Annotated in this window: 46 protein-coding genes and 1 pseudogene; 30 read left to right on the top strand and 17 right to left on the bottom strand. The window is 69.8% G+C overall.

Going from position 1 to position 42,731, the window contains the following annotated elements:
- Window positions 1-387, top strand: a pseudogene (locus tag AB0J09_RS10330) (RNA polymerase subunit sigma-24); the annotation flags it as partial.
- Window positions 388-624: 237 nt separating this feature from the next.
- Here AB0J09_RS10330 and AB0J09_RS10325 read toward each other — a convergent pair.
- Window positions 625-1,530: an NADP-dependent oxidoreductase gene (locus AB0J09_RS10325; RefSeq protein ID WP_360688253.1), complete on the bottom strand. Its 906-nt coding sequence runs from the start codon at window positions 1,528-1,530 to the stop codon at window positions 625-627.
- Window positions 1,531-1,878: 348 nt separating this feature from the next.
- Between AB0J09_RS10325 and AB0J09_RS10320 the strand changes: the two genes are divergently transcribed.
- Entirely contained in the window at window positions 1,879-3,180 is a 1,302-nt protein-coding gene (locus AB0J09_RS10320; protein ID WP_360688250.1) for a hypothetical protein, read from the top strand.
- Window positions 3,181-3,265: 85 nt separating this feature from the next.
- On the opposite strand, the gene AB0J09_RS10315 is transcribed toward AB0J09_RS10320, so the two are convergent.
- Window positions 3,266-3,733: a MarR family transcriptional regulator gene (locus tag AB0J09_RS10315; protein WP_360688247.1), complete on the bottom strand. Its 468-nt coding sequence runs from the start codon at window positions 3,731-3,733 to the stop codon at window positions 3,266-3,268.
- Between the two features lie 95 nt (window positions 3,734-3,828).
- Between AB0J09_RS10315 and AB0J09_RS10310 the strand changes: the two genes are divergently transcribed.
- The 3 genes from AB0J09_RS10310 (at window position 3,829) to AB0J09_RS10300 (ending at window position 6,008) form a co-directional block, all read left to right on the top strand.
- On the top strand, window positions 3,829-4,788 hold the full coding sequence (locus tag AB0J09_RS10310) for a zinc-binding alcohol dehydrogenase family protein (RefSeq protein WP_360688244.1): 960 nt from the start codon (window positions 3,829-3,831) through the stop codon (window positions 4,786-4,788).
- A 266-nt stretch (window positions 4,789-5,054) separates the two neighbouring features.
- A complete protein-coding gene (locus AB0J09_RS10305) occupies window positions 5,055-5,684 on the top strand; it encodes a TetR/AcrR family transcriptional regulator (protein WP_360688241.1) in 630 nt (209 codons plus the stop codon).
- 42 nt (window positions 5,685-5,726) lie between these two features.
- Window positions 5,727-6,008, top strand: coding sequence for a hypothetical protein (locus tag AB0J09_RS10300; protein ID WP_360688238.1), 282 nt, complete (start codon window positions 5,727-5,729; stop codon window positions 6,006-6,008).
- A gap of 16 nt (window positions 6,009-6,024) precedes the next feature.
- Here AB0J09_RS10300 and AB0J09_RS10295 read toward each other — a convergent pair whose 3' ends face one another.
- The 3 genes from AB0J09_RS10295 to AB0J09_RS10285 all read right to left on the bottom strand — a co-directional run bounded on the left by AB0J09_RS10295 (window position 6,025) and on the right by AB0J09_RS10285 (window position 8,510).
- Complete coding sequence (locus AB0J09_RS10295) at window positions 6,025-6,756, bottom strand: class I SAM-dependent methyltransferase (protein WP_360688235.1); 732 nt, start codon at window positions 6,754-6,756, stop codon at window positions 6,025-6,027.
- A gap of 81 nt (window positions 6,757-6,837) precedes the next feature.
- Window positions 6,838-7,911 carry a hypothetical protein gene (locus AB0J09_RS10290; protein WP_360688232.1) on the bottom strand — a complete coding sequence of 358 codons (1,074 nt, stop codon included), beginning with the start codon at window positions 7,909-7,911 and terminating at the stop codon, window positions 6,838-6,840.
- A gap of 5 nt (window positions 7,912-7,916) precedes the next feature.
- Entirely contained in the window at window positions 7,917-8,510 is a 594-nt protein-coding gene (locus AB0J09_RS10285) for a hypothetical protein (RefSeq protein ID WP_360688229.1), read from the bottom strand.
- A 460-nt stretch (window positions 8,511-8,970) separates the two neighbouring features.
- Here AB0J09_RS10285 and AB0J09_RS10280 point away from each other — a divergent pair, with 460 nt between their 5' ends.
- Window positions 8,971-9,423 carry a hypothetical protein gene (locus AB0J09_RS10280; RefSeq protein ID WP_360688226.1) on the top strand — a complete coding sequence of 151 codons (453 nt, stop codon included), beginning with the start codon at window positions 8,971-8,973 and terminating at the stop codon, window positions 9,421-9,423.
- A 383-nt stretch (window positions 9,424-9,806) separates the two neighbouring features.
- Window positions 9,807-10,799, top strand: coding sequence for a virginiamycin B lyase (locus tag AB0J09_RS10275; RefSeq protein ID WP_360688223.1), 993 nt, complete (start codon window positions 9,807-9,809; stop codon window positions 10,797-10,799).
- An 83-nt stretch (window positions 10,800-10,882) separates the two neighbouring features.
- Here AB0J09_RS10275 and AB0J09_RS10270 read toward each other — a convergent pair whose 3' ends face one another.
- The 4 genes from AB0J09_RS10270 to asnB all read right to left on the bottom strand — a co-directional run bounded on the left by AB0J09_RS10270 (window position 10,883) and on the right by asnB (window position 15,655).
- On the bottom strand, window positions 10,883-11,977 hold the full coding sequence (locus AB0J09_RS10270; protein WP_360688220.1) for a Gfo/Idh/MocA family oxidoreductase: 1,095 nt from the start codon (window positions 11,975-11,977) through the stop codon (window positions 10,883-10,885).
- The gene (locus AB0J09_RS10265) at window positions 11,962-12,666 is read right to left on the bottom strand and encodes a ThuA domain-containing protein (protein WP_360688217.1); all 705 of its coding nucleotides are present in this window, start codon (window positions 12,664-12,666) and stop codon (window positions 11,962-11,964) included. The genes AB0J09_RS10270 and AB0J09_RS10265 overlap by 16 nt, the downstream gene beginning before the upstream one ends.
- Before the next feature lie 98 nt (window positions 12,667-12,764).
- On the bottom strand, window positions 12,765-13,604 hold the full coding sequence (locus AB0J09_RS10260; RefSeq protein ID WP_360688214.1) for a glycerophosphodiester phosphodiesterase family protein: 840 nt from the start codon (window positions 13,602-13,604) through the stop codon (window positions 12,765-12,767).
- A 203-nt stretch (window positions 13,605-13,807) separates the two neighbouring features.
- The gene (gene asnB / locus AB0J09_RS10255; RefSeq protein WP_360688211.1) at window positions 13,808-15,655 is read right to left on the bottom strand and encodes an asparagine synthase (glutamine-hydrolyzing); all 1,848 of its coding nucleotides are present in this window, start codon (window positions 15,653-15,655) and stop codon (window positions 13,808-13,810) included.
- 218 nt (window positions 15,656-15,873) lie between these two features.
- On the opposite strand from asnB, the gene AB0J09_RS10250 reads away from it, so the two are divergent.
- Window positions 15,874-16,221, top strand: a complete 348-nt coding sequence (locus AB0J09_RS10250) for a luciferase family protein (protein ID WP_360688208.1) — start codon at window positions 15,874-15,876, stop codon at window positions 16,219-16,221.
- Window positions 16,222-16,235: 14 nt separating this feature from the next.
- On the opposite strand, the gene AB0J09_RS10245 is transcribed toward AB0J09_RS10250, so the two are convergent.
- A complete protein-coding gene (locus AB0J09_RS10245) occupies window positions 16,236-16,868 on the bottom strand; it encodes a nucleoside/nucleotide kinase family protein (protein WP_360688205.1) in 633 nt (210 codons plus the stop codon).
- A gap of 70 nt (window positions 16,869-16,938) precedes the next feature.
- Here AB0J09_RS10245 and AB0J09_RS10240 point away from each other — a divergent pair, with 70 nt between their 5' ends.
- Window positions 16,939-17,409: a PPOX class F420-dependent oxidoreductase gene (locus AB0J09_RS10240; protein ID WP_360688202.1), complete on the top strand. Its 471-nt coding sequence runs from the start codon at window positions 16,939-16,941 to the stop codon at window positions 17,407-17,409.
- A gap of 28 nt (window positions 17,410-17,437) precedes the next feature.
- Here AB0J09_RS10240 and AB0J09_RS10235 read toward each other — a convergent pair whose 3' ends face one another.
- Entirely contained in the window at window positions 17,438-18,034 is a 597-nt protein-coding gene (locus tag AB0J09_RS10235; protein WP_360688200.1) for a TetR/AcrR family transcriptional regulator, read from the bottom strand.
- Between the two features lie 320 nt (window positions 18,035-18,354).
- Here AB0J09_RS10235 and AB0J09_RS10230 point away from each other — a divergent pair, with 320 nt between their 5' ends.
- The 9 genes from AB0J09_RS10230 to hypF all read left to right on the top strand — a co-directional run bounded on the left by AB0J09_RS10230 (window position 18,355) and on the right by hypF (window position 28,999).
- Window positions 18,355-18,966: a VC0807 family protein gene (locus AB0J09_RS10230; protein ID WP_360688197.1), complete on the top strand. Its 612-nt coding sequence runs from the start codon at window positions 18,355-18,357 to the stop codon at window positions 18,964-18,966.
- Between the two features lie 117 nt (window positions 18,967-19,083).
- Window positions 19,084-19,758 carry a hypothetical protein gene (locus AB0J09_RS10225; protein ID WP_360688194.1) on the top strand — a complete coding sequence of 225 codons (675 nt, stop codon included), beginning with the start codon at window positions 19,084-19,086 and terminating at the stop codon, window positions 19,756-19,758.
- A 28-nt stretch (window positions 19,759-19,786) separates the two neighbouring features.
- On the top strand, window positions 19,787-24,100 hold the full coding sequence (locus AB0J09_RS10220; RefSeq protein ID WP_360688191.1) for an HAD-IC family P-type ATPase: 4,314 nt from the start codon (window positions 19,787-19,789) through the stop codon (window positions 24,098-24,100).
- A 100-nt stretch (window positions 24,101-24,200) separates the two neighbouring features.
- Window positions 24,201-24,326: a hypothetical protein gene (locus AB0J09_RS10215; RefSeq protein WP_360688188.1), complete on the top strand. Its 126-nt coding sequence runs from the start codon at window positions 24,201-24,203 to the stop codon at window positions 24,324-24,326.
- 98 nt (window positions 24,327-24,424) lie between these two features.
- On the top strand, window positions 24,425-24,640 hold the full coding sequence (locus AB0J09_RS10210; RefSeq protein ID WP_360688185.1) for a hypothetical protein: 216 nt from the start codon (window positions 24,425-24,427) through the stop codon (window positions 24,638-24,640).
- Between the two features lie 83 nt (window positions 24,641-24,723).
- Complete coding sequence (locus tag AB0J09_RS10205; RefSeq protein WP_360688182.1) at window positions 24,724-24,999, top strand: GlsB/YeaQ/YmgE family stress response membrane protein; 276 nt, start codon at window positions 24,724-24,726, stop codon at window positions 24,997-24,999.
- A 94-nt stretch (window positions 25,000-25,093) separates the two neighbouring features.
- The gene (locus AB0J09_RS10200) at window positions 25,094-25,771 is read left to right on the top strand and encodes an alpha/beta fold hydrolase (protein WP_360688179.1); all 678 of its coding nucleotides are present in this window, start codon (window positions 25,094-25,096) and stop codon (window positions 25,769-25,771) included.
- A 130-nt stretch (window positions 25,772-25,901) separates the two neighbouring features.
- On the top strand, window positions 25,902-26,627 hold the full coding sequence (locus AB0J09_RS10195) for a hypothetical protein (RefSeq protein ID WP_360688176.1): 726 nt from the start codon (window positions 25,902-25,904) through the stop codon (window positions 26,625-26,627).
- Between the two features lie 116 nt (window positions 26,628-26,743).
- Entirely contained in the window at window positions 26,744-28,999 is a 2,256-nt protein-coding gene (gene hypF / locus AB0J09_RS10190; RefSeq protein WP_360688173.1) for a carbamoyltransferase HypF, read from the top strand.
- Here the strand turns inward: hypF and AB0J09_RS10185 are convergent.
- The gene (locus AB0J09_RS10185) at window positions 28,975-29,490 is read right to left on the bottom strand and encodes a hypothetical protein (protein WP_360688170.1); all 516 of its coding nucleotides are present in this window, start codon (window positions 29,488-29,490) and stop codon (window positions 28,975-28,977) included. The two genes, hypF and AB0J09_RS10185, sit on opposite strands and share 25 nt — an antisense overlap.
- 108 nt (window positions 29,491-29,598) lie before the next feature.
- Between AB0J09_RS10185 and AB0J09_RS10180 the strand changes: the two genes are divergently transcribed.
- From AB0J09_RS10180 to hypE, 12 genes are all read left to right on the top strand, one after another.
- The gene (locus tag AB0J09_RS10180) at window positions 29,599-30,645 is read left to right on the top strand and encodes a hydrogenase expression protein HypE (RefSeq protein WP_360688167.1); all 1,047 of its coding nucleotides are present in this window, start codon (window positions 29,599-29,601) and stop codon (window positions 30,643-30,645) included.
- Window positions 30,646-30,661: 16 nt separating this feature from the next.
- Window positions 30,662-32,467: a nickel-dependent hydrogenase large subunit gene (locus AB0J09_RS10175; RefSeq protein WP_360688164.1), complete on the top strand. Its 1,806-nt coding sequence runs from the start codon at window positions 30,662-30,664 to the stop codon at window positions 32,465-32,467.
- 10 nt (window positions 32,468-32,477) lie between these two features.
- A complete protein-coding gene (locus AB0J09_RS10170) occupies window positions 32,478-32,915 on the top strand; it encodes a hypothetical protein (RefSeq protein WP_360688161.1) in 438 nt (145 codons plus the stop codon).
- Window positions 32,912-33,511: a DUF5947 family protein gene (locus AB0J09_RS10165; RefSeq protein ID WP_360688158.1), complete on the top strand. Its 600-nt coding sequence runs from the start codon at window positions 32,912-32,914 to the stop codon at window positions 33,509-33,511. Before AB0J09_RS10170 ends, AB0J09_RS10165 begins: the two co-directional genes overlap by 4 nt.
- Complete coding sequence (locus tag AB0J09_RS10160; protein ID WP_360688155.1) at window positions 33,508-33,726, top strand: hypothetical protein; 219 nt, start codon at window positions 33,508-33,510, stop codon at window positions 33,724-33,726. Before AB0J09_RS10165 ends, AB0J09_RS10160 begins: the two co-directional genes overlap by 4 nt.
- A gap of 11 nt (window positions 33,727-33,737) precedes the next feature.
- A complete protein-coding gene (locus AB0J09_RS10155) occupies window positions 33,738-34,376 on the top strand; it encodes a DUF6084 family protein (protein ID WP_360688152.1) in 639 nt (212 codons plus the stop codon).
- 6 nt (window positions 34,377-34,382) lie between these two features.
- Window positions 34,383-35,258 (top strand): hypothetical protein, encoded by an 876-nt coding sequence (locus tag AB0J09_RS10150; RefSeq protein ID WP_360688149.1) that lies wholly within the window; start codon window positions 34,383-34,385, stop codon window positions 35,256-35,258.
- Window positions 35,255-36,052: a hydrogenase maturation protease gene (locus AB0J09_RS10145; RefSeq protein ID WP_360688146.1), complete on the top strand. Its 798-nt coding sequence runs from the start codon at window positions 35,255-35,257 to the stop codon at window positions 36,050-36,052. Before AB0J09_RS10150 ends, AB0J09_RS10145 begins: the two co-directional genes overlap by 4 nt.
- Before the next feature lie 125 nt (window positions 36,053-36,177).
- Entirely contained in the window at window positions 36,178-36,543 is a 366-nt protein-coding gene (locus tag AB0J09_RS10140; protein WP_360688143.1) for a hydrogenase maturation nickel metallochaperone HypA, read from the top strand.
- On the top strand, window positions 36,521-36,793 hold the full coding sequence (locus AB0J09_RS10135) for a HypC/HybG/HupF family hydrogenase formation chaperone (RefSeq protein ID WP_360688140.1): 273 nt from the start codon (window positions 36,521-36,523) through the stop codon (window positions 36,791-36,793). Before AB0J09_RS10140 ends, AB0J09_RS10135 begins: the two co-directional genes overlap by 23 nt.
- Window positions 36,794-36,814: 21 nt before the next feature.
- Complete coding sequence (gene hypD / locus AB0J09_RS10130; RefSeq protein WP_360688137.1) at window positions 36,815-37,969, top strand: hydrogenase formation protein HypD; 1,155 nt, start codon at window positions 36,815-36,817, stop codon at window positions 37,967-37,969.
- Entirely contained in the window at window positions 37,966-39,039 is a 1,074-nt protein-coding gene (gene hypE, locus AB0J09_RS10125) for a hydrogenase expression/formation protein HypE (RefSeq protein WP_360688134.1), read from the top strand. Before hypD ends, hypE begins: the two co-directional genes overlap by 4 nt.
- A gap of 26 nt (window positions 39,040-39,065) precedes the next feature.
- Here the strand turns inward: hypE and AB0J09_RS10120 are convergent, their stop codons facing one another.
- From AB0J09_RS10120 to AB0J09_RS10100, 5 genes are all read right to left on the bottom strand, one after another.
- Window positions 39,066-39,665, bottom strand: coding sequence for an SIS domain-containing protein (locus tag AB0J09_RS10120; protein WP_360688131.1), 600 nt, complete (start codon window positions 39,663-39,665; stop codon window positions 39,066-39,068).
- The gene (locus tag AB0J09_RS10115; protein ID WP_360688128.1) at window positions 39,662-39,874 is read right to left on the bottom strand and encodes a HypC/HybG/HupF family hydrogenase formation chaperone; all 213 of its coding nucleotides are present in this window, start codon (window positions 39,872-39,874) and stop codon (window positions 39,662-39,664) included. The genes AB0J09_RS10120 and AB0J09_RS10115 overlap by 4 nt, the downstream gene beginning before the upstream one ends.
- Window positions 39,871-40,356, bottom strand: coding sequence for a phosphoheptose isomerase (locus AB0J09_RS10110; protein ID WP_360688125.1), 486 nt, complete (start codon window positions 40,354-40,356; stop codon window positions 39,871-39,873). The genes AB0J09_RS10115 and AB0J09_RS10110 overlap by 4 nt, the downstream gene beginning before the upstream one ends.
- A 251-nt stretch (window positions 40,357-40,607) precedes the next feature.
- Complete coding sequence (locus tag AB0J09_RS10105) at window positions 40,608-40,970, bottom strand: YciI family protein (RefSeq protein ID WP_360688122.1); 363 nt, start codon at window positions 40,968-40,970, stop codon at window positions 40,608-40,610.
- A gap of 149 nt (window positions 40,971-41,119) precedes the next feature.
- Window positions 41,120-42,731 (bottom strand): LuxR C-terminal-related transcriptional regulator (locus AB0J09_RS10100; RefSeq protein ID WP_360688119.1); only part of this gene is annotated, 1,612 nt, incomplete at its 5' end.

Genomic DNA, 42,731 nt, shown 5'->3' with positions numbered 1-42,731 from the left:
GCTCCCGCGACTCCGGCAGCCCAGCGCGCCGGCATCGTCAAGGACTTCAAGCAGGCATGGGAGGCCAAGGACATCGACGCCCTCATCGGCCTCCTCGACCCTGACGCCACGATGATCGCCGACGGCGGCGGCCTGGTCAGCGCCGTGCTCCGCCCGATCGAAGGCAGCGAGCAGGTCGCCCGCTACATGGTCGATATCGCCGGCAGGGTACCCGGCCTGATGATCCTGGAGCGTACGGTCAACGGTCAGCCCGGGCTGGTGGCTCAGCGAGACGGCGTCACCGTGACGGTGGCGGCGTTCGACGTTGCAGGCGACCGGATCATGCAAATCTGGGCGGTACGCAATCCCGAGAAGCTCCGGCCGTGGACGGTGGGGCCACAGCACTAGATGGCTGCTTCCAAGGGTTCAGTGGTCGTAGGCGGTCAAGGCATCTTGGCGAAGTAGACAAGCAAAGAAACGGCCCCGTGATCACAGGAGTGATCACGGGGGTTGTCATGTGAAAAGAACACTCAGGCGTGGGCCTGTGGGCCGGCGTCTGCGCCACGCGCTGCTTGAGACTGGTCCGACTCCCACCGGTGCTGCTGCGCGCGGACGTGCCAGGCTTCGGTTCCTGACCGGCCGCTTTCAGAGAATGAGGGCGATCTTTCCTGACAACTGGCCCCGGAGAAAGTGCTCGTGCGCTTCTTGCACGTCTTGCAGGCTGTATTCGGAGTCAACTCGTACCTTGACCTGGCCCTCATCTACAATCTTGGCCAGTTCGGCGAGTCCTGCGCCGTCCTCGCGCACCTGGTTGACCGTGGTGCGGACCGCTCGGTGGGACAGATCCGGCACGGGTCCGGCTTGGGTGGCGATGGAGGCGTAGCGGCCTTCATCGGCCACGGCTTCGGTGACAAAGGCGCCGAAGGTGTCGAAGACGGCGTCATAGGCGGCTACGGGGAGCGTGGCGCGCTCCGTTGTGGCCCATTCGGCCCCCAACTCCTTGGCCACCTCGACCTGGGCTGGTCTGGAAACCAGCGCGTGTACCCGGGCGCCGCGCGCTCGGGCCAGTTGTACGGCCAGGCTTCCTACCGCGCCGACCGCACCTGCCACCAGAAGGCGTTCTCCTGCGCGGATGTCCAGCCAGTCCAGCGTCTGCAAGGCGGTGAGCCCAGGCAACGGCAGTGTCGCCGCCTCCACCAGGCTGATCCTCGAGGGGGCGGCGGCAAGCGAGCCGACCGGTATGGCTACGAGATCGGCCCAGGTTCCTCGTCCGGTTCCAAGCTGGTGAGACATCCCGAAGACCCGTTCACCCACGGGCAGTCCACTGGTCGGGCTGTCGACGACGATGCCCGCCAGTTCCCAGCCCAAGGTCATCGGCAGCCGTGGGGTGCCCTCTCCGATGGCCCCTTGACGGGTCTTGTCATCAACGGGATTGATGGCGGAGGCAACAACGCGTACCAGCACCTCGCCCTCCAACGGGCGAGGTGCTGGCGCCTCAGCAATGGTTAGGACGTCAGGGTCGCCAAAGCGGTCGATCCGCACAGTGCGCATGCTCAACTCCCTTAGAGTTCGATCGGCATCCAACAATAGGGGAGACTGCCGTCCGCGTGGTGCTCGACGCGATGAGCAGGCTTCCCGTCCTATGCCATCGTTCGCCGGACGCGTGCCGGTCCAGGAACGCGTGACGTCCCAGCGCCGGTCAGCGGGCGTCCGGAACGGGATGTGAGTTGGAGCAGCCGGCAAAGAGGAGTAACGCGGATCTTGCCGCGTCCACCATCTTGTTATAGATCTCACAACGAGGGGTCGGCTGCCAGGCGTCCACACTGACCACACCACATGGAGCACCTGAAGATGTGCATCACCTCTGGAAGCGGCAGGACAGCAATCTCGTTATCCCCCGTGGCCAAGCATGGGATGGCGACCGCTCTGACCTGGTTCGTACGGGTGGCAGCAGCGTTGACCCTGGCCGCACCCGCGGTATCGCCCGCCAGCGCAGCAGCAGCCCTGGCGACTGATGCGGCGCCGCTCCAGCCGCTGAGTCTGGCCGGCCTCGATCTGCGCGCCGGGTCCGATCCCTACACTGTGCCGCTCTCAGCGGAGTACGAGCAGGTGGGCATCGGCGGGGCGCTCAGCGGAAGCGACCGTACCGCGTTACCGGGCAGCGAAGATGCCGGCTGCGCCGCTCGGGCGGCATATCTGCCGCTCGTGCCGGTCCGCACCTGGTTCTGCTGGAACGCCGCCGCCCAGGGCGACAAGAACGATCTCCCGCACTCTCCCTGGGTACCGCAGGGGCTGGCCACCTCTGGCGAGGCGCAGCTCGACGGCACCCCGATCGGCAGTGAGCACCGGGCGCTCATCGCCAGCTGGGCCTGGCTGAACTCGCCCGACCCGAACGCACCCGACTACCGCACCAACTCCGTGATCTTGTCGGTCGTCGACCTCGACGAGCGCCGCTACCGCAACGTCCTGCCGGTGTGGGTGGACGGGCAAGGCAAGCTGAGGCGCATCTACGGACACGGCGGCGGCCTCGCGTGGTACGGCCCCTATCTCTTCATGACCTCCAGCTCCAACTGGAACGGCTACTCAGGCCCCGACTCCACCCAGCACACCATCCGGGTGTTCGACACCCGCAAGATCTACCGCAAGAGAGACGGAAGCGGCGGTGACTACCGTTACGTCATTCCGGAGGTACGGCACTACATCACGCCCATCCTCCTGGACTACGTCTCCTTGGACCGCAACAGCTCCGGCGGCGCCAGCTTGATCACGGGCGCCTACAAGCGCTCCAGCGGCACCTCCGCCTCCCTGGCCGGCACCAAACTGGTCCGCTACCGTTTCCAGCCACCCCCCGACGGCGACTACCGGCTCTTCGCCTCCCCCGTGCAGGCCTGGGTGTCCACCGTTCCGGCCAACCCGGCCAATGCCATCAGCGACGTGCAGGGCGTGCAAGCCAACGGCGACCGCCTCTACCTCAACATGTCGGCCGGCTCCCACCCCGGACCCAACCCCAGCAGACGCTTCGCCACCGTGAACGTCAGCGGTGCCACCTCGACCTGGACGATCAGCGCCCACACGAGCTGGGCCTACCGGCCGGAGGACCTGTCGTTCTGGTACGCGACCGGCGAGCTGTGGGGACTCACCGAAGGCGAGGAGGAACGGGTCGTCTTCTCGGTCGGAATCGCGGACACCGATCCCATGTGAACATCCCGCCCAGGCAGCCGATGACCAGCAGGATCCATGCCCCCGACCACACGGAGCCGCTCGCGGGCAACGTGGCCGAGCGGGGTCAGGTGGCGGGCTGGGTCTCGCGCTGTGGAGTCTGCTGGACCAAGATGGCGGTCGCGCGCTCCAGCAAGTCGCAGAAGGCGGCATGTTCGTCGGGTGTGAAAGCGTCGGTGAGCGCGCGTTCCAGCACGATCACCTCCTGGTAGGCGCGATCCAGCAGTTGCCTGCCCTGCTCGGTAGGCGTGACGATCATGACCTTGGCGTGCACCGGTGACGGCTCGCGGACGATGAGGTCCTTGTTCTGCAGACTGGTGAGGACGGTGGCCATGGTCTGCTGGGTGACGCCGCAGGCACGGGCGAGCTGGGCGCCGGACATCCCGCCCTCACGCGAGAGTGTCAGCAGCACCGTGTACTGCGTCATGGTGAGCCCATAACCGCGCAGCACCGCCTCATGGTGGCCCATCAGCGCCTGCTCGGTGCGCCTGATGCGGGTGCACAGGTACTCCTCGACCGGGATCTCGGTCATCATCCCACCACTTTCACAGGCTGCTGGGTTGACTCAGCTTCCTGATACTCACTACGGTTCCGAAGTATCAGGTTACTGATTCAGCTCAGGAGGCTGCAATGAAGGCTGTCGTGCTCGACACCGACGACCGGCTCCATCTCACCGACCTCGACGAGCCCACCCCTGGCCCCGGCCAGGTGGCCATCGCCGTCGCCTACGCCGGGATCCAGTACGGCGACGTACTGGTCCGCAACGGCCACTTCGACCTCCCGCGGCCGTTCGTCCCCGGGTTTGAGGCCGCCGGGCGCATCATCGCGGTCGGCGACGGCGTCGACCAGGCCCGCATCGGCGAACAGGTCACCGCGCTGACCAGTGCCGGCGCCTACGCCGAAGTGGTCCTCGCCTCCGCGGAGCTGGCCTTCGAGGCAACAGGCATCGACCCGCGGATCGCCGCGGGCTTCGGCTGGGCCACCCCCACCGCGTACGACCTGATCAACACCGTCGCTCGCGTGCAGCCCGGCGAGCACGTGCTGATCCACGCCGCGGCAGGCGGCGTCGGCACCCTGGCCGCGCAGTTCGCCAGAGCCGCCGGAGCGGGCGCCGTCGTCGGCGTAGCGGGCGACACCGACCGGGCCGGCTACGCCGCCCGGTTCGGCTTCGATCAGGTGCTGGTGCGCGAGGAATTCCCCGATGCTCTGGGCGGCAGGCAGTTCGACGCGATTCTCGATCCCATCGGCGGGCCCACTCGCCACGCCAATCTGGAACGCCTCGCTCCCCACGGCCGGTTGGCCGTCTACGGCAACATCGCCACCTTCGAGCCCGTCCAGGTCTCCGCCAACGACCTCCTCATGCAAGGGAAGTCCCTGCTGACGTACAACAGCAACCTGCTCAGCCAGACCCACCCCGGCCGCCTCGCCGACAGCGCACGCCGGGCACTGCGGCTCGTCGCCGACGGCCGGATACACATCGACATCACCGCCGAATACGAACCAGCCGACCTCGACACCGCCATCCAGCGGCTCGCCAACGGCGCGACCCGCGGCAGGAGCATCCTTCGCGTGGCCCCTGTCGCTGGGTGAGGCGCTGGTGGCGACGTCTCTCTCAAGCCATGCCGTCAGGCCGCCGTCGCTCTGACCGGTGACCCAACGAGCGCCACCGGAGGCCAGGAAGGCGACGACATCGGCGATGTCCTCGGGTTCGCCGAGCCCCCAGAGGGGTCTGATCGATGGCGTCCGCCAGCCCGCACCGGTGCTGCGCAACATCAAGGGAGCCGTCGGCGCTCATGACTTTACAGCTGTTGCGCTACGATCGTAGCGCAACGTTCGTTCCCAATACAATGGCGGACATGGACACGACCACCCCGACCCCAGGTGGCGCCCGCAGCCGCAACCGGCGGGGACAGGGCGAACGGCTACGCGAGGACATCATCGCCGCCGCCCTCCGCCTGCTCGACGAACTGGCCGACGACCAAGCACTGTCACTGCGCGCCGTAGCACGCGAGATCGGCATCGCCGCGACATCCGTCTACATCCACTTCGCCGACCGGGACGCCCTGGTCTTCGCGGCCATGGAACGCTGCAACAGCGACCTCATCAACGCCATCGACCAAGCCGAAGCCGCATCCGACGACCCCGTGGCCAAACTGCGCGCCCGGGTGCTCCTGCAGGGCCAGTGGGCCTACCAGCACGCGGGGCTGTACAAGGTCCTCCACGAAAGCACCCTCAACCAGCGGATGCCGATGCCGTTCAAGACTGTGCTCGGCGAACGCACCACGGCGGCCATCCAACGCTGCATGGACGCCGGGCTCGCCCCCACCGGCGACGACTCCGCCACGGTCGCACTTGACCTGAGGGCGGCCGTCCACGGCGCCGTCTCCATGCGCCTCAACCAGCCGGACCACCGGCTGCCGCCACTGGAAGAGCAGGTCGACCGCTTCCTCACCAAGCTCGTCGGCGTCACACCGGCCTCCCGATAGCGCCAGTCCGGCTGCGGCGAGCCGGACATTACAGTGATCATCATGAGAGGATCAACGGCTCTGGCGGCGCCCGCGCTGACCGCCGCCTGCTCAGCGCAGGCCGACGACCACGTGCTGCGCGACCCGTCGAAGTGGCCGCTCGCAGGGTTGTCCGGGGCCACGGCGACCAAGGAGAAGCTGCCCGAGGACGCCGAACGGGCGCTGGCGCGGCTCAGGGAGGGTGATGTCGACGGGATCAGCCAGGCGGGCCAGCATGACAACGGTGTTCTGGCCGGACACTTCGACGGCGGTGTCACCCCTGCCGCTCATGGTTGGATCGAGTGAGCGGCCGCCTGCTCGGCTAGACGCGCCGCGCGATCGTGACGATCGAGCGGCTGGCATCGGAGACAGGCTCGTGGTGCCAGTCACCGTACTGCGCCTCGATCTCGAAGCCCGCCTCGCCGAGGAACGCCCCGAGCTTCGGCACATCCAGGAATCGCAGACTCGCACGATCGACGCGCAGGACGGTGCCGTCGTGGCCGCTGGTCGTCTCGGTGAACGTCACCACGTCGGCGACCACCGCCTCGACGTGGTGCGACACGCGAAGCCTGCGGCCGTTTCCGTCCACAACCTCGGTGGCGTTCGACGGGTTCCACTCTTCCCACGCGCGCGCCTGGGGGTTGCGCGTTTCAAAAACGAATCGCTCGCCGTCGCGTAGCGCCCTGCGGATCGCGGTCAGCGACTTGGACAGCTCTTCATCGCCGATGAAGCACTGGAACGCGTTGCTGGCCATGATTGCCAGGTCGAACTCGCGATCCCAGGTCATGTCCGCCGCGACACCGGCAACCCACTCGATGTCACTGCGCCGCCGGGCCCGATCGAGCGCCGCCAGGTCCGGGTCGAGCCCGGCGAGCCGCCCGCGGTGACCGAGTTCGCGCGCTTGGTGCAGCATGCTTCCGGTGCCGCACCCGACGTCCAGAACGGCCTCCGCAGCCATCACGAGCTCGTCGTAGAACGCGTCGCTGGGACAGCGGATGGGATCCCACGGGTTGAGCAGGTCATACAGGGCCGCGGCGTCGGCATCGGTGAACATCCCCGCAGTATCACGACACCGTCAGCGGCTGCCAACCGAATATCCGAGTCGCAGGGTGCAGGGGGCCCGGCGCGCCTGGTGTCAGCCGGTGGAGCCCGTCGATTCTTCGTTGGCGGGGCCCGAGGCGAACGCCCGCGCGCGGAAACGGCGGAAGCGGAGGAGAAGGATCACCGAAGCGGCGATCAGGATGACGAGAGCGGCGAGCGCGAGGGCCAGGGTCCAAGGGGAGTCCACCGAAGCGGCCAGGCCCCATGTTCCGGGCTTCGCGGGAAAGGTGAGCGTTCCGGTCAGCGTGTGACTGACCCGGCCGCTGTTGAGGGTGAGATGGAACGTCCACGGCCCGTCGGGGAGCTCCTTGCCGAGCTGCGCGGTGACGTTCCCGCGCTCACCAGGCGCCAGGGTCGTACCTCGGTCGATCAGGTAGGGCCCGGCGCTCAGGGAGCTCGGGCCGTCTGTCAGCGTCAGCTGTCCGTTGAGGTCGACGGCGCGCTCGCCGGTGTTGGAGACCGCTGCCACGATCTTGGGGCGTCCGTCTTCCGCCCGCTGCGGGATTATCGTGCCGATCTGGAAGTCCGAGGGCGGCTCCCCGCCTGGGCCGACGTCGAGATAGGCGCGGACTCCTACGCGGTTGACGAGCGTGACGTTTCCGTGGATCCCGTCCGCCGGCTCCGAGGAGACCTGAGCCCAGATGACGGCGTAGCGCTCCCCCTTGCCGGCCCATTGAGGCACGGCGACGGTGGCCTTCACCCGCGCGCTGCCACGCGGCGGAAGATCCGCCGCCGAGCGGTCGAGTCTGATCCACGAAGTCAGCTCGTTGGAGCCGCGGTCCGGCGCGAAGGTGAAGCGGCCGCGGTTGATGGAGGCAGCGGCTGCGTACAGCTCCACGTGCTGCGGCTTGGCCGAGGTGCTGCGGACCTCCAGGCGCCGGGTGAAGGTGGTGCCCGGATTGACGTGGTCGACGATGAACACATGTGAGCGCGGATCGTCCACCCGATTGGCGGGGATCTCCAGCACCCTGATGCTGATCGCGCCTTCGTCAGTGGGACGCGTGCGTCCCCGCTCCGCGTCCGTGGCTGCTGGGGCGCCCATCATGGCGTGCAGCAGGAACGCCAGCAGCGCCGCGGAGGCGGGGCGGGGAAACGGTGATCGTGACATGTGGGCTAAACGACGGAGTGGTTCACCGTGCCCGTATAGGTGCCTGCTACCGCGGAAGTGGGGACGTGGACCACCAGGGTGGGATTCCAGGTGCAGGAATTGTCGCCGGAGCCGGACGTCTTGCTGAAGGCGGTGCGCGAGGTGTCCAGCGACTGGGCAGCAGCGGCATTGGCCTGGCCTGGGGCGAAGGCCGCGGCCGGGGCCCCGCTGGTGGCCGTCGCCGTGCCCGACCAGTAATCGACGTCGGCGTTGGGAATGGTCTCTGGGGCGGTGCCGGTGCCTGTGGTGAAGCCTCCCGTCGCGGCGATCACCGACGCGACCCAGGTGGCGGTAAGAGCCGCGCGCTGGTCGGTCACCGTGACCGAGCCGAGCTGCCCGCTGATCTGTCCACCGGGCGCGCTGTCGCCGATGTTCACGGCGGGAGTGGGACCCGGCACGGTTATGGACAGTCCGTCTTCCGCGGTCACGGTGAAGGTCACCGTGGTGGGACACGTGGTGCTCTGGGGGCAGGTGTCGGCCTGCAAGGGGGCGGTCACGCCCATGGCTGCTACCAGGCCGGCGGCGCCCGCCACAGAGATGCCCAGACGACGAATGAACACTACTGATCTCCTTCACCACTATCGCCCTGTGTCCGGGCTGCCTCAGTAATCACATTTTTCGCAACTGTCACAGGGCGAAACCGACCAAGGCGGCCTCTGGGCGATTCTTGGCGACCGCGTGGTGGCCGCCTGACGTCTTCAATCGCCCATCCCATTCCCCAGAACCCGCGACGAAGGGGACGAAAGCAATCGGCTCGGAATCGGCGCTCTTGCCGCGATCATTGCCCCATGCTTGCGGTACGCGTACGAGGTGGGGGACGTTCCGGGGCTGTTGTGATCTAGGCTGCCAGCGTTCGCGCACACCGCTGAAGGGCGACGCCAACCCCCGCGAGGAATCGGAATGAGGACGAGCCGTGCCGATGGCTCCGTAACACGAGTCTCCTGGTCGCTGCTCGCATCGGCCATACTGCTGGTGTCCCTTCACACGCCGGAAGCCGAGGCTTCCAGGACCGTGCGAACTGTGGTGCTCGTCCGGCATGCCAACACGCTGACCATCGCCGTGCCCAGCGGCTCGGTGAACCTCGGAAGTGCCCATCCAAACCGCACGATCAGTGCCTCCCTGGGCACGGTGACCGTGGTCGACAGCAGGAGCGGGATTCCCCCCTGGACGGCAACCGTCACGGCCACCAACTTCACCACCGGGAGTGGAGCGTCCACGTACACCATCACAAAAGGCCAAGCCGCGTACTGGTCCGGCCCGATCACCGCCCAGTCAGGCACCGGCACCCGTGTCCCCGGCGAGCCCACCGCGAACGACACAGTCTCGCTGGCCACGCAGCAGACCGCGTTCAGCGGGCGTAAAACCTCGGCGATCACCCAATCGACGAGCTGGGCGCCAACGGTCGTGATCACCGTCCCGGCCTCTGCCGTCGCGGGCACCTATACGGGCGTCATCAGTCACTCGGTCGCCTGAACAGCCACGGCACTCAGTACGGCGTCCGGCGAGGCCCGGGCGGCCCGCCGATGAGTTGACGTTTCCGTGATCTGCCACGAACACGGGCGGCACGAGGCGGGCGGTGACCGTGGGTGATATTGAGAGCGCCGGAGCGACTGAGGCCAGATCGGGCTTCAAGGCTCGCGCCGGCGCCACAGGGCTCGGCTGGTGGCGGCATGACAGCCGCGGGTCCGATGCGCCAAGCGGGTTCTGCGGCCTTTCGTTCTTCGTCTGGAAAGGATGTCATGCGTTCTCGACGTCTGAAATACCCACTCGTGGTAATGGCGATGGCACTGGCGGCAAGCACGCTCTCGACCGCGTCCGCTGACGCGAACTCCGGCTCGTCACCCCCACGTCCTTGGGTGAAGCTCTGTCTCAAGCTCAAACGGATGCCCGAGCACCGGCATATACGGTGCCACTTCCCGCCCCCGCCCCGGCGCGGCTCGGCCGCCAGGCTCGCGGCGCAGGCCCAGCGGGCGACGATCGACGAAATTTCGATTCCGACCAGCCCCGCCACTCCCGTCGGCATCACGAGCGGGCCGGACAACGCGCTGTGGTTCACCGAGAACACCGCCAACAAGATCGGACGCGTCACCACCGGGGGGCTGTTCACCGAATACTCCATCCCCACCAGCGATTCCCAGCCGGGTCACATCGCCGTCGGCTCGGACGACGCCCTGTGGTTCACCGAGGCGGTCGGCAACAAGATCGGGCGGATCACCACCAGCGGGACCATCACCGAATACAGCCTGCCGACCAGCGACGCCTACCCCTGGGGTATCACCAGCGGGCCGGACGACGCCCTGTGGTTCGTGGAGCAGCTCGGCAACAAGATCGGCCGGATCACCACCAGCGGGACCATCACCGAATACAGCCTGCCGACCAGCGACGCCTACCCGATGCGCATCACCACGGGACCGGACGACAACCTGTGGTTCACGGAGTCGCTGGCGGGCAACATCGGACAGATCACCACTGGCGGAACGATCACTGAGTTCAGCATCCCGTCCTCCGGCGCCATCCCCGTCGGGATCACCGCGGGTCCGGACGACAACCTGTGGTACACCGACGCCAACGCGAAGGTGAGTTCCGTCAGCACGTCAGGTGACTTCACCGAGTACGACCTGGAGGACGTCAACAGCTTCCCGTGGGGCATCACCACCGGTCCCGACGGCAACCTGTGGTTCGCCGAGCAGATCGCCGACAAGGTCGGCAGCATCACCACGTCCGGGACGATCAGTGAGTACTCACTGCCCACCGGTTTCTCGGGAGCGTTCGACATCACGGAAGGATCCGACGACAATCTCTGGCTCACCGAGGACTACGTCGACCAGATAGCGGTCATCACTCCTTGAGTGAACCGGTCGGCGGCCGCCTCCCGGAACACGGAAGCGCGCCGCCGACTGGTCCAGAACTTCGGGTTCGGCCTGCTGTGGTGTTATGCGCCTTCGCTGGGAAGCAGCGCCACGGAACGGGGTCGTGAGCAGGTGCTCGTGATGGTCACCGCCGCCCCCGAGTGCGCCGAGGCCAGCAGCGACTCCATGACGTCGAGCACGTGGAAGGCCAGCGACCCGCCCGCACGGGGCTCCTCGCCCGCCGGGGTCGAGGCGAAGTCCGCCAGGCCCACGCCGCGCCCGGCCCCGGCGTAGCCGGCCGCCTCGGGAAGGGCTCGCCAGCCCTCCTCACCCACCCCCGATACGAGGACGGACCCGTCGAAGCGGTTGGGATCGGGTACGACGAGCGAACCCTTCTCCCCGTGCACTTCGATGTTGGGCGCCTTGGTCGCCGCCCCGTCGAAGCTCATCACCAGCGTGGTCAGCGCTCCCGAGGCGTGTACGAGCACTCCAGTGACGTGCGTGTCGACGGTGACCGGGATCTCCTCACCCCGGCGGGGGCCCGAGCCGATCGTGCGCTTGGCGCGCGTGCGACTGGCGGCGCCGATGACCGTCGTCACCGGCCCAAGCAGGGTCACCAGGCTGGTGATGTAGTAGGGCCCCATGTCCAGGAGTGGGCCGCCGCCGGGGACGTAGTAGAAGTCGGGGTTGGGATGCCAGCGCTCATGGCCCGGCGTCATCATCGTCGCGGTCGCCGCGATCGGCCTGCCGATCAGCCCGTCGTCGATCGCCTTGCGCGCCGTCTGCGTGCCTGTGCCCAGCACCGTGTCGGGGGCGCACCCCACGCGCACCCCGGCGGCGTCGGCCGCCCGCAGCATCTGCCCGGCATCCGTCACGGTCGCGGCAAGGGGCTTCTCGCAATAGACGTCCTTGCCCGCCGCTATGGCCTGCAGCGCGATCTCAGCGTGCGCGGCCGGGACAGTCAGGTTGAGTACGACGTCCACGCGCGGATCCGCCAGCAACTCCGCCACGCTCACGACATCGACCCCCGCATAGGGCCGGACCGCCTCGCGCGCCCGATCGAGGTCCAGATCGGCGACGGCCACCAGCCGCAACTGCGGCAGCCGGTCGATGGTCTGGAAATACTGGGCCGAGATGGCGCCGCATCCGACGACGCCGACGTTCACCTGCTGGCCCACAACATTCCCCTCTCAATGATGGTGCGCACGCTGTCGTTCTCCAGGACGTCGAGGCTGTGCCCAGGCGTCGTGACGAAGATCCGTCCGCTCCCCCATTGCCGGGTCCAGATCGCCGGCGAGGTGACCTCCCGGTGCCAGGGGTCCCATGGGCGCACCTTCTGCGTCGTCGTCGCCAGCACGTCGATGTAGTCGTCGGTCAGGACCCAGTACTGCTCGGTGACGAGGTCGAAGTCCGCGATGCCCTCGGTGATGGGGTGAGTGGCCGCCTCGGGCAGCATGTTCACCCTGTACGGCACGAAGTTGTCAGCCTGCGAACCTTCGCGCTCGGCCGGGTCCTTGCCCGGGTGGCAGGCGAACTGCCCGCCGATGAGGTGCAGGTAGTCGGAGGAGTTGCGGTAGGAGTCGGCGATGCCGCCGTGCCAGCCCGCCATCCCCGTGCCCGCCCGGATCGCGGCCTCCAAACCGCGCAGCTCCGCCTGCTCGATCGTGCCCATCGTGTAGCACTGCACGATGAGATCGACGCCGGACATGAACTCCGGATCCGCGTACGGCGCCGGAGACTCCGCCCGATGCACCTCGAATCCGTGCTTCTCCAGGAAGGGGACGAAGAGGTCGGTGGCCTCGACCGGGGCGTGCCCTTCCCAGCCGCCTCTCACCACCAGGGCCCTTCGGCCGTGTTCGTCTGTCATGCGGTCGCCTATCGCTCGGGGGACAAACGACTCCAATCTTCGCATTTACGAACGAACTATCTGAAGGGGTGGGATGGTACTGACTGATTTTCGCCGACTCACCAGTACCGCTCGATGCTGTCGAGCTGGCCGGGCCGGTTGGTCATGATGCCGTCCACGCCGTACGAGACCAGGCGGCGCAGGACGCCAGGCCGGTCCGTCGGCCCGGTGTAGACCCGCATGCCCTTGGCATGGACCGCCCTGACGACTTCCGGTGTGATGCTGGAGCGCGGCAGGCTGAGCGCCTTGGCGAAGGTGCCCAGGTCGGAGAGCTTGTTCAGGTCCGGCTTGCCGAGCAGGTTGATGGGGACCTCGGGCATCATGCGGTGGAAGGACCGCATCGCGTTCCAGTCGAACGCCTGCACGACCAGCCCACGGCCGCTCCACAACGAACGGTTTCGTTTCAGCAGGTCGGCTACCCGCTGGTCGATGCCCGCGTCGCCCGGCGAGTGCTTGACATCCAGCAGCAGCCCGATGTTGTACCGGCCCATGGCCCGGAGCGCCTCTTCGAGAGTGGGCACCTTCTCGCCGCGGAACCGCGAGGAGAACCATGATCCGGCGTCCAGCCGCCGGATCTCCGCGAGCGTGAAGTCGGCGACCTTCCACGGGGACCGATCGGGAAAGAGCTGTTCGACGTTGGTGGTGCGGGACAGCGTCTGGTCGTGTATCAGGACGAGCTGCTGATCCTTGGTCTGCTGGATGTCGAACTCGCAGGCGTCGGCCCGCTGCATCCGTGCCAGAGCGCAGGCCGCGATGGTGTTCTCGGGCCCATATGCAGCGCCGCCTCGATGCGCGATGTTGTCGACCGACGGCGAGGCGTGGGCGGCCCCCGGCATGCAGGCCAGAGCGGCCACGGTGGCCAGGGCGGCAGTGACTGTGGCACCAAGCGGGCGATACATGCTTCCTCCTCGGGCTAGTAACCCGAACCCGACAAAGCCTCTCTTATGTCGAATGAGTGGAAAGTGCCCACTAGGTGCCAGCAGCGAGCGGTCCGCCCGGCGTGTCGCTCATATCGGGACGAACTCTTTGCCGGGTCGGAAGCACGGTTGGCGAGAGCGCGCCGCCGGCCAAGGATTCGTCGATCGCGATACGCGCCGCTCGATCAGAGGGCGAGCCGGACCTGGTACTCCTTGAGCCACGCGTCGATCTGCAGCATGCGCTCCAGCGCGGCGCGGTCGCCGATGCCGCTGGTTTCGCCCACCGGCCGGTCGATCATCGCGCGCGCTTTGTCCAGGTCGATCACCTGGGCGCAGGGCGGATCACCGCGCTCGATCAGCACGCGGGCCTCGTCGCGTAGAGCCTGATCGTAGGCCGGGTCCTGGGTGGCGGGGTACGGGCTCTTGACGCGCTTCAGTACCGAGTCGGGCAGCAGGTCCGCGGCGGCCGCGCGCAGCAGGCTCTTCTCGCGCCCGTCGAAGGTCTTCATCGCCCAGGGGACGTTGAAGACGTACTCCACCAGCCGGTGGTCGCAGAACGGGACGCGCACCTCCAGTCCGACGGCCATGCTCATCCGGTCCTTGCGGTCGAGCAGGATCTGCACGAACCGGGTGAGGTGCAGGTAGCTGACCTCCCGCATGCGCCGCTCGTGTCCCGTCTCACCGGGCAGCGCGGGCACCTCGGCGAGCGCCTGGCGGTAGCTCTCGTCCTGGTAGCCGGGGATGTCGAGGACGCGCTGCACGTCGTCCCTGAGCAGGAGCTCCGCCCCGGTATGGGGAGAAAGCCCGCCGATGAACCACGGGAAGGTGTCGGCCCCCACCGCCTCGGGGTCGTGGAACCACCGGTAGCCGCCGAAGACCTCGTCGGCCGACTCCCCGGACAGCGCCACTGTGGAGTGCCCCCGGATGGCCTTGAACAGCAGGTAGAGCGAGCTATCCATGTCGCCGATGCCGATCGGCAGGTCGCGGGCGCGCAGCACGGCCGCGCGCGCGACCGGGTTCATCAGTTCGGCCGAGTCGAGCACGATGTCGATGTGCTCGGCGCCGACGTGCTCGGCCACCTCGTGCACGTACGGCGTGTCGGGCGTCGAGCGGGTGAGATCGGGCTTGAAGTGCTCGGTGTAACCGGCGAAGTCCACGGAGAAGGAGCGGATGGCGCCCAGCCCCTGATCCCGCAGGCCCTTCGCGGCGATCGCGGTGATCGCGCTGGAGTCGAGGCCGCCGGACAGCAGCGCGCACAGCGGCACGTCGCTGATGAGCTGACGGGTGACGATGTCGTCCAGCAGGCCGCGTACCGTCTTGACTGTGAAGTCGACGTCGTCCGGGTGCTCTCGTGATTCCAACTGCCAGTAGCGGCGCTTGCTGATCCCCTCGCGCCCCACCTTGACGATCTGGCCCGGCCGCACCTCGTACATGCCCTTGAAGACCCCGTGCTCCGGCGTCTTGACGAACGACATCAGCTCACGCATCCCGTCCGCGTCGAGCACCCGCTGGGCGAGCGGGTTGGCGAGGATCGCCTTGGGCTCCGATCCGAACAGCACGCCGTGCCGCGTCGGGTAGTAGTACAGCGGTTTGATGCCCATGCGGTCGCGGACGAGGAGCAGCTCCTCGCGCGCGGCGTCCCATACCGCGAAGGCGTACATGCCGTTCAGGCGGCCGGCCAGCTCCTCGCCCCACTCGACGTAGGCGCGCAGGACCACCTCGGTGTCACTGCGGGTACGGAAGTCGTGTCCGCGAGCCGCCAGCTCCGCGCGCAGCTCGTGGTAGTTGTAGACCTCTCCGCTGTAGGTCAGCACAGCCGGCTCGCGCCCGGCGTCGTCGGTGACCATCGGCTGCCGACCGCCCGGCAGGTCGATGATGGCGAGCCTGCGGTGGCCGATGGCGGCGTGCGGCGCCAGCCAGAGCCCCTCGTCGTCGGGGCCACGGCAGGCCATCGTGTCCGTCATGGCCTGCGCGGTGTCCCTGGCGTCGCTCAGGTCCCGCTCGAAGTCCACCCATCCGCATATGCCGCACATGTCGCTTTCCCCCTGGTTTTCTCCGTAAGGCCCGTTAGCTGCCCGGGCCGGGCGGGATATCACGCGGACGAACACCCCTTGACCAGGAAGAACGACTGAACACCGCCCCCGGCGGGCCTGTACGCGGCGGGCCGGCGTGCGGCCAATCTTTTCCGGGTGGATAACAGTTGAAGAACGGACAATAGCGAGGGTGTGGCGGTGTGCAGCAGCATGGATACGTGGCAGTCATTTCCGCCAGGCGGAGATCGACCTTGCGCCGCGGGCCGTACCTGGCCCGAGCGGTGGCTCAGCTGTTGGCGTGGCCGGCACTGGAGGTGCACGACACCCGGCGCGGCGTGGCCTTCACGGTCCAGGGCACCGAGATCCTGCGCTTGACCGGCACGGACGAGGTGCGCCTGCGCCTGACGGCGCCCGCGATCGAACGACTGGAGCCCCAGCTGGGCGACTGCGATCAGGTCCAGCTGTGCGCCGACCACACATGGGTGGCCTTGCGGGTCGAAGCCGAGCCCGACCTCGACCTGCTCCTCGCCCTGACGAGCGTGGCGATCAAGGCGCACGCCGCCTGAGGGCGAACCCGGGTTCAGGAGAGCACGTCGGGGTGTACCAGCAGGTCGGCGCTCTCACGGGTCGCGCGGATGGCGACGGCGTTGGGCTCGTCGACCTCGGCGACCCAGCGGGCGGCCTGATCGGGGGACTTGCCGAACCGGATGTGCCGCTGGGTGAGGCGGTGCAGGCGTACGCGGTCGTCGACCTCGGCGTACCAGACCTCGGTCATGGCCGCCCGCACCTGCCGCCACGGGTCGGCGTCGGCCAGTAGGTAGTTGCCCTCGCTGACCACGACCCGCGCGGCCGGCGGCACCGGGATGGCGCCCGCGATCGGCTGCTCGATCTCGCGGTCGAACGACGGGGCGTAGACGACGGCCGAGGTCTCCGCGCGGATGCGGCGCAGCAGCGCCAGGTACCCGTGGGCGTCGAACGTGTCCATGGCGCCCTTGCGCCGCAGCCGGCCGAGGCGTTCGAGCTCGACGTCGGCCAGATGGAAGCCGTCCATCGGCACCCACACCGCCGGCAGCCCGGACGCCGTGAGGCGCTCGGCCAGCCAGCCGGCCAACGTCGACTTGCCCGCGCCCGGGCATCCCGCGATGCCCACCACGACCCGGTCACCGGCCGCGGCCAGCCCGTTGACACGCTGGAGGAGCTGCTCACCGTTCACGGCACGAAGGATAGAGGTCGATGAGGGATGAAAGGATCGGAGGACTGAGTACGACCGAAAGGCACATGAGATGGCTCCGAACGTCGCTACTGCCCGTCGCGTAGACCTGCCCGAACTACTCGATTTCCTCCGCCCCAGGCACCACGGCCTGCTGTCCACCAGCCGCAGGGGCGGGCGGCCGCAGCTCTCGCCCGTCACCTGCGGGGTCGACGAGGATGGCCGGATCGTGGTCTCCACCTACCCCGACCGTGCCAAGGCGCGCAACGCCCGCCGTGACGAGCGCGTGTCGATCTGCGTGGTGTCCGACGACTGGAACGGCCCGTACGTCCAGGTCGACGGCCACGCCGAGGTCCTCGACATGCCCGACGCCCTCGAAGGGCTCGTCGAGTACTACCGGTGCATCTCGGGCGAGCACCCTGACTGGGATGAATACCGCGCCGCCATGCGCCGCCAGGACAAGTCGCTGATCCGCATCCACATCGACGCCTGGGGTCCCATCGCGACCGGCGGCTTCCCCGCCCGCCTGGTCTCCGGACAGTAGATCAGTCCGTGCGGTCGTCGCGGCGACGTCAGCGGGGCCGCACCAGCGGCAGGAACACCTGATCCACCATCTCGATGAGCGCTTCGTCGGCTATCTCGCCGACGAAGCTCATCTGATACTCGTTACGCAGCAGCGCCACGGGCACGGTCGCGACGCGTGGCAGCAGTGACTCCGGCCTGGCCTCGCCGCGGGCCACGGCCCTGGCCAGGATGGTCATCATCGTGCCCGGCTCCTGGGCGAGCTCGTCGCGCAGCTGCTGCCTGAGCTCGGGCTGCTGGTGCAGCTCCGACATCACCCCGCGGAGGATCTCGCCGCCCACCGGCGAGCTCATCCTGGCGGCCGCCCCCCGCAGCAGCTCGAGCATGTCGGAGCGCAGGTGGCCGGTGTCGGGCGGAGTGGCGGGCTGGGCCACGAACTCGCGGTGGGCAGCCAGGGCGAGCGCGGCTCGGCTCGGCCAGCGCCGGTAGATCGCCGTCTTGTTGGTGCCCGCGCGCTGCGCGACACGATCCATGGTGAGCCGGGCGTAGCCACCCTCGGCCACCTCGTCGAGCGCCGCCCGCAGGATCGCCTGCTCCAGTTCGGCTCCCCGCCGTCGCGAACGCTTGTCCTGGATCTCGCTGACCACGCACGACCTCCCTACGGTCCGGACCGTCCCTTATTGCATCCTAGGCCCATCCCGAGTACGGTACGAGACGTCCCCTAATAAGGTACGCCAAGTCCGCAGGGAGTGATTTCATGGCCACACAGCTCGACGACATCCGCACGGGCCTCAACCGCGGCTTCACCTATGGCCTGTTCAGCGACCCCGACCCGTTCATGACCCACGCACGTGACCTGGACAGCCGTCGACGCCTTCGGCGCCCACATGCCATTCGAGATCGCCAACGGCGTCATCCACCTCCGCCTGTCGATCGACCCTGTCTTCGTCACACCCAAGGAGTCCTGATGAACCGGTCCGCTCTGATCAAGGGAGTTCTCGCCGACGTGGTGCTGCCCGTCGCCGTCTACTACGTCTGCCGGGCCGTCGGCCTGGACCAGATGCCCGCCCTCCTGCTGGGTGGGCTCGCCGCGCTGCTCCGTATCGCGATCGTGGCCGCCCGGTTGCGCCGCTTCGACGGCCTGGCCGCTCTCGTGGCGGCGGGCTTCGGCGTGGCGATCGTCCTGGCGGCGCTCACCGGCGACCCGCGCCTGGTCCTGGCCAAGGAGTCGATCGTCTCCGGGCTGCTCGGCCTGCTCCTGCTCGGCTCCTGCCTGGTGGGGCGCCCCCTCATGTACGCGCTGATGCGCCGGTTGAACGCGGAGGACCACGACAAGCTGGCCGAATGGGCCCGTCTCTGGCAGGCGCGGCCCGAGTTCAGGCGCGTCTTCACCACCATCACCCTGGTCTGGGGCGCCGGAGCGCTGGCAGAGGCGCTCGTCCGGCTGCCGCTGATCTACAGCATCCCGCTCGACGTCATGACCGGCGTGTCCACCGCCCTGCAACTGGGCACGATCGTCGTACTGATGGCCTGGACCCTCCTCTATCGCAAGCGGCGGGCGGAGAAGGCGGTCAGGTAGCTGTTACGTTGCACCAAATTTAGGTCGGCAAAAACCTTCAAATTCCTCCTGTCCAGAATAAAGGGCCTGGTGGTGGATAGGGAGACATACAGGTTTCCTCGTCCTGGAGGAGGGGTCATGGCTGATGCGCAGCGGCGCACCACTGCCACGTCCAACGGTAAGAAGCAGTTCACGCTGGACCTGCCGATGCTCAGCATTCAGGTTCGCCAGCCGGACGTCCGGCTGCCGCACATTGAGATGCCGCACATCGGGATGCCGCACATGCCGCACATGGAGATGCCGGGCCTCAGCAAGCAGGAGCTCGGCCACTATGTGGACGTCGCCCGGACGTTCCTCCCGTCGCGCGAGCGCATGGCCTACTACGGGGCGCTCGGCGCGCTCGCGGCTTTCGGCGTGCTCGAGTGGCCCGTGGCAGCCGCCATCGGCGCCGGAACGATCATCGCGCAGCGGCGGCAGGGGGCACCCGCGTTCGGCCGGCCACGCGCGACCGCCAGGGCAGCCAAGCCTTCGACGCCGAGCGGACGGGCCACGACCACTCGGCGCGAGACCACTGCGGCGGCCAAGCCCACAACCACCCGGCGCGAGACCACTGCAGCGGCCAAGCCCTCGACCACCACGGCAGCCAAGCCAACAACCACCCGGCGCGGGACAGCCACGACCACCGCCGGGGCCGGCGGGCGCAAGACCACCACGACCACCGCCGGGGCCGGCGGGCGCAAGGCCACCACCAGAAAGACCACCTCGACTTCCAGCTCAACCAGCAGGCGAAAGAGCACCTCACCGAGCAGGTGAAGCCGCGACGCCGTAGACGGGAGGCCACATGGCGTTGTTCGGCCTGCTCAGTGCTGACACGCTGCTCAATATGCTCCCCGAACCGATAAGGAGCATCCTCCCGCGCTCCCGCCGGGTACAGCCGTGCCCCGGCGGGGTTCGAATCGAGTTGCGGAACATCGGCGGGCCGCGGACCGAGCGGCCCGCCCGGGTATTGGAGGAGCGGCTACGTGCCCTCGGAGCCCCGCGCGCCGAGGTGAACGGGGCGCTCGGCTACGTGTTCGTGGCCTGCGACGCTGCGACGACCGACCTGGACAAGTACGTCGCCGTCGTAGATGAGCTCGACGAACCCGGTGAGAGCGAGGGCGAGGGGGGTGGTAGACCCACCCCTCCTCGTGCGCTGGACGGCGCGGAGCAGCAGGCCCGCGCCGCGGTGAGCCTCGGCCTGCACCTGGCCGGCACCGGGCTGGCCCTGGCCGGCCAGCTGGCTCGCGTCCCGAGGCTGTCCACAGCGGTCCCCAGCTTCCTCGCGCTGGCCGAGAACACCCCGCGGGTCCGCAGGGAGCTGGAGGAGCGGATCGGCAAGCCGGGCGCGGACGCGCTGATGACGATGACCAGGCTCGTCACGTACACGCTGGCCATGCGTCCCACGTCGCTGCTGATCGACTCCATCGCCGCGGCCGGCCGGTTCGCCGCCTCGCGTGCCGGGTCCCGGGCGTGGGAGCTGCGGGAGGAGGAGTTCGCCGCCGGGGCGGGGGCGTACCGTCACACCAGGATCGCCGTGGCCCCGCGCCCGGTCCCGCTGCCCCGCGGGCCGGTGGAGCGCTACGCCGACGCGGCCAGCGCGGCGGCACTGGCCGGGCACGGCATCACCACGGTGCTCAGCCGCGACCAGCAGCGTGGCCTGTCCGTGCTGATCGCCGGCATCCCCAAGGCCGCGACCATCGGCAGGGACGCCTTCACCAGCGCCGTCGTCCGCTGCCTCGCCGGGCGTGGCACGATCGTGCTCGACCGCGACGCCCTCTACCGCATGGACCGCATCGACGCCGTCGTACTCGACGCCGCCGTCCTCACCACGGGCGCGTGGACGATCGACGGCGTCGTGCCGCTCGCTCCCGACGTGGACCTGGAGGATCTGCACGCCCGGCTGTACACGCTCCTCGACCTCACCGACCCCTCGGCCCGGCGGGAGCGCGACGGGTGGAGCGCCGAGCCCCGCGCGGAGACGCCCGAAGAGGGAGTCCGGTCAGTCGAGGTGGCGCGGGAGGGGACCCCGATCGCCCTGGTCCGCCTGGCCCGCGAGCTGCATCCGCTCGCTGAGGCCCTGGTCGCGGCCCCTAAGGCGACGTGCGACGTGATCCTGGCCGGCGGGGACTCCGCCCTCGCCCGGCGGCTGGGCGTGGAGCGGGTCGTCGAGAGCGGGAACCGGCTGGTCTCGTCCATACGGGCGCTGCAGTCCGAGGGGCACGCCGTGGCCGTGGTGTCCCAGCGCGGCCGGCGCGGGTTGCGCCAGGCCGACCTGGGCATCGGCGTGCTCGACGGGGTGCGCAGGGTCCCGTGGGACGCCGACGTGATCGGCGCGCTCGAGGGCGCGTACCTGCTGCTCCAGTGCCTGCCGTCGGCCAGGAAGGCGAGTGTCCGGAGTGTGTGGGTGGCGGCGGCCGGCTCGATCGCCGGGGCGGGGCTGGCGTTCCTCGGCCCGGCCACGGCCGCGGTCGGACGCGCCAACCTGGCGCGTGACTGCACGTCGCTCGGCGCCCTCGTGGCCGGGGAGTGGGCGGGCCGTAGCGCCGGACGGGGTCCCGCGCCGGTCCGCGCCGACCACACGCCCTGGCACGCCATGGCGGCCCGCGACGTCCTGGCCCGGCTCCGTACCTCGCCAGAGGGGCTGACCGAGGCCGAGGCCGAGCATCGCAGGACGGCTCCGGCGGGTCCGGTGGTCACCGGTCCGCAGTCCCTGATCAGCGCGTCCGTGCACGAGCTGGCCAACCCGCTGACCCCGGTGCTGGCCGCCGGGGCGGGCGTGTCGGCGGCGGTCGGCTCGGTGCTCGACAGCGTGCTGATAAGCGGCGTGATGGGGGTGGACGCCCTGCTCGGCGGCGCCCAGCGGCGCAGCGCCGACCGGGCGCTGCACGACCTCACCGAGACCACCGCCGTCCGGGTACGCATACGCCGCCCCACCGGCGCCGTGGCGGCCTACGCCGATTCCCTGGTGCCCGGGGACGTGATCGAGCTGCGGGCCGGCGATGCCGTACCGGCTGACGGGAGGCTCATCCAGGCGCACGGACTCGAGATCGACGAGTCCCCCCTCACCGGGGAGTCCCAGCTCGTCACCAAGACAGACGCGCCGACCGCGGCGCCCGCCGTCGCGGACCGCATCTCGATGGTGTACGAGGGGACGACCGTCGCGGCGGGGCACGGTCTCGCCGTGGTGGTGGCCACGGGAGATGCGACCGAGGCGGGCAGAACCGCCAGGCTGTCCCAGGAACGGCCGCCACCGAGCGGGGTGGAGCTGCGCCTGCGCACGCTGAGCCGCCGGATACTCCCGGCCGCCCTCGGCTCCGGCCTGGTCCTGATGGTCGTCGAGCTGCTCCGCGGCTCGCCGCTGTCGCAGGCGGTCGGCCCCGCGGTGAGCATGATGGTCGCGGCGGTCCCGGAAGGGCTGCCTTTCATCGCCACCGTGGCCGAGCTCGCCTCCGCCAAGCGGCTGTCGGCCCACAACACGCTGGTACGCAACCCGTCCACGATCGAGGCGCTCGGCCGGGTGGACGTGCTCTGCTTCGACAAGACGGGCACCCTCACGGAGGGTCACATCAGCCTGCGCTGTGTGTCGAACGGGCGGGTCGACCAGGTGGTGGAGGAGGCCACGCCCGAACTGAGGGCCATCGTCGGCGCCGCGCTGCGCGCCGGGCCCAGGTTCGAGGGCGGGCGCGCCATCCCGCACCCGACGGACCGCGCGATCGTGGAGGGCGCGGGGAAGCTCGGCGTCACGCCGCGGTACGGGCTGCGCACGTGGCAGCGCGTGGACGAGCTGCCCTTCGAACCGGCCCGCGGCTACCACGCCGTGCTCGGCCGGTCCGAGTCGGGACAGCTGCTGAGCGTCAAGGGCGCTCCCGAGATCGTGCTCACCCGCTCCACGAGCATCGCGATCGACGGGGAGAAGGTCCCGCTGGACGATCAGATCAGACGGCAGCTGGAGCAGGAGGTGGACCGGCTCGCCCTGCGCGGCTACCGCGTGCTCGCCGTCGCCGAACGTCCCGCCTCCAGCCGCGCCGACCTCGACGAGTCCCGTATCGAGAGCCTGTGCTTCCTCGGGTTCATCGGCCTGGCCGATCCGGTGCGCCCGACGGCCAAGCGGAGCGTGGAGGGGCTCATCCGGGCCGGCGTACGCGTCGTCATGCTCACCGGCGACCACCCCAGCACGGCGGAGGCCATCGCCGCGGAGACCGGTGCGCTGAACGGCCTGCGCGTCATGACCGGCCCCGAGCTCGAGGTGCTCGATGACGACGCGCTGGCCGAGGCGCTGACGAAGGTGGCGGTGTTCGCCAGGGTCACGCCCGAGCACAAGGCGCGGATCGTCACCTGCCTGCGTAAGGCCGGCAGCGTCGTGGCCGTGACCGGCGACGGCGCCAACGACGTGCCCGCGATCCGGCTGGCCGACGTGGGCGTCGCCCTCGGCTCGCACGCCGCCCCCGCCACCAGGGCCGCCGCCGACATCGTGGTGGTCGACGACCGCATCGAGACGATCATCGACGCGATCGTCGAGGGCCGGGCCATGTGGGCCTCCGTCCGCGACGCGCTGGGCATCCTGCTCGGCGGCAACGTCGGAGAGATCGCCTTCACGCTGGGATCCAGCCTGCTCACCGGCCGGAGCGCGCTGAACGCCCGCCAGCTCCTGCTGGTCAACATGCTCACCGACATGTTGCCCGCCATGGCGGTGGCCGTCCGGCCGCCCAGCGCCGCCAGCCCCGAGAGGCTGCTCGCCGAGGGACCCGAGGCCTCGCTCGGCGCCGCCCTGACCCGGGACATCTACCTGCGCGCCATCACGACGGCCGTCGCGGCGGGCGCGGCGTGGCTGCTCGCGCGGATGACCGGCACCCGCGGGCGGGCTGACACAGTGGGGCTCATCGGCCTGGTGTCGGCCCAGCTGATGCAGACCCTGGCGCTGGGCGGGCGGGACCGTATAGTGGTGCTCGCCGCGGTGTCGTCCCTGGCCGCGCTGGGTGTGATCGTCTCGGTGCCCGGGCTCAGTCAGCTCTTCGGCTGCCGTCCGGTCGGGCCGATCGGCTGGGGCATCGGGCTGGGGTGCGCCGTGGTCGCGGCCGTGCTGGCGGCGATGATCGAACGGCCGGGTCCGGAGTAGTCATAGGTTGTTCACCGAATAGACACCTGAAGTGTGACCGTATATACACCTTCCTACCCAAATATGACGTTAAGTGTAGTTTCGTCAGTTAGGTAGAGAGTTGTCCGAGTTCCTGGCCTCCCTGCTTGCCAAGGCCGCCATGATGCTTCTTGAGGCGCTGATCACGCGCTTCATCCAGAGTCTTGCCGCGTCGATCATCCAGCCGGCGGGTCTCCGTCTCGCCTGAAGGCCCCGCCGCGGGACGCACGCTCGGCGGGCACCCGATGGGCGTGCGACCCACACCACCGCGACCACCGGGAGAACGTACTGTTCACCCGGGCCCGTGTGGTCTTCGCCACGGTGCACGTGGTCGGCAACGAGAACGACCTGGTGCCGTGGAGCCGGTTGCCCGGCGGCGACCGCCCGCAGGAGCGGCTGGCCGAGTTCGAGGCGCGCAAGGCCGCCTGGATCGACAACGCCTTCTCCGTCGCCCGCCGCACGCACGCGCCGGGCGTGCTGCTGATGATGCAGGCCGAGCCCACGGACACACCCGGGTCGTGATCGGGCCCTGACGCAGGAACCACCGCCGCGGCCGCGTTCGTTGTGCAGGACAGGCGGACCACCGAGTTTCCGGGGAGTTCAGCGTGGAGATCACTGGCATCATTTCCGGCCTCATCATCGGCATCGTGATCGGCGCCCTGGGACGGCTGGTCGTCCCAGGCCGCCAGCGCATTCCCATCTGGCTGACGATCGTGATCGGCGTGATCGCGGCGCTGGTCGGCACCGCGATCGCCGCCGCTCTCGGAGTCGCCGACACCCGCGGTGTCGACTGGATCGAGCTCGGCATCCAGATCGCCCTGGCCGCTCTGGGCGTGTCACTGTCGGTCGGCCTGTACGGCGGCAAGCGGCGGCGCGAGTAGCGGCAGCGTTCCGAACGGCCACGGTCACCTCCCCGTGGCCGTTCGCGGCTACTCGAACAGGTGCCGAGTCGCCTGCCGCTGCGAGACTGTGGACATGGACACAGTTGAGGTGAACGGTCTGCGGCTGGCCTTCAGCACATGGGGAGCGGCGTCGGCGCCGCCGGTGATCCTTCTGCACTCACTCGGTGAGAGCGGCTCCGCCTGGGACGTCGTGGCGCCCGTGCTGGCCGGGACGCATCGCGTCTACGCGGTGGACCTGCGCGGGCACGGGAGCAGCGACCGGGCCGGCGAGTACTCGTTCGAGCTGATGCGCGACGACGTGCGTGCCGCCCTGGACGCGCTGGAGCTGGCCAAGGTGACGTTGATCGGGCATTCGCTCGGAGCGGTCGTCTCCTGGCTCCTGGCGGGCGAAGATCCCGAGCGCGTGGACCGGCTCGTCCTGGAGGAGCCGCCGCCACCGGTGGCGGCGAACCCGCCACGAACGTTGCCGGACGACCCCGACCCCGACGCGCCCTTCGACTGGAACGCCGTCGCCGCCATCTACCGCCAGCGCAACGAACCCGATCCCACCTACTGGGACCTGCTCAAGCACATCACGGCCCCCACCTTGGTCATCGCCGGGGGCCAGCAGAGCCGGTTGCCGCAAGATGAGCTCGCTCGGATAGCGGAGCTCGTACCCGACGGGCATATGACGACGATTCCGGTCGGACATCACGTCCACAGGGACCGGCCGGAGGCGTTCATCGCCGCGGTGAGCGCCTTTCTCTCGTGAAACCGGCCGGCCAGCGCGCCATCTGGTCAGACAACGGACGAACGGGTGCAAAACTCACGAGATCATGGCATCCTCTCCCAGATGCGGCCGAACTGGCACGCGCATCCACAATCTGTAAGAGGAGTTTGACATGGACCGGAGAGGGTTTCTCGCGCTGACCGGCGCCACCGGGCTGGCCACCCTGGGAATCGCCGGCCCGGCGGAAGCCGCCGGCGGCCATTTCTTCAACCGCCGCATTCCGGACGAGGCACACAAGAAGATGGGCAAGCTGGCGGCCTCCGGCATCACCTCGTTCTCGTTCACGCCGTCCAACGGCTGGGTCATCGTGACGCAGAACGGCGGTTACTTCGCGCGCAACATCCCCGACGAGTGCTTCGCCAAGCTGAAGCAGATGATCGCGGACGGCAACAGGATCCACTGCGTCGCCTTCGCCCCTGGAGGCGGCTGGGTGATCACCGGCGACCGTACGCTGTTCGCCCGCAACATCCCTGAGGAGTGCTACCAGCGGATCCTCTCGTACTACAAGGCGGGCCAGCAGGTCGTGCACGTCGCCTTCCCTCCGGCGGGCGGCAATCGCTGGGTCGTGGTCGGTACGAAGGGCTTCTTCGCCCGCAACATCGACGAGGCGTGCTACCAGAAGATGCGCGAGATGTCGCGGGCCGGGCACCGCGTGACCCGGGTCGCCTTCCCCTACACCGGCGGCTGGGCCGTCGTGGCCGGTAACGCCTTCTACACCCGCGGCATCGACAACGAGTGCTTCCAGACGATGAAGAAATTCGCCGCGAACGGCTGGACGATCCACAACGTGGCCTTCTCCCCCGCCAACAAGGGCTGGTCGCTCGTCTCCCGCGTCTGACCGGCGTTTCCCAAGCCGTCGGCCCGGGCGAAGACCTCGTCCGGCGCCGCCGGCTCGTCGCCGACGTGCCGGTCAGGGTGATTCAGTCCGTGCGGGTTTCGTTGCAGACTGACCCGATGGGGGTTCGGGTACGGGTCGAGGGCGTCGTTCAAGGGGTGGGCTTCCGGCCGTTCGTGCACGGGCTGGCGACGCGCCTGGGCCTGGCGGGACGGGTCGGCAACGACGCCCACGGCGTCTTCGTCGAGCTGGAGGGCGGCCGCGACCAGATCGGCGAGTTCCTGGTACGCCTGGAAAGCGACGCGCCCCCGCTGGCCTCGATCGAACGCGTGACCGTCAGCTCGACCACCCGCGCGACGCGGGCAGGCGGCCGGTTCCTCATCGTCGAGAGTGCCCCGCCGGGAACGTCTCGCACGCTGGTGTCGCCCGACATCGCCACCTGCGCCGACTGCCTGGCCGAGCTGGCCGACCCCGCTGACCGGCGTTACCGCTACCCCTTCGTCAACTGCGTCAACTGCGGGCCGAGGCTGACGATCGTGCGGGCGATGCCGTACGACAGGCCGCTGACCACGATGGCCGGGTTCGACATGTGCGGCCACTGCCTCGCCGAATACCACGATCCGGCCGATCGGCGCTTCCACGCCCAGCCCATCTGCTGCCCCGCCTGCGGTCCCACGCTGAAACTGCTGGGCGCCGAGGGCGATCCGCTGGCCGGCGCCGCCGGAGTGCTGCGGGCGGGCGGAGTGCTGGCGGTGAAGGGCATCGGCGGCTACCACCTCTCGGTGCCGGCCTCCGACGAGAGCGCCGCCGCCGAGCTGCGGCGGCGCAAGCGACGCTCGGACAAGCCGTTCGCCGTCATGGTCGCCGACCTGGACGAGGCCCGGCGGCTGTGCGAGGTGGACGCGGTGGCGGCGGCGCTGCTGACCGATCGCGCGCGGCCCATCGTGCTGCTGCCGCGCCGCGCGGAGGCGGCGGTGGCGAGCGCGGTCGCACCGGGCAGCCGCGACTTCGGGCTGATGCTGCCGTATACGCCGCTGCACCATCTGCTGCTCGCCGCCACGGGCGCCCCGATCGTGCTGACCAGCGGCAACACCTCGGACGAGCCCATCGCGTACGACGACCGCGACGCCCTGGACCGGCTCGGCGGCATCGCGGACGCGTTCCTCACGCACGACCGGCCCATCCACCTCCGTGCCGACGACTCGGTGGTACGCCCTTTCCGGGGAAAAGGCATGATCTTGCGGAGATCGCGCGGCCACGCTCCCCGCCCCTTCACACTGCCCCGGGAGGCGCCCCGGCATATTCTGGGCTGCGGCGCCGAGCTGAAGAGCACGTTCTGCCTGGCGAAGGGGCGTCACGCGTTCCTCTCCCCGCACATCGGCGACCTGGAGAACTACGAGACCCTCCGGTCCTACGTCGAAGGAATCGAGCATTTCGCCACACTCTTCGGCGTGCGCCCGGAGGTGGTCGCGCACGACCTGCATCCGGAGTACCTGTCCACCAAGCACGCCATGGGCCTGCTGGACGTCGAACTGACCGCCGTGCAGCACCACCACGCGCATATCGCCTCCTGCCTGGCCGACAACGGCGAGCACGGCCGCGTGATCGGCGTCGCGTTCGACGGGCTCGGCTACGGACTCGACGGGACCCTGTGGGGCGGCGAGTTCCTCCTGGCCGACCTGGCGTCGTTCGAGAGAGCCGGCCATCTGGCGCCTGTGCCGATGCCGGGCGGCAGCGCGGCGATCCGGCAGCCCTGGCGCATGGCCGCCGCGTACCTGGACGGCGACGGTGAGGCGCTGGCCGTGGCCCGGCGCAACGAGCGGTGGTGGGCGAGCGTGACCTCGCTGTTGGGCAGCGCGCAGGTGACTTCGAGCGCGGGCCGCCTGTTCGACGCCGTGGCGGCGCTGCTCGGCGTGCGGGACACGATCACCTACGAGGGGCAGGCCGCGATCGAGCTGGAGCAGCTCGCCGACCCCGCCGAGCGGGACGCCTACCCGGCGGCCATTTCCGCCGATCTCGTCGTGACCGGTGCGGACCTGGTACGGGCGGCCGCGGCGGACCTGGCCGCGGGCACCGACCCGGCCGTCATCTCCGCCCGCTTCCACAACGGCGTGAGCGATCTCATCGTGCGCTGCTGCCGCATCCTCCGCGAGGACACAGGGCTGGCGACGGTGGCGCTGTCCGGTGGCGTCTTCCAGAACCTGCTGCTGCTCCGGCGCACGGTGGAACGACTGAGCGACGCGGGCTTCCGGGTGCTCACCCACACCGGCGTGCCGGCCAACGACGGCGGCATCAGCCTCGGCCAGGTGACCGTGGCCGCCGCCCGTGACCGGCTCCGGTCGTACGGCGATCAGTCCTCGGCAGGTTTCTCCTGATGAGGCCAGGGCGAGGCGCCGACCACGATCCCGTACAGGAGATGGTCGGCCAGTAGCGCGAGCCGTTCCACGGCGGTGCGGGGATGGCGGGGCAGGCCGAGCGCGGGTGCGATGGCCGCCTCGAAGACGGCCCAGAACGCCGCCCCGTAGATCGGCCCCGCCCATGGGCGGCCGCGCACCCTGGAAGGCAGCAGCCCGAACAGCACCCCTCCGAACGCGCCGTACCCCCAATGCGTCAGCTCGACGATGGCCGGGCGCTGCTGGCGGGGCACCTGCCGGACGAGCCTGGGGACGGTGCGTTCGAGCACGGACTCGGGCGGCACCTTCCCCACCAGTCCGATCGACGTCGTGAACTGCCGGAGCCCGGACATCGCCATGGCGCCGATCATTCCCCGCGCGCCGGCGCGCGGCAGAGACCGCCGAGGCCGGACGGCTACGCGTTCCCGCAGGTCCTCGTATGGGCCGGTACGGGGTGGCAGGGTCTGGGTCATGGTTTACAACCCTCCTCAACACGGTATGTCCGCTACGTAGAGTCGCAGGTCGGATACCAAATGTATGGGGACCTAAACCTCTACAGGGCCGATAAGGGGGCTTGGGCCATGACAACCACGCAAATGCCGACTTCCCTGGAAGAAGTGCACATCCTGTGGACTTCGGAGGGCATGAGCTGCGACGGTGACACCGTCTCGGTCACCGCCGCCACACTGCCGAGTCTCGAGGACGTCCTCCTCGGGCTCGTGCCGGGACTGCCCAAGGTGCATCTGCACAACAAGGTGCTGGCCGCCGAGGTGGGCGACGCCTTCATGGCCCCATTCCACCAGGCACACAAGGACGAGCTGGGGCCGTTCATCTTCGTCGTCGAGGGTTCCATCCCGAACGAGAGGATCAACGGCGACGGCTACTGGACGTCGATGGGCAACGATCCGGCGACCGGCGAGCCCATCACGGTCAACGAGTGGATCGACCGGCTCGCGCCCAAGGCGTGGGCGGTCGTCGCGATCGGCACCTGCGCGACGTACGGCGGCATCCACGCGATGGCCGGCAACCCGACCGGCTGCATGGGGCTGTCCGACTACCTGGGCCGCGATTTCCGCTCGGCCGGCGGCCTGCCCATCGTCAACGTGCCCGGCTGCCCGGTCCAGCCGGACAACTTCATGGAGACGCTGACCTGGCTGCTGTACCAGGCCGCCGGCATGGCGCCGACGATCCCGCTGGACGACATGCTCCGCCCCACCTGGCTGTTCGGCAAGACCGTGCACGAGGGCTGCGACCGGGCGGGCTACTACGAGCAGGGCGACTTCGCCGGTGACTACAACTCCCCCAAGTGCCTGGTGCGCGTCGGCTGCTGGGGCCCGGTGGTCAACTGCAACGTCACCAAGCGGGGCTGGATGGACGGCGTCGGCGGCTGCCCCAACGTGGGCGGCATCTGCATCGCGTGCACGATGCCCGGCTTCCCCGACAAGTTCATGCCGTTCATGGACGAACCCCCCGGCGCGGCGGTGTCGGTGGCGCTCAGCAGCTCGTACGGCCGACTGATCCGCCGTCTTCGCGCGATCACCAACAAGGCGGCGAACAAGGAGCCCAAGTGGCGCCACAACCGCCGCAGGCTGACCAGCGGGTTCGACCCGCGCTGGGGAAACGGTTAAGAGGGAGAGCGGCGAGGTGGCAATCCGTACGGAGCCGGCCAAGAAGCGCGCGGGCGAGGCCCGCGAGCTGGTGGAGATGTCCTGGGACCCGATCACCAGGATCATCGGGAACCTGGGCATCTACACGAAGATCGATTTCAAGAATCGCGAGGTCGTCGAGTGCAGGAGCACCTCGTCACTGTTTCGCGGCTACAGCGTGTTCATGAGGGGCAAGGACCCGCGTGACGCGCACTTCATCACGAGCCGCATCTGCGGCATCTGCGGCGACAACCACGCGGTGTGCTCGATCTACGCCCAGAACATGGCCTACGGGATCAAGCCTCCGCCGCTGGCGGAGTGGATCATCAACCTGGGCGAAGCGGCCGAGTACATGTTCGACCACACGCTCTTCCAGGACAACCTGGTCTTCGTCGACTACTGCGAGCAGATGGTCAAGGAGACCAACCCGAGCCTGCTGCGCCGGGCCGAGACGACCCAGGCGCCCAACGCCGGCATCCACGGCTACCGGACGATCGCCGACATCATGCGCGCGTTCAACCCGTTCAGCGGCGACCTCTACCGGGAGGCGCTGCAGGTGAGCAGGATCACCAGGGAGATGTGCTGCCTGATGGAGGGCAGGCACGTGCACCCGTCCACGCTCTACCCGGGCGGCGTGGGCACGGTGGCGACGCCCCAGGTGTTCACCGACTACATGGCGCGGCTGCTGAAGATCCTGGACTTCGTGAAGAAGGCCGTCCCGATGAACGACGACATCTTCGACTTCTTCTACGAGGCGCTGCCCGGCTACGAGGAGGTCGGCCGCAGGCGGGTGATGCTCGGCTGCTGGGGCTCCTTCCAGGACCCGGCGGTGGTCGACTACGACTACCGCAACATGAACGGCTGGGGCCGCCGGATGTTCGTCACGCCGGGCATCGTCCTGGACGGCGAGCTGCTGACCACGAACCTGGTGGACATCAACCTCGGCATGAGGATCCTGCTGGGCAGCTCGTACTACGACGACTGGCAGTCCGAGGAGACGTTCGTCACCCACGACCCACTCGGCAACCCGGTGGACCAGCGCCACCCGTGGAACCAGACGACCCTGCCCAAGCCGCAGAAGCGCGACCTGGAGGGCGGAAACTACAGCTGGGTGATGAGCCCCCGCTGGTACGACGCGCGCACCGGCGACCATCTGGCGCTCGACACCGGCGGCGGCCCGCTGGCCCGGCTGTGGTCCACGGCGCTCGCCCGCCTCGTCGACACCGGCACGGTCCGTTCCACCGGTGAGAGCGTGGAGATCAACCTGCCCAAGAGCGCCTCCTTGCCGGAGATGCGGCTGGAGTGGAAGATCCCGCGCTGGGCGAACACCATCGAGCGCAACCGCGCCCGCGCCTACTTCGTCGCGTACGCGGCGGCGATGGCGGTGTACTTCCTCGAGCAGGCGATGTCCGAGGTCAGGGCCGGGCGCACGCAGGTGTTCACCGACTTCGACGTGCCGGACGAGGCGATCGGCGTCGGCTTCCACGAGGCGGTGCGCGGGGTGCTCTCGCACCACATGGTGATCCGCGACGGCAAGATCGCCAACTACCATCCGTACCCGCCGACGCCGTGGAACGCCAGCCCGCGTGACATGTACGGCACGCCGGGCCCGTACGAGGACGCGGTGCAGGGCATGCCGATCTTCGAGGAGAACGGCGCCGACTCGTTCAAGGGCATCGACATCATGCGTACCGTGCGCAGCTTCGACCCCTGCCTGCCCTGCGGGGTGCACATGTACCTGGGCGACGGCAAGGTGCTCAAGCAGGTGCACTCGCCCACGTTCGGCGCGAGCTTCTCCGGCTAGGGGAGGGCGGATGAACGAGCGCATCGACAGGATCGAGTCCCTGCTCGAGCAGGCCGACCCGGCCACGACCGAGCTCGTCGGCGAGCTGCTCGCCCTGTACGGCGAGGGCCTGGCACGGGTCATGACCATCGTGGGCGAGGAGGCGGCGGCGCACCTGGCCGCGGACGAGCTGGTCTCGCCGCTGCTCCTGCTGCACGACCTGCACCCGCTGGACACGCGGGCCCGGGTGGAGACGGCGCTCGCCGGCAGCTCGGCCGACGTCCTCGCCGTCGAGGAGGACCTGGTACGCCTGCGCCTGCGTGCGGGCGCCTGCCGCTCGTCCACGGCCGCCATGCGGCAGGCGGTGCAGGACGCGGCCCCGGAGATCGAACGGGTCGAGATCGAGTTCGCGGACACGGCCCTGATCCCGGTCGAGAGCCTGGCCGTCCGGCGGGTCCGGGCGACATGACCGGCCTGCTGCGCCGGCTCGCCTCGCGGCCACGTGAGCGGCCACATCAGGCACAGGACTGCGAGCTGTGCGGCGAGCCGCTGCCCGCAACCCACCGTCACCTGCTCGAGCTGCCGGCACGCGAGCTGCGCTGCGCGTGCCGCGCCTGCCAGGTGCTGTTCGACCACGCGGCGGCCGGCGGCGGGCACTACAGGCTGGTGCCGGAGCGCCGCCGCCGGCTGAGCGGCCTCAGCCTGGACGAGGAGACCTGGGCCGGCCTGCGGACGCCGGTGCGCACCGTGTTCGTGATCCACGACTCGGACACCGGGCTACCGAAGCAGTACTACCCGAGCCCGGCCGGGGCGGTGCAGGCGCCCGTCGACCAGCCCGCCTGGGAGCGCCTGCGGCGTGAAAACCCGGTGCTCCAGCAGCTGGAACCCGACGTCGAGGCCCTGCTCGCCGACCGCGATCGCGGCGCCTGGATCGTGCCGGTGGACGACTGTTACGCGCTCGTCGGAGCCATCCGTACCCGGTGGCGAGGACTGACGGGCGGCCAGGACGTACGCGAGCACATCAACCGATTCTTCACCGACCTCAGTGACAGGAGCACGGCGTGAGAAAGAAGACGACGATCAAGACAGGCCGGGCGGACGTCCGCCCCGACACCCCCGCCCACGTCAAAGGCGTGCACGAGGGCAACGAGAGCGGCAACTACGACAAGCAGGACGGGCACCTGCCCGACGGCCGCTCCACGGCCAGGCGCTCGACCGGCATCAACCCCGGCATGCACGAACCGATCGATCCCGACATGCCGAACCTGTCGCCCGCCTGACCTCGATCACGATGCCATCGACATCACCGGCGCTGCGGATCGAGGTGCGCGGCGCCGAAGCGGCGGAGCCCGCTGTCGCGCCCGCGCTGCGTTTCCTGCTCCACCTGGACGCGGACGCTCCGATCCGCGCGCTCACGCTGGCCACGCAGGTCCGCATCGACGCCACCGGCCGCGGCTACGACGAGCACGCGCGGGAGCGGCTCGCCGAGCTGTTCGGCCGGCCCGAGAGCTGGGCGCGCAACCTCTCCAGCCTGCTGTGGACGCAGACGGTCACCCACGTTCCCGCGTTCGCCGGGAGCACCACCACGCAGATCACCGTCCCCTGCACTTATGACTTCGACGTGGCCGCGGCCAAATACCTGCACGGTCTACCCGACGGCGAGGTGCCGCTGCTGTTCCTGTTCACCGGCACCGTCTTCTACCTGGACGAGGAACGCCTGCAGGCCGCCCACCTGCCGTGGGACACCGAGGCGGACTTCCGCATGCCGGTGGAGGTGTGGAGGGAGCTCATGGACCGCCACTTCCCGCGCACCGCCTGGATCCGGCTGGAGCGCGACACGTTCGACCGCCTGTACGCGCACCGGGTGCGGCACACCCTGCTCGGCTGGGACGACGCGGTGCGGTCGCTGTTGGAGACGAGCGGAGGCTGACCTCGCATGGACCATGTCAGGCAGATCGCGCAGGCGGTGCTGTACGAGGGCTACCTGCTGTGGCCGTACCGGGAGTCGGCGCTGAAGAACCGGCATCGCTGGACGATCGGCGGCATCCACCCAGAGGGGTTCGGCAGTCCGTGGCTGATGCGTACCGAGTGCCTGCTCGAAGCCGAGCCCGGCGACACCGTGGACGTGTGCGTGCGCTTCCTGCACGTCGTGACCCGCAACCCGCCCGGCCAGGAGGCGCAGGAGCGCGAGGTGAACGTGCCGGGCCTCGTCCTGGACGAGCTGCTGTCCGGCCCCGTCATCACGAAGATCGACATTCCTGACGGGCTGCGGCGCGGCTCCGGAGTGGTGCGCGGCTGGGAGGCGCTGTGCGGCCGGATCGAGGTGAGCGCGCGGCTGCTGCGGCCGGGCCTGTTCCAGATCACAGCCGAGGTGGTCAACACGACGCCCTGGCACGGAGGCACCCGCGACGAGGCCATGCAGCGCACGCTGGTCTCCGCGCACACCGTGCTGCACACGCCGGACGCCCGGTTCGTCTCGCTCATGGACCCGCCCGAGGAACTGCGGGCTTGTGCGGCGGGCTGCGACAACGTCGGCGCCTGGCCGGTGCTCGTCGGGCAGGACACCGTCCTGTCCTCACCGATCATCCTGTACGACAACCCGAAAATCGCGCCGGAGAGCCCCGGCGACCTGTTCGACGCGACCGAGATCGACCAGCTTCTCACACTCAGCGTGCTCGCCCTCAGCGACGAGGAGCGACATGAGATCCGTGACGGGGACCCGCGCGCCCGGGAGATCCTCGACCGTTGTGAAGCCCTCACGCCCGAGGAGCTGATGCGGCTGCACGGCATCATGCACAGGACGGAGCCATGAACGAATTCTGGGAGCAGATGGAGGGCCGCGGCCCTGACGAGGTGGTCGTCGCAGGCGTGCCGGTCGGGCCGGGAAGCCGGGTCCGGTTGCGGCCCCGGAGCCAGGCTGATGTCTTCGACCTCGTGCTCGACGGCCGCGTGGCGGTGGTGGAGAGTGTGGAGCAGGACGACGAGGGCGCCTTCCACGTCGCGGTCACGCTCGACGACGATCCCGGGCGCGACCTGGGCGAGGCCCGGCTGCCCGGACACCGGTTCTTCTATTCCGTCGAGGAGATCGAGCCCCTCGACAGCCCCACCCGCGTCCTGGTCGCCGGGATCGGGAACGTGTTCCTGGGAGACGACGGGTTCGGGGTCGAGGTGGTCCGCCGCCTGGCCGAGGAGCCGCCCATCCCGGGCGTGGACGTCGTCGACTTCGGCATCCGCGGCATGGACCTGGCCTACGCCCTGCAACGGGACTACGCGGGCGTGGTCTTCGTGGACGCGGCGGCGCGCGGCCAGGTCCCTGGCACGCTCACCGTTCTCGAGCCCGAACTGCCGGACGAGAGCGACACGCTGGTGGAGACGCACGGCATGGACCCGGTCAGGGTCCTGCGGCTGGCCCGCCAGCTCGGCAGGCTCCCCACGCTGGTGCGGGTCGTCTGCTGCGAGCCGACGGCGGTCGAGGAGGCGCCGTTCGAGCTGAGCGAGCCGGTGCAGGCGATGGTCGGCGAGGCGGCGAGCCTTGTGAAGTCCCTGGTTATGGAAATGATTGCGGAAAGCACCGTTCCGGGCTCCCGCGATCCGGCACCCCGGTGAGGTGATGTGAGATGTGGAAATCGCGCGTGGTGACGCTGCTCGTCCTCTGTGGGCTGGCGGCGCTGATCGTCCACCAATGGCCGGACATCCGGCGGTACATGAAGATGGAACGAATGTAGGTCGGCATGCATGAGATCGGGATGTGCGAGGGCCTCGTCGAGCTGATCCAGCAGCGGGCGGGAGGCAGGCGGGTCACGGCCGCCCGGGTACGCGTCGGCGCCCGGCACGCCGTCGTGGACGACGCCTTCGATCAGGCGTTCACGATGGCCGCGGCCGGCACGGCGGTGCAGGACGCCGCGGTGGAGCTCGTCATCACGCCGATGACAGTGCGCTGCGAGACCTGCGGCAGCCTCTCCGAATCGGTCGACACGCTGGCCGTCTGCCCCGTCTGCGGCGGTGACGACGTCGACATCAGCGGCGGCGACGAGCTGGTCCTGGAGTCCGTCACCTTCGGCGAGGAGGTGCCCGGTGTGTCTCGGCATCCCCGGTGAGCTCGTCGAACGCGTCGCCGAGCACGAGGACCTGGCCGTGGTGGAGGTCAGCGGAGTGCGCAGGCGTATCAACATCGGCCTGCTCGCCGACGAGCCGCTCGTGCCGGGCGACTGGGTGCTCGTGCACGTCGGGTTCGCGCTGTCCAAGATCTCCGAGAAGGAGGCGCAGGCCGTGCTCGACTACCTGGAGGGGCTCGGGCAACCGTACGCGGACGAGCTCGACGCGCTGCGTGCCTCGGACATCGCGTGAGATCGGGTGAGGGGACCTCTGATGCGGTTCGTCGATGAGTACCGCGACGCGGACCGGGCGCGGGCACTCGCCGCGCAGATCGCCGCGCGCTGCCGGCCGGGCCGCCGGTACACGTTCATGGAGGTGTGCGGCGGCCACACGCACACCATCTACAAGCACGGCCTGGAAGACCACCTGCCGCCCGAGGTGAACCTCGTGCACGGTCCGGGCTGCCCGGTCTGCGTGATCCCGATGGGCAGGGTGGACGACGCCATCCACATCGCCCGCCAGCCGGACGTGATCATGACGTCCTTCGGCGACATGATGCGGGTGCCCGGCGGCGCGGGCTCGTTCCTGGACGCCAAGGCGGCGGGGGCCGACATCCGGATGGTGTACTCGCCGCTGGACGCGCTCAAGATCGCGCGGGCCAATCCGGACCGCAGGGTCGTGTTCATGGCCATCGGGTTCGAGACCACCGCGCCCTCCACCGCCATGACCGTGCTGCGGGCCGCGGAGGAGGGCCTGGCCAACTTCTCCGTCTTCTGCAACCACGTCATGATCATTCCGGCGATCAAGGCCATCCTCGACTCGCCGGACCTGCGGCTCGACGGGTTCATCGGGCCCGGCCACGTCTCGGCGGTGATCGGCTGCGAGCCGTACGAGTTCATCGCCCGCGACTACGGCAAGCCGATGGTGGTCGCCGGGTTCGAGCCGCTGGACATCCTCGCTTCCGTGCACATGCTGCTCGGCCAGCTCGCCGAGGGCCGCTGCGAGGTGGAGAACCAGTACGCGCGCGTGGTGCCCTGGCACGGCAACCAGATCGCGCTGTCGGCCATCGGCCGGGTGATGCGGCTGCGGCCGCACTTCGAGTGGCGCGGGCTCGGGTTCATCGCGCACTCCGCCCTCGCCATGGCGGACGAGTACGCCTCCTTCGACGCCGAGCGGATCTTCGAGCTGCCCGGCGTGCGCGTGGCCGACCCCAAGTCCTGCCAGTGCGGCGAGGTGCTCAAGGGTGTGCTCAAGCCGTGGGAGTGCAAGGTGTTCGGCACCGCGTGCACCCCGGAGACGCCTATCGGCACCTGCATGGTGTCCTCGGAAGGCGCCTGTGCCGCGTACTACAACTTCGGGCGTTTCAGCCGGGAGCAGATGCGTGCGGCGGCTCGCCGGCCGCTGGCGGAGGAGGCGAGCCCGGCATGAGCCGCGAACAGCAGGTGCTCGACCGCATCGAGCGCATACGGCGGCGCAAGCCCGTCATCAGGGAAGAGCGCATCACGCTCGCCCACGGCGCCGGCGGCAAGGCCACGCAGACCCTGATCGAGGCCGTCTTCCTGGAGGCGTTCCGCAACCCGCTGCTCGCGCCCCTGGACGACGGCGCGCTCCTGCGGCTCGGGGACGACCAGATAGCCTTCACCACCGACTCCTACGTGGTGTCGCCGCTGTTCTTCCCCGGCGGCGACATCGGCGACCTGGCCGTCAACGGCACCGTGAACGACCTGGCCATGTGCGGGGCCCGGCCGGTCCATCTGTCGGCGGGCTTCATCCTGGAGGAGGGTTTCCCCGTCGCCGACCTGCGGCGCATCACCGACTCGATGGCCGCGGCCGCGGCGGCGGCCGAGGTGACGATCGTCACCGGCGACACCAAGGTCGTGCAGCGCGGCAAGGCCGACGGCTGCTACATCACCACCGCCGGAGTCGGGCTCGTCGAGCAGCCGGTCACGCTGTCGGCCACGCGGGCGCAGCCGGGGGACGCCGTCATCGTGTCGGGCCCGATCGGCGAGCACGGCGCCGCCATCATGCTGGCCAGGGACGACTTCGGCATCGAGGCGCCGATCACCTCCGACACGGCTCCCCTGCACGGGATCGTCGCCGAGCTGCTGAAGGTGCTGCCGCAGCACCTCAGGGCGCTGAGGGACGCCACCCGGGGAGGGGTGGCCACGGTGCTCAACGAGGTGGCCCGCGCGTCGGAGGTGGCCGTCGTGCTGCAGGAGGAGCAGATCCCGGTACGTCCGGAGGTCACCGGCGTGTGCGAGCTCCTCGGCCTTGACCCGCTCTACGTGGCCTGCGAGGGCCGCTTCGTGATGGTGGTCGACGTCGAGCACGCCGGCCAGGCACTCGAGACGCTGCGCTCCCACCCGCTGGGCTCCGACGCCGCGATCATCGGCACCGTCGCCGCCGCACCTGCCGGGCTGGTCCTGCTCCGCACCGCCTTCGGCGGCACCAGGGTGGTCGACGTGCTCGTGGGCGACCCGCTACCCCGCATCTGCTGAGACGCTACCTCGCATGTGCTGAGACGCTACGCCGCATGTGCTGAGACCAGCCCGGCCAGCACGTGGTAGAGCGTCGCCTGCGCCTCCTGGATGCGGTGCACCGACGACGACGGGATGACGAACAGGTGCTCGGCCATCCGCTCCTCGGCCATGCGCCCGCCACCGGAGCCGGCGAAGCCGACCGTCACCATCCCCTGGCTCCCGGCCTGGGCCAGCCCGCTCAGCACGTTCGCCGAGCCGCCGCTGGTGGACAGCGCGCAGGCGATGTCGCCTTCGCCGCCGAGCGCGGCGAGCTGGCGCGCGAACACCACGTCGAAGCCGATGTCGTTGCCGAGCGCCGTGACGAGCGCCGAGTCGCAGGCCAGTGACACCGCGGGCAGGCCACGCCCGGTGAACAGCGCCGCGACCGACTGGGCGTCCGTGCTGCTGCCGCCGTTGCCGAACGTGAACAGCCGCCCGCCGCCGCGGAATGCGGCGGCCATCGCCGCCGCGCACGCCAGCAGCGGCTCCTCCAGCTCGTCGAGCACCCGCCGCCGCAGCTCCAGGCTCTCGAGAGCCTTCGCGGCGGTGGACATCGCCAGGTCGAGCGGGTCGCGCCGCAGGAACGGATAGAGCGTCCCGGTCACTGGCCGTCCCTCCCGATCACGGCGATGGCCTCGCCCGCGTGCACCAGCACGGTGTCGCCGACCCGCGCGTCCACCAGCGCCACGCTGATCTCCTCGGTTCCGTCGCCGGTGTCGGCCCTGGCCAGCCCCGCGGGCAGCAGGCCGACGACCCGCACCTGTACGGCGACGTCGCCGCACGTCACGCAGGATTCACATTCGTCGTCAGTCATGCGGCGGCCTCCTGGAACACATGGACCAGCTCCCACAGCAGGTGGTACATCGTGATGTGGATCTCCCGCGCGACCAGCGGATCCTCGCTCCGCGCCGACAGCACGTGATCCGCTTCGGCGTACGCCTCGTTCGCCGTCAGGGCGATGGTCAGCATGCCGAGTTCGCGAGCGGCGGCGAGATCGCCACCGGCGGGCCGGACCCCCACGGCGATGTCCTGAGGACGTCCCAGTATCGGCAGCAAGGAGGGCTCGGTGCCCAGGCAGAGCGCGGGCAGCGCCCGCTTGCCCACGATCACCGGGTGGGTGAACTCCACCGCCACGTGCGCCGCGTCCGCGGCCGCCTCGGCCCGGCCGAAGGCCAGCAGCCTGCCTCCTCGCCCGAACCGCCCCGACATGTCGGAGGCGGCCTCGATGACGGCGCCGACGTCTTCCACCAGCGCCATACCCGCGGCGTCACGGACCCGATCGAGCACTCTCGACATCCCGTCTTCCTCGGATGCACGACATCTCCCATTCGACCGTGGGCCGACACAGATGATGGGGATTTCTCCGCCACCGATTCGGCAAGATCCCGGCAAGATTCACCCGCCCGCGCCCCACCCTGAATGTCGGCCCACCCGGCTCGGGGTCGGCTCGCCGGCAAGCTGGGATTACCGGATAAATCCTCCGAAATCCCGGGCCGTGAGCTGCGGCGGCGGGACCCCGTGAGGCCCCGCCGTCACGTGCGGGCCGACTACTTCAGGTGGTCGTCCGGTTCGCCCTGGAACTCGCGGACCTCGATCGGAAGTGTGGTCGCGCGGGCGAGCTTGCGGCCCCATTCCAGCGCGGACTCCAGGTCGGGCGCCTTGATGATGGACAGGCCGCCGACATGCTCCTTGCCCTCGACGTACGGGCCGTCCGTGACCAGCGACTCGCCGTTCCCTGGACGCACCACGGCGGCCGCGCCCGCGTCGTGCAGCCCGCCGGCGAAGACCCAGGCCCCGGCGGCCTTGAGCTCCTCGTCGAAGGCGGCGACCTCCCGCATGATCGGCTCCAGGAGCTCCGGTGCCAGCGGGCCGCCGTCGAGCTGCTGGATGCTGAGCAGGTAATGCCTCATCTCGCTGAGATCCTCCCTTGACGTTCTGTGATGACGACGCCGGCACCGCGCCGGCGTTCACCAGCTATACGAACGGCCCCCCGCCGAATCGACATCGGTCTCCAAACCAGCCTGGACAACCACGACGAGAGCGGTCAAGGACGGCGCCCTCAGGTGGGGCGGCCGAAGTCGATGCCCGACAGGTCGGCGCGCGAGGAGATGCCCAGCTTCGGGAAGGCCTTGTACAGGTGGAACCCCACCGTCCGCGGGCTCAGGAACAGCTGGGCGCCGATCTGCCGGTTCGTGGCGCCCGTGGCGGCGAGCCGTACGACCTGGAGCTCCTGAGGGGTCAGCGCGTCGAGTGGCTTCGCCTCGACGCCGAGCTCCGGCATGTCGGCGCGGGCACCGGTCGCGGCCAGCTCCGTACGGGCCCGTTCGGCCCATGGGGCGGCACCCATCGCGGCGAACCGGCCCATCGCGGCACGCAGTTGCGCTCCGGCGTCGCTGCGGCGGCGCGCCCGCCGCAGCCATTCGCCGTACAGCAGCTGGGTCCTGGCCTGCTCGAACTCCCGCCCTCCCTGGGCGTGCCACTGGAGCGCCGCGTCGTAGTGCGCCTCGGCCTCGCCGCGTGGGGCGAGCAGGGCGCGGCAACGGTGCGCGACGGCGGCGGCCCACGGCCGGCTGCTGGCCGCCGCCCAGGCGTCGAACCTGGCGAACGCCTCGGCTGCCCGGTCCGGTTCGCCCAGCCGGGCGCAGGCTTCGACGTAGTCGGCTATGGCGAAGGTGACGATCACGGTGTGGCCGAGCGGGCCGTCGAGGACCCGCGCCATCCGCTCGGCCACCGCCTCGTACCGGGCTCGTACGAGGTCGAGCAGGGTGAGCGCGCAACCGCCCCACCCGGATCCGTGGCGTTCCTGGGCGGCGCCCTCGGCTTGCCGCGCGAGCCGTACGCACTTCTCGTCCTCGCCCTCGACGGCGGCGAGCCACGCCAGGATGCCGTGCAGATGCCGCAGCCGCCCCGCCTGCCCGGTGTCGTGCGCGATCTGCCAGGCCTCGGCGCCCGACTCCGCCGCCTCCGTGTACCTTCCGCGCAGGATCTGCGCCTGGGTGAGCAGTTGCAGGGCATGCGGCAGCGCGCCGATCAGGCCCTGCTCCCTGCAGGCGGCCACTCGTGCGGCGGCCAACTCGCAGGCCGCGTCGTCGTCGCCGGTCATCAACGCGCTGAACACCGCGTACGTACTGACGACCGGGTCCATGGCGTCGCGCGGCGAGACGGCGGCGCGCATGAGCAGCAGGCCCGCGGCCGGGTCGCCGGCGGCCACCCGTTCCATGCCGCGTACCACTCCGGCCACGGGATCGTCGCCGGGCACGACGGATTCCAGCAGGTCCGCGGCCTGCCCCAGCGCGGCGTGGTCACCGGCGAACCAGGACTCGCCGGCGGCGGTCGCGAGCAGGGACGCGGCGTCGGCCGGGGCGATGCGGGCGATGCTGGCGGCGGCGTCGATCAGCGCCCCCGGCATCGGGTTGCCGTGCTCGGAGTCGACCGCGGCCCGTACGGCGGCCAGCCGGGCCAGCACCACGGGGTCCTCGGTCAGGCGCCGGCCCCGATCGGCCGCGGCGCCGGCCCGGGCCAGCTGCCCGGCACCCAGCGCCGCGTCGGCGGCGGCGGCCAGCCGGCGGGCCCTCCGGTGCTGATCGACGGTCAGCTGCGCCGCCCGCTCGTACGCGGTCGCGGCCGAGGCGTGGCTGCCGCGCTGCCCGGCCCGCTCTCCGGCGGCGGCC

The organism is Nonomuraea sp. NPDC049784, assembly GCF_040659615.1.
Classification (GTDB): Bacteria; Actinomycetota; Actinomycetes; order Streptosporangiales; family Streptosporangiaceae; genus Nonomuraea.
This window is presented reverse-complemented; position numbering and strand designations above follow the sequence as displayed.

Coding starts and splice junctions, on each gene's coding strand:
- AB0J09_RS10325 (WP_360688253.1), bottom strand. CDS start 1,530: ATGCGCACTGTGCGGATCGACCGCTTTGGCGACCCTGACGTCCTAACC.
- AB0J09_RS10315 (WP_360688247.1), bottom strand. CDS start 3,733: ATGATGACCGAGATCCCGGTCGAGGAGTACCTGTGCACCCGCATCAGG.
- AB0J09_RS10310 (WP_360688244.1), top strand. CDS start 3,829: ATGAAGGCTGTCGTGCTCGACACCGACGACCGGCTCCATCTCACCGAC.
- AB0J09_RS10305 (WP_360688241.1), top strand. CDS start 5,055: ATGGACACGACCACCCCGACCCCAGGTGGCGCCCGCAGCCGCAACCGG.
- AB0J09_RS10300 (WP_360688238.1), top strand. CDS start 5,727: ATGAGAGGATCAACGGCTCTGGCGGCGCCCGCGCTGACCGCCGCCTGC.
- AB0J09_RS10295 (WP_360688235.1), bottom strand. CDS start 6,756: ATGTTCACCGATGCCGACGCCGCGGCCCTGTATGACCTGCTCAACCCG.
- AB0J09_RS10290 (WP_360688232.1), bottom strand. CDS start 7,911: ATGTCACGATCACCGTTTCCCCGCCCCGCCTCCGCGGCGCTGCTGGCG.
- AB0J09_RS10265 (WP_360688217.1), bottom strand. CDS start 12,666: ATGACAGACGAACACGGCCGAAGGGCCCTGGTGGTGAGAGGCGGCTGG.
- AB0J09_RS10260 (WP_360688214.1), bottom strand. CDS start 13,604: ATGTATCGCCCGCTTGGTGCCACAGTCACTGCCGCCCTGGCCACCGTG.
- asnB (WP_360688211.1), bottom strand. CDS start 15,655: ATGTGCGGCATATGCGGATGGGTGGACTTCGAGCGGGACCTGAGCGAC.
- AB0J09_RS10240 (WP_360688202.1), top strand. CDS start 16,939: ATGGCTCCGAACGTCGCTACTGCCCGTCGCGTAGACCTGCCCGAACTA.
- AB0J09_RS10230 (WP_360688197.1), top strand. CDS start 18,355: ATGAACCGGTCCGCTCTGATCAAGGGAGTTCTCGCCGACGTGGTGCTG.
- AB0J09_RS10225 (WP_360688194.1), top strand. CDS start 19,084: ATGGCTGATGCGCAGCGGCGCACCACTGCCACGTCCAACGGTAAGAAG.
- AB0J09_RS10220 (WP_360688191.1), top strand. CDS start 19,787: ATGGCGTTGTTCGGCCTGCTCAGTGCTGACACGCTGCTCAATATGCTC.
- AB0J09_RS10200 (WP_360688179.1), top strand. CDS start 25,094: ATGGACACAGTTGAGGTGAACGGTCTGCGGCTGGCCTTCAGCACATGG.
- AB0J09_RS10195 (WP_360688176.1), top strand. CDS start 25,902: ATGGACCGGAGAGGGTTTCTCGCGCTGACCGGCGCCACCGGGCTGGCC.
- hypF (WP_360688173.1), top strand. CDS start 26,744: ATGGGGGTTCGGGTACGGGTCGAGGGCGTCGTTCAAGGGGTGGGCTTC.
- AB0J09_RS10185 (WP_360688170.1), bottom strand. CDS start 29,490: ATGACCCAGACCCTGCCACCCCGTACCGGCCCATACGAGGACCTGCGG.
- AB0J09_RS10180 (WP_360688167.1), top strand. CDS start 29,599: ATGACAACCACGCAAATGCCGACTTCCCTGGAAGAAGTGCACATCCTG.
- AB0J09_RS10170 (WP_360688161.1), top strand. CDS start 32,478: ATGAACGAGCGCATCGACAGGATCGAGTCCCTGCTCGAGCAGGCCGAC.
- AB0J09_RS10165 (WP_360688158.1), top strand. CDS start 32,912: ATGACCGGCCTGCTGCGCCGGCTCGCCTCGCGGCCACGTGAGCGGCCA.
- AB0J09_RS10155 (WP_360688152.1), top strand. CDS start 33,738: ATGCCATCGACATCACCGGCGCTGCGGATCGAGGTGCGCGGCGCCGAA.
- AB0J09_RS10150 (WP_360688149.1), top strand. CDS start 34,383: ATGGACCATGTCAGGCAGATCGCGCAGGCGGTGCTGTACGAGGGCTAC.
- AB0J09_RS10145 (WP_360688146.1), top strand. CDS start 35,255: ATGAACGAATTCTGGGAGCAGATGGAGGGCCGCGGCCCTGACGAGGTG.
- AB0J09_RS10140 (WP_360688143.1), top strand. CDS start 36,178: ATGCATGAGATCGGGATGTGCGAGGGCCTCGTCGAGCTGATCCAGCAG.
- hypD (WP_360688137.1), top strand. CDS start 36,815: ATGCGGTTCGTCGATGAGTACCGCGACGCGGACCGGGCGCGGGCACTC.
- hypE (WP_360688134.1), top strand. CDS start 37,966: ATGAGCCGCGAACAGCAGGTGCTCGACCGCATCGAGCGCATACGGCGG.
- AB0J09_RS10115 (WP_360688128.1), bottom strand. CDS start 39,874: ATGACTGACGACGAATGTGAATCCTGCGTGACGTGCGGCGACGTCGCC.
- AB0J09_RS10110 (WP_360688125.1), bottom strand. CDS start 40,356: ATGTCGAGAGTGCTCGATCGGGTCCGTGACGCCGCGGGTATGGCGCTG.
- AB0J09_RS10105 (WP_360688122.1), bottom strand. CDS start 40,970: ATGAGGCATTACCTGCTCAGCATCCAGCAGCTCGACGGCGGCCCGCTG.